At 59.2% G+C, this 57,671-nt stretch carries 44 protein-coding genes and 5 tRNA genes (2 of these 49 only partly in view); 35 read left to right on the top strand and 14 right to left on the bottom strand.

The features are described 5' to 3' along the window. The 7 genes from CENROD_RS14285 to pilB all read right to left on the bottom strand — a co-directional run. Window positions 1–2,207, bottom strand: partial view of a methyl-accepting chemotaxis protein gene (locus CENROD_RS14285; protein WP_022771976.1) — the 5' portion only. The gene continues 739 nt to the left of window position 1, outside the view; 2,207 of the gene's 2,946 nt are visible here — the first part of the coding sequence; the start codon lies at window positions 2,205–2,207; the stop codon falls past the left edge of the window. A 639-nt stretch (window positions 2,208–2,846) separates the two neighbouring features. Next, window positions 2,847–3,086: a DNA gyrase inhibitor YacG gene (locus CENROD_RS13030; RefSeq protein ID WP_022771974.1), complete on the bottom strand. Its 240-nt coding sequence runs from the start codon at window positions 3,084–3,086 to the stop codon at window positions 2,847–2,849. Window positions 3,087–3,140: 54 nt separating this feature from the next. Further along, window positions 3,141–3,920, bottom strand: coding sequence for a cell division protein ZapD (zapD, locus tag CENROD_RS04765; protein WP_022771973.1), 780 nt, complete (start codon window positions 3,918–3,920; stop codon window positions 3,141–3,143). 34 nt (window positions 3,921–3,954) lie between these two features. Beyond that, window positions 3,955–4,617, bottom strand: coding sequence for a dephospho-CoA kinase (gene coaE, locus CENROD_RS04760; RefSeq protein WP_022771972.1), 663 nt, complete (start codon window positions 4,615–4,617; stop codon window positions 3,955–3,957). 55 nt (window positions 4,618–4,672) lie between these two features. After that, window positions 4,673–5,581 carry a prepilin peptidase gene (locus CENROD_RS04755; protein WP_022771971.1) on the bottom strand — a complete coding sequence of 303 codons (909 nt, stop codon included), beginning with the start codon at window positions 5,579–5,581 and terminating at the stop codon, window positions 4,673–4,675. Next, complete coding sequence (locus CENROD_RS04750; protein ID WP_022771970.1) at window positions 5,581–6,807, bottom strand: type II secretion system F family protein; 1,227 nt, start codon at window positions 6,805–6,807, stop codon at window positions 5,581–5,583. Before CENROD_RS04750 ends, CENROD_RS04755 begins: the two co-directional genes overlap by 1 nt. Window positions 6,808–6,953: 146 nt before the next feature. Continuing rightward, the gene (gene pilB, locus CENROD_RS04745) at window positions 6,954–8,702 is read right to left on the bottom strand and encodes a type IV-A pilus assembly ATPase PilB (protein ID WP_022771969.1); all 1,749 of its coding nucleotides are present in this window, start codon (window positions 8,700–8,702) and stop codon (window positions 6,954–6,956) included. Window positions 8,703–8,810: 108 nt separating this feature from the next. Between pilB and CENROD_RS04740 the strand changes: the two genes are divergently transcribed. Then, window positions 8,811–10,148: a multifunctional CCA addition/repair protein gene (locus CENROD_RS04740; protein WP_022771968.1), complete on the top strand. Its 1,338-nt coding sequence runs from the start codon at window positions 8,811–8,813 to the stop codon at window positions 10,146–10,148. 30 nt (window positions 10,149–10,178) lie between these two features. On the opposite strand, the gene CENROD_RS04735 is transcribed toward CENROD_RS04740, so the two are convergent. Further along, entirely contained in the window at window positions 10,179–10,826 is a 648-nt protein-coding gene (locus tag CENROD_RS04735; RefSeq protein WP_022771967.1) for a glycine zipper 2TM domain-containing protein, read from the bottom strand. 231 nt (window positions 10,827–11,057) lie between these two features. Between CENROD_RS04735 and trxA the strand changes: the two genes are divergently transcribed. From trxA to CENROD_RS04615, 22 genes are all read left to right on the top strand, one after another. Next, on the top strand, window positions 11,058–11,390 hold the full coding sequence (gene trxA / locus CENROD_RS04730) for a thioredoxin (protein ID WP_022771966.1): 333 nt from the start codon (window positions 11,058–11,060) through the stop codon (window positions 11,388–11,390). 849 nt (window positions 11,391–12,239) lie between these two features. Beyond that, window positions 12,240–13,502, top strand: coding sequence for a transcription termination factor Rho (gene rho, locus CENROD_RS04720; RefSeq protein WP_022771964.1), 1,263 nt, complete (start codon window positions 12,240–12,242; stop codon window positions 13,500–13,502). 8 nt (window positions 13,503–13,510) lie between these two features. Further along, entirely contained in the window at window positions 13,511–14,620 is a 1,110-nt protein-coding gene (gene trpD / locus CENROD_RS04715; protein ID WP_022771963.1) for an anthranilate phosphoribosyltransferase, read from the top strand. 4 nt (window positions 14,621–14,624) lie between these two features. Next, window positions 14,625–15,413 (top strand): indole-3-glycerol phosphate synthase TrpC, encoded by a 789-nt coding sequence (gene trpC, locus CENROD_RS04710; RefSeq protein WP_022771962.1) that lies wholly within the window; start codon window positions 14,625–14,627, stop codon window positions 15,411–15,413. Continuing rightward, a complete protein-coding gene (locus tag CENROD_RS04705; RefSeq protein WP_022771961.1) occupies window positions 15,410–16,141 on the top strand; it encodes a uracil-DNA glycosylase in 732 nt (243 codons plus the stop codon). The genes trpC and CENROD_RS04705 overlap by 4 nt, the downstream gene beginning before the upstream one ends. A gap of 102 nt (window positions 16,142–16,243) precedes the next feature. Next, window positions 16,244–16,329, top strand: a tRNA-Tyr gene (locus tag CENROD_RS04700). Window positions 16,330–16,452: 123 nt separating this feature from the next. Next, window positions 16,453–16,526 (top strand) — tRNA-Gly (locus CENROD_RS04695). Window positions 16,527–16,554: 28 nt separating this feature from the next. Next, a tRNA-Thr gene (locus tag CENROD_RS04690) sits at window positions 16,555–16,629 on the top strand. A 79-nt stretch (window positions 16,630–16,708) separates the two neighbouring features. Further along, complete coding sequence (gene tuf, locus CENROD_RS04685; RefSeq protein ID WP_022771327.1) at window positions 16,709–17,899, top strand: elongation factor Tu; 1,191 nt, start codon at window positions 16,709–16,711, stop codon at window positions 17,897–17,899. Between the two features lie 107 nt (window positions 17,900–18,006). Next, window positions 18,007–18,082 (top strand) — tRNA-Trp (locus tag CENROD_RS04680). 256 nt (window positions 18,083–18,338) lie between these two features. Then, on the top strand, window positions 18,339–18,704 hold the full coding sequence (gene secE / locus CENROD_RS04675; protein ID WP_420795900.1) for a preprotein translocase subunit SecE: 366 nt from the start codon (window positions 18,339–18,341) through the stop codon (window positions 18,702–18,704). Next, window positions 18,701–19,282 carry a transcription termination/antitermination protein NusG gene (gene nusG, locus CENROD_RS04670; RefSeq protein WP_022771959.1) on the top strand — a complete coding sequence of 194 codons (582 nt, stop codon included), beginning with the start codon at window positions 18,701–18,703 and terminating at the stop codon, window positions 19,280–19,282. The genes secE and nusG overlap by 4 nt, the downstream gene beginning before the upstream one ends. Before the next feature lie 162 nt (window positions 19,283–19,444). Then, complete coding sequence (gene rplK, locus CENROD_RS04665; protein WP_022771958.1) at window positions 19,445–19,876, top strand: 50S ribosomal protein L11; 432 nt, start codon at window positions 19,445–19,447, stop codon at window positions 19,874–19,876. Window position 19,877: 1 nt separating this feature from the next. Then, window positions 19,878–20,573: a 50S ribosomal protein L1 gene (gene rplA, locus CENROD_RS04660; RefSeq protein WP_022771957.1), complete on the top strand. Its 696-nt coding sequence runs from the start codon at window positions 19,878–19,880 to the stop codon at window positions 20,571–20,573. Window positions 20,574–20,847: 274 nt separating this feature from the next. Next, entirely contained in the window at window positions 20,848–21,357 is a 510-nt protein-coding gene (gene rplJ, locus CENROD_RS04655) for a 50S ribosomal protein L10 (RefSeq protein WP_041194093.1), read from the top strand. Between the two features lie 96 nt (window positions 21,358–21,453). Continuing rightward, window positions 21,454–21,828: a 50S ribosomal protein L7/L12 gene (rplL, locus tag CENROD_RS04650; RefSeq protein ID WP_022771955.1), complete on the top strand. Its 375-nt coding sequence runs from the start codon at window positions 21,454–21,456 to the stop codon at window positions 21,826–21,828. Between the two features lie 403 nt (window positions 21,829–22,231). Continuing rightward, entirely contained in the window at window positions 22,232–26,344 is a 4,113-nt protein-coding gene (gene rpoB, locus CENROD_RS04640) for a DNA-directed RNA polymerase subunit beta (RefSeq protein ID WP_022771953.1), read from the top strand. Between the two features lie 82 nt (window positions 26,345–26,426). After that, a complete protein-coding gene (gene rpoC / locus CENROD_RS04635; protein ID WP_022771952.1) occupies window positions 26,427–30,638 on the top strand; it encodes a DNA-directed RNA polymerase subunit beta' in 4,212 nt (1,403 codons plus the stop codon). 124 nt (window positions 30,639–30,762) lie between these two features. Beyond that, a complete protein-coding gene (gene rsmB, locus CENROD_RS04630; RefSeq protein WP_022771951.1) occupies window positions 30,763–32,115 on the top strand; it encodes a 16S rRNA (cytosine(967)-C(5))-methyltransferase RsmB in 1,353 nt (450 codons plus the stop codon). Continuing rightward, window positions 32,063–32,749 carry a DUF4390 domain-containing protein gene (locus CENROD_RS04625; protein ID WP_187292336.1) on the top strand — a complete coding sequence of 229 codons (687 nt, stop codon included), beginning with the start codon at window positions 32,063–32,065 and terminating at the stop codon, window positions 32,747–32,749. Before rsmB ends, CENROD_RS04625 begins: the two co-directional genes overlap by 53 nt. Before the next feature lie 32 nt (window positions 32,750–32,781). After that, on the top strand, window positions 32,782–35,073 hold the full coding sequence (locus CENROD_RS04620) for a sensor histidine kinase (protein ID WP_022771949.1): 2,292 nt from the start codon (window positions 32,782–32,784) through the stop codon (window positions 35,071–35,073). Window positions 35,074–35,113: 40 nt separating this feature from the next. After that, on the top strand, window positions 35,114–35,764 hold the full coding sequence (locus tag CENROD_RS04615) for a response regulator (RefSeq protein WP_022771948.1): 651 nt from the start codon (window positions 35,114–35,116) through the stop codon (window positions 35,762–35,764). A 50-nt stretch (window positions 35,765–35,814) separates the two neighbouring features. Here CENROD_RS04615 and purM read toward each other — a convergent pair whose 3' ends face one another. Further along, on the bottom strand, window positions 35,815–36,852 hold the full coding sequence (gene purM, locus CENROD_RS04610) for a phosphoribosylformylglycinamidine cyclo-ligase (RefSeq protein ID WP_022771947.1): 1,038 nt from the start codon (window positions 36,850–36,852) through the stop codon (window positions 35,815–35,817). A gap of 279 nt (window positions 36,853–37,131) precedes the next feature. Between purM and CENROD_RS04605 the strand changes: the two genes are divergently transcribed. The 5 genes from CENROD_RS04605 to folK all read left to right on the top strand — a co-directional run bounded on the left by CENROD_RS04605 (window position 37,132) and on the right by folK (window position 42,106). Next, window positions 37,132–38,214, top strand: coding sequence for an AI-2E family transporter (locus CENROD_RS04605; RefSeq protein ID WP_238551825.1), 1,083 nt, complete (start codon window positions 37,132–37,134; stop codon window positions 38,212–38,214). After that, entirely contained in the window at window positions 38,215–38,910 is a 696-nt protein-coding gene (locus tag CENROD_RS04600; RefSeq protein WP_022771945.1) for an HdaA/DnaA family protein, read from the top strand. Window positions 38,911–39,044: 134 nt separating this feature from the next. Beyond that, window positions 39,045–39,713 (top strand): HAD family hydrolase, encoded by a 669-nt coding sequence (locus CENROD_RS04595; RefSeq protein WP_022771944.1) that lies wholly within the window; start codon window positions 39,045–39,047, stop codon window positions 39,711–39,713. Between the two features lie 206 nt (window positions 39,714–39,919). After that, window positions 39,920–41,551, top strand: a complete 1,632-nt coding sequence (gene pcnB / locus CENROD_RS04590) for a polynucleotide adenylyltransferase PcnB (RefSeq protein WP_022771943.1) — start codon at window positions 39,920–39,922, stop codon at window positions 41,549–41,551. A gap of 33 nt (window positions 41,552–41,584) precedes the next feature. Then, a complete protein-coding gene (folK, locus tag CENROD_RS04585; protein ID WP_051360422.1) occupies window positions 41,585–42,106 on the top strand; it encodes a 2-amino-4-hydroxy-6-hydroxymethyldihydropteridine diphosphokinase in 522 nt (173 codons plus the stop codon). A 51-nt stretch (window positions 42,107–42,157) separates the two neighbouring features. Here the strand turns inward: folK and CENROD_RS12410 are convergent, their stop codons facing one another. Both CENROD_RS12410 and CENROD_RS04575 read right to left on the bottom strand, forming a co-directional pair. Further along, window positions 42,158–45,658 (bottom strand): PAS domain-containing hybrid sensor histidine kinase/response regulator, encoded by a 3,501-nt coding sequence (locus CENROD_RS12410; RefSeq protein ID WP_022771941.1) that lies wholly within the window; start codon window positions 45,656–45,658, stop codon window positions 42,158–42,160. Window positions 45,659–45,735: 77 nt separating this feature from the next. Then, window positions 45,736–46,692: a diguanylate cyclase gene (locus CENROD_RS04575; protein WP_022771940.1), complete on the bottom strand. Its 957-nt coding sequence runs from the start codon at window positions 46,690–46,692 to the stop codon at window positions 45,736–45,738. 249 nt (window positions 46,693–46,941) lie between these two features. Here CENROD_RS04575 and pyk point away from each other — a divergent pair, with 249 nt between their 5' ends. The 6 genes from pyk (at window position 46,942) to CENROD_RS04545 (ending at window position 54,289) form a co-directional block, all read left to right on the top strand. After that, the gene (gene pyk / locus CENROD_RS04570) at window positions 46,942–48,375 is read left to right on the top strand and encodes a pyruvate kinase (RefSeq protein WP_022771939.1); all 1,434 of its coding nucleotides are present in this window, start codon (window positions 46,942–46,944) and stop codon (window positions 48,373–48,375) included. Window positions 48,376–48,514: 139 nt separating this feature from the next. Then, window positions 48,515–50,407 carry a phosphoenolpyruvate carboxykinase (GTP) gene (locus CENROD_RS04565; RefSeq protein ID WP_041193278.1) on the top strand — a complete coding sequence of 631 codons (1,893 nt, stop codon included), beginning with the start codon at window positions 48,515–48,517 and terminating at the stop codon, window positions 50,405–50,407. Window positions 50,408–50,868: 461 nt separating this feature from the next. Beyond that, window positions 50,869–52,095 carry an aspartate aminotransferase family protein gene (locus tag CENROD_RS04560; RefSeq protein WP_420795899.1) on the top strand — a complete coding sequence of 409 codons (1,227 nt, stop codon included), beginning with the start codon at window positions 50,869–50,871 and terminating at the stop codon, window positions 52,093–52,095. Window positions 52,096–52,177: 82 nt separating this feature from the next. Next, a complete protein-coding gene (argF, locus tag CENROD_RS04555; protein WP_022771936.1) occupies window positions 52,178–53,092 on the top strand; it encodes an ornithine carbamoyltransferase in 915 nt (304 codons plus the stop codon). 177 nt (window positions 53,093–53,269) lie between these two features. Then, window positions 53,270–53,452 carry a hypothetical protein gene (locus tag CENROD_RS04550; RefSeq protein WP_022771935.1) on the top strand — a complete coding sequence of 61 codons (183 nt, stop codon included), beginning with the start codon at window positions 53,270–53,272 and terminating at the stop codon, window positions 53,450–53,452. Window positions 53,453–53,485: 33 nt separating this feature from the next. Continuing rightward, window positions 53,486–54,289 carry an acetyltransferase domain-containing protein gene (locus tag CENROD_RS04545; protein WP_022771934.1) on the top strand — a complete coding sequence of 268 codons (804 nt, stop codon included), beginning with the start codon at window positions 53,486–53,488 and terminating at the stop codon, window positions 54,287–54,289. On the opposite strand, the gene CENROD_RS04540 is transcribed toward CENROD_RS04545, so the two are convergent. Next, a complete protein-coding gene (locus CENROD_RS04540) occupies window positions 54,242–55,027 on the bottom strand; it encodes a peptidylprolyl isomerase (RefSeq protein ID WP_022771933.1) in 786 nt (261 codons plus the stop codon). The genes CENROD_RS04545 and CENROD_RS04540 overlap by 48 nt on opposite strands. Before the next feature lie 175 nt (window positions 55,028–55,202). Between CENROD_RS04540 and CENROD_RS04535 the strand changes: the two genes are divergently transcribed. Beyond that, window positions 55,203–55,278 (top strand) — tRNA-His (locus CENROD_RS04535). Between the two features lie 173 nt (window positions 55,279–55,451). Here the strand turns inward: CENROD_RS04535 and aroC are convergent. Then, the gene (gene aroC, locus CENROD_RS04530) at window positions 55,452–56,570 is read right to left on the bottom strand and encodes a chorismate synthase (protein WP_022771931.1); all 1,119 of its coding nucleotides are present in this window, start codon (window positions 56,568–56,570) and stop codon (window positions 55,452–55,454) included. Window positions 56,571–56,601: 31 nt separating this feature from the next. Then, window positions 56,602–57,671 carry the 3' portion of a PAS domain S-box protein gene (locus tag CENROD_RS12405; RefSeq protein ID WP_022771930.1) on the bottom strand. The gene runs 3,232 nt beyond the window's last position, so only the last 1,070 of its 4,302 coding nucleotides appear in the window; its start codon lies beyond the right edge, outside the window; the stop codon is at window positions 56,602–56,604.

Here is a 57,671-nt window from a genome sequence, read left to right as displayed (position 1 = left end):
GACAGACTTTGCGCAGTGGCACTGACCTGGTTTGCCGCGCCGGTCAACGCATCGGATGCCGAACGAACCTCCGCGATGACCCGGGACAGGTTGTCTGAAGATGTATTGACGCTGTCCTTGACTTTGCCAAACAGGCCGTGGTAATCGTGGGTGATACGCTGGGTTAGGTCGCCTTTAGCCACGGCAGCAAGCACGCCGGCCACATCGCTTAAGCCCTGTTGGCTGGTATCCATGAGTTGATTCATGCCAGCAAAAATTCTGGCAAAGAAGCCCGTCTTGCTGTCCAGTGTCAGTCTGCCGCTGAAATCACCGCGGGATGCGGCATTCACCATGTCATCCAGTTCTTGTTCCGATGCTATTTCGTCGGTACGATCAAGCCATTGGGTGATGTGTCCGATGGGCTGGCCACTGCTGTCGTGTACCGGGCTGGTCATTATTCTGAGCATGTGACCGCCAACTTTTAGGTCGGTGGCTGCTCCGGTACGTACGGACTGTTCAAAGCGTATTGCATGGTCAGGTTCCTTGAACAGGCTTGAGAGCTTGTTGCCGTAAAACCTGTCGGTATCAAAAGTACAACCTCCAAATAGCTTCAGCAACTCTTTGGCTTTTGGTGTTGCGTGAACCAGCATGGCCTGGGCGTTGGAAACCGTTACGCATACTGGGAGGCTATCCAATGACATGCGAATACGCTCGTTGAAACCTGCAGCCTCGGCAGCATCACGCAGCGATTGTTGAACTTTGTCCATCGCATGACTGACTTGGGCCTTTTGCCCCGGCAAACGATCCATCGTGACGTCAAGCCGACCTTCGGTGTAAGCAGTCATTACCTCAACCACTCTCATCTTGACACTGATATGTGTTTGCACCACCTCATTGATGGAATGAGCCATGGTGGCGTATGCACCTGGCAGATCTTGGGTAGACATGCGGTAGTCCAACATCCCAGCACCATGCTGTTGTGCCAATTCGTCTTGTGCTGCCTGAAATCGCGTCAGAACACTTTGCATTGCAATCAGCGAGTTGAGCACATGAGCAGGCTCATCATTCCCAAATGGATGCGCTGGTATGTCACTTACATCACCAGCGGCAATCTGCTGCAAGTGCTTGTCGATGAGACGCAAACCACCACTGGTCACTAAATAGAAGCAGTAAAACAGATAAGCTGCCAATAGCAAAATCACGGTAATCACACCAGTCGTCGTCAAGTTTTGCACTTGCAGGTTATCCAGTCTTTGCTTCAATAAACCCTCAAGCAGGGGTACAGTCTGCTCAAAGGTTTTGGTAAAATCTTCAAAAGCCTGACCTCCGTCATCCCAAAGTGCGCTCGCGGTATGTATGTTTTCTTCCATGACAGATTGATAAGCACGTGCTCGATAGGCCTCAACCCGCTGGAGTGCTGACAAATCAAGCTTCGCTTTGAGTTCAGGCTTATAGGCGACAATTTTTTCGACATAGGCGATGACGTCTTTGATATCCCAGCGGAGCTGCGCGTCCCATACGACATATCGAAATAAGGCTTTGTAGCGATCATCAGCAGAGATGCTACCGGCTTTGGACGCCAGATACGTGCTCCAGGCTCTGATCTGTCCCAGATTTTCTTGGATAATGGGCAACTTTTGCACAACTACCAGACCCAGATACAGTGAGTCCATTTCAGGGTCTAGCACCAAACCTGAACGGTCGGATATGCGTGACAGCAGTGCAATTCCGGCATTGGTGACAGGCACGAAAACTGTGCTTTGGCCGCTGGCATCGAGTCCGTTGCCTGATTGGGCCGTTGCATCCCATGTTTGGCGAAGGTCGTTGAATGCCTCACGAATCTTTAATGGGTCTGCCGTCTGGGTTAGTGCTTGATCCAGCTTGGTAAACATGGCATCAGCATGGCCGCGACTGGCCTGATAGGCGTCTGAGGCATGGAAACCACCAATCATGGCCCGGGTTGCATTCCTGGCGATCACCAAATGCTGGTTGAGTGGAACAAATGATCGCAAAACACGCACACCCTCAATTTCGTGTTGTGTAGTTCGCAGGTTTTCCAGATAAGACTGGGTAGCAGACCATCCCAGCGAGAGAATGGGGATCACAAAGGCAAGGCTAATCACCAGAGCTTTGGAAGAAAACTGTAAGTTTCCCATCAACCGCATGCCGGGCCCCCAAAGCCCTGCAGGACGCCATGCTCTGTGTGTTTTGGTGACATGATCGCTCATACGGACTCCAAAAGTAATTTCTTTGCAATGATAGCAATCATTGCTTTGTCAAACAGTTCATCGAACGCTCGGCTTTCGCAACTAGGTCACGTTCCTTCTTGGCGGTTTGGTCTTTGTCTGCGTACGGTTTGTGTCAATGGATTTTTTGGTGATCATGCCCCGATCACCGATGACAACCATACGACTGATTCCGAATTGTTTCCGCAATTTCCTGACCTCGGGCAGGGTTTGGAAAAGAGGGTGAAAGGAATACCTAAACGTTCCAACGCCAATAAGAGAATTCTGGTGTATTGAGGGGGATAAATTGAACCTAAATCCGGCAGTTACCTTGAGTTGGCGTCAACTGCCATCGGATTGGAGATAGTCGCAACCGCCGTTTTCTCATTCCGTTTGTGTTTGTCCATTTGATAAGTCCATCAATTCTCGTAAGTCATTGTGGAGCTTGAAATTCTCGCCCTAATCCAAAGTCCCAAGTCCCAATGCTGAAGTACGGCTGAAGTAGCTTGGGTTTAGAGCCTATTTCAGTAGGCAGGCGAGCCGAAGCAGTGTGCGTGGCGCCGGAGCGCAGGAACCGGAATGTACTGGTAGTACATGAGGATTCCGAGCACCGCCGCCGCGTGCAATGTGATGGCGCAGCCCCTACTGGAATAGGCTCTTAGGTGGAGGCAGGTTGCTAGGAGATGTACGGGACGCTATACCTACAGCATAGTCTTCCCCCTCGGTAGTGCTCACGGCGGTGACGCGATAGCCTTCACTGGCCCACGCAGCCAGATCTATGGCACGGCACTGGGCACCGCAGAAAGGGCGGAACGGGTTGGAGGGGGAATAGACGCTGGGTTGTCGACATGCAGGGCATGGCACCCGTTTTTCCGTATTCATGGCAGTGTGGCAAGCGTGGAATGCGTTGGCGGGATCGTTCCTACGCAGAGCGGTTCATGCGCAGAGTTGGATTTGGAAGGGGGTATCCACGTCCACGGCAATAACTTGGATTTCCGGGCTGAGCTGCATCATTCGCACGGCGATGCGGAGTCGGTTTGCGGTGGTTTCGGGGAACATGCCTGTGGCAGGGTCGAGCAGCAGGCGAACGAGTGACGGGGCGCTGTCTTCTGGAAACGGTTGGGAAAAGCGCCCGGCTTTGGCAAGCACGTCATAGGTTATGGCCGAATCCCGTACGCGTTGCAATACGAGCGCAACCGCAGCGGGCAAGGGATCCATCGCGTCGATCCAATTGCGCAGATCCTGCCTGCGCTGCTCTACGCTGCGGCGCAACCAGGCGTGGTATTGCGGGAAATCGAAGGGGGTAGTACCCCCGGGAATGTGAATGCGGCCACGCAGCGCGGCCAGCCAAGCGTCTTTTTCCAGTAAGGCCTTGGACGTTTGGTTGGTCGTCGATTCCAGCCTAGTGCGGCAGCTTTGCAGGTGTTTGACCATGGCTGTGAGCCAAGTCTGGTCGAATTGGTCGTCCCCCACGTAGGGTTGCAGGAAGCACAGGTGCTCGCCCAAGTCTTTGAGCAGATCCTGCCGGAGTTCGGATCGGGGGTTGGTGACATCCAGCACCTCGAACAGCGTCAGCAGCGCGAAGTGATGATCGGTGGGAGTATCTCGTTCAAGGAGTTCTTCGAGGCGGTCGAAGAGCTGCTCCAACCGCAGCAAGGTACGCAGCCGCTCGTTGAGGGGGTATTCGTATACCGACGCGGCGTCTATTGCGGGCATGGACTGGCGGGGAAGAAGGACGAGGCGTGCAACGTCACGCCTGGGGCGCAAGGGGCACGGTACATGCGGTGCGTGGCGATGATAGCCCGAGGCGGTATACCAGGGCTTCGACGTCTTGGCGCAATGCTTCGATGGTGCAGCCGTCGTTGAGGAGGATGCTGTCTGCATGGGCAAGACGGGTGGCGCGGTCGGTCTGGATTGCGAGCAGGGCATGCACCTCCTCGTCGCTCAGGCCACTGCGTTGGCGTACCCGCTCGATTTGCGTAGAGACGCTGCAATCGACGACGATGAGATGGTCGATGTCCATGCTCCAGTGTGCGGATTCAAGCAGCAGCGGTACGTCAAGCACTACGGTTTTGGCAGTGGCAGCGCGTTCCAGACTTCGCAATTCGCGCTCGATCATCGGGTGCAGGATGGCTTCCAGTCGCGCACGGGCTTCGGGGTTTGTGACGATGAGGCGGCGCATGGCAGGGCGATCCAATGCGCCCTGTGGAGTGAGCAGCGTCGGGCCAAAGGCATGCGCGATGGGCGCGATGGCAGCGCCACCAGCCTGCGTCAGCGAACGGGACACGGCATCAGCGTCAAGCACCGGGAAACCGCAGGCTCCCAACAGAGACGCCACCGTGCTTTTTCCACTACCGATTCCACCAGTCACGCCTAGCCGGAAAGGGCGGTGGGAAGCGTGGTTCCCGGCCATGGGAGGGATGGGTTGGGGGAGCAGTGGGGAAGCCGGATGGCAAGCGTCCGCGTGGCTACAGGCCAATCAGGCCCAGCAGGGCCGCAGGCCCCCACCACAGCGTAGCCAGCCCGGCAGAGGCCAGAAAGGGGCCAAAGGGAACGTACCGCCCGTCGCGCAGGCCGCCGAGCGCCTGGAGCGCAATGCCGACGATGGCGCCGATGACGGAGGCCAGCAAGATGATGGCAATCAGTGCCTGCCACCCGAACCACGCGCCCAATGCGGCGTAGAGCTTGAAATCGCCGTAGCCCATCCCCTCTTTGCCCGTGAGGAGTTTGAAGCCCCAGTACACGCTCCATAGCGCGAGATAGCCAGCCACGGCGCCCCATACGGCATCTGCCAGCAAGACGGGCGTGACCCCGAGCGCGGCGGCGATCAGCCCAGCCCACAGCAGAGGAAGCGTCAGGTCATCGGGCAGGAGGGTGGTATCCCAGTCGATCATCCCCAGCGCCAGCAAGGCAGCGCAGAAGCCACTCCATGTCCAGCCTTCTGCGGTCCAGCCCCAGCGCCAGCCGCAGGCGAAAAACAGCGCTGCCGTGGCCAGCTCAATGACGGGGTACCGTAGCGCAATGCGTGTTCCGCAAAAGGCACAGCGTCCCCGTAGCGCCAGGTAACTGAATACTGGCACGTTGTGGTACCACGCCAGCGCGTGTTTGCACGCAGGGCAATGGGAACCCGGGGACAACAAGTTGAACGAGGGCGAAGCATTGCCCGTGTTGGTTCCCAAGCTGGTTCCAGATGCGCCCTCGGTATTGGCGACGGGATTGGCATCGCCCTGGATTTGCGCGCACTCCCTCTTCCAGCGGGCTTCGAGCATTTGCGGCAGGCGCAGGATGAGGACGTTGAGAAAACTGCCCAACAGCAGACCGAACAGCCCCATTGCCAGGGCAGCGGGCAAGGCGCCTGCGCCGGAAAAGACATCCATCAGACCACCTGACCCAGCTTGAAGATGGGCAGGTACATCGCCACGACGATGCCACCGATGACGGTGCCCAGAAAGACGATGATGATCGGCTCTAGCAGGCTGGAAATGCCTGCGACCATGTCATCGACCTCGGCTTCGTAAAAGTCTGCGGCCTTGCCGAGCATGTGGTCGATGGAACCGGATTCTTCCCCGATCGCGCACATCTGTAGCACCATCGAGGGGAACAGGTGGGCGTTCGTCATCGCAGCAGTCAGCGCAGTACCGGTCGAGACTTCCTGCTGGATTTTGATCGTCGCGGACTCGTAGACGGAGTTGCCGGCGGCGCCGCCGACGGAGTCGAGCGCTTCGACGAGCGGAACCCCCGCAGCGAACATCGTCGAGAGCGTGCGCGTCCACCGTGCCACGCAAGATTTGTCCACCAGCACGCCGAAGACTGGCACCTTCAGCATGACTCGATCCATGATCAATTGCACTTTCTTGTTGCGTTGCCAGGCTTGCATGAAGAAATAGATCGTTCCGCCGATGCCGCCGAAGATCAGCCACCAGTATGTGACGAAGACTTCGCTGATCGCGATGACCATCAGCGTCGGGCCAGGAAGTTCCGCGCCGAAATTGGCGAACACCTCCTTGAATGCCGGTACGACGAAGATCATGATGACCGCCGTCACGACGAAGGCCACGATGACGACAGAAATCGGGTACATCAACGCGGATTTGATCTTGGACTTCATCGCCTCGGTCTTTTCCATGTACGTGGCGAGCCGGTCCAGCAACTGATCCAGGATACCGGCGGATTCCCCGGCTTCGACCAAGTTGCAGTACAAGGCGTCGAAATACAAGGGATATTTGCGGAACGCGACGCTTAGCGAGGTACCGGTTTCCACGTCAGTGCGGATGTCGTTCAGCAGGCGGGTAATGCTGGGGTTGGGGTTGCCGCGCCCGACGATGTCGAAGGCTTGCAGCAAGGGCACGCCGGCCTTCATCATCGTGGCGAGCTGCCGGGTGAACACGGCCAAATCTTTGGGCTTGATGGTTTTGCCAGCGCTCATGCGGCGCTTGCGTACCTTGGTGGGCGTCACGCCCTGGCGCCGCAGGGCCGCCATGGCCTGGTTTTCGCCCGCTGCACGGATTTCACCGCGAACTTGTCTCCCGCCGCGATCTTTGCCTTCCCACTCGTAGACGAATTCCTTGACTGTGGTCTTGGTCTTTTCGGTGCTGACTGCCATGATAGGAATGGAGTTGAGAAACGAGGAGAAAAAGGGCCGAGAACCGGAACGCTGAATGTACGAAGGAGGAAGGATGCAGGAGAAAGAATGAGGGACGATGGAGGAATAGGGTAAAAAAGAAGCTCAAGCCAAAGGCTCAAGCAGGCTCAAGGGTTTGTGACCGACAGCACTTCTTCCAACGAGGTCAGTCCTTCCCGCACCTTGACCAAGCCAGCCTCTCGCAGCGTCGCGACACCGTCGTATTGCGCCTGCGCGGCGATGTCCAGCGCACTACCGTCGTAAAGGATGATACGTTGCATCTCTTCGGTGATGGGCATAACCTGGTACAGGCCAACGCGGCCTTTGTAGCCGTTGTGACAGGCGTTGCACCCCACGGAGCGGTACGGTTTCCAGCTACCGTCCAGATCTTCGGCCTTGAATCCAGCGCTTAACAATGCGCTGGAGGGAACCTCTGCAGGCTGCTTGCATCTGGGGCATAGCCGCCGCGCCAGCCGTTGGGCGGTAATCAAAATCACGCTGGAAGCGATGTTGAAAGGCTCTACGCCCATGTTGCGCATCCGTACGAGGGTGGCCGGGGCATCGTTCGTATGCAGCGTGGAGAGCACCAGGTGCCCAGTCTGCGCGGCCTTGATGGCGATGTCCGCTGTGTCACGGTCGCGAATTTCGCCGACCATGATGATGTCTGGATCCTGGCGCAGGAAAGCCTTGAGCGCGACGGAGAATGTCAACCCTGCTTTGTCGTTGATCGAAACCTGGTTGATGCCGGGAAGCTGGATTTCCGCAGGGTCTTCTGCCGTGGCGATGTTGACCCCGGGTTGATTGAGCAGGTTCAGGCAGGTGTAGAGCGAGACGGTCTTGCCCGCGCCGGTAGGCCCGGTGACGAGGATCATCCCGTGCGGGCGCTGGATGGCCGAGAGCAGACGCTGTTTTTCGATCGCCCCGTACCCGAGCGCATCGACGCCCAACCTGGCACTGCTGGGGTCGAGAATCCGGATAACGATTTTTTCGCCGAACAACGTTGGCAGGGTGCTCACGCGAAAGTCCACGACCTTGTCTGCACTGAGGCGCAGGCGCACCTTGCCGTCTTGCGGGACGCGCTTTTCGGAAATGTCGAGCCGGGAAATGACTTTGATGCGCGAAGCGAGCTTGTCCTTGATAGCGATCGGCGGATTGGCGATTTCGCGCAACTCCCCATCAATGCGGAAACGTACCCGGTAGGTGTGCTCGTAGGGTTCGAAGTGCAGGTCGGAAGCGCGCATCGAAAACGCGTCGAAGAGCATCTTTTGCAAAAAGCGCACCACGGGCGCTTCGTCGACCTCGGTACTGGTAGTGGAGGATGCATCGTCGGTGGCGGCCTCGGACACCATGTCCTCGAACTCGATCTCGTCCCCTACCAGGCTCTCGATGGTGTCTACCGTCGAAGCCAGGTTCGCCGCGATGAACTTGTGGAGCTTGTCGCATTCGGCAATCACCCAGTCGGCGTTTTGCCGGGTGGCAAATTTGACCTTTTCCAGCATTTGTTTGTCGGTCGGGTCGGCAGTCGCGATGACGAGGCGGTTATGCCGTCTGCCGAGGACGACGATACGCTGTTCCTGGCACAGTCGGGTATCAAGGGCGTCACGGATGATGCGGGTGGGGTCGACGGCATCGAGGTCGACCATAGGCAGAGAGAACGCCACACACAGGAAATGCGCCAGTTCGGAAGGGGTCAACACCCCGCTTCCGAGAAGTTCCGCAGTGAACGGCACTTTGCGTGCCAAGGCTTTGCGGTGTATTTCCTGCGCTCGCGATGGTTGGATGCGCCCTGCACGAATCAAGGCATTGGCTACGCCGGGAAGTTCCCCGAAAGAAGCAGCATGGGGAGCGTCGGCAGTGGGGGACTCAGAGGCAACCATGGATGTGCCGGGCACTATCCTGCCCGGGATGGGGAGAATCGTGGAGACGCACGCCAAACCCAACGATCTCGGGGGCAGCAGGTGCAGTCAGTGTGAGGAGAAAACAGGATGCGAATGTACCTTGTCGGGGGCGCGGTACGCGATGCCTTGCTGGGTAAGGCTGTCGTCGACCACGATTGGGTGGTCGTCGGGGCTACGCCGGCGCAGATGCTCGCTGCCGGGTTTTTGCCTGTCGGGCGGGATTTCCCTGTGTTTTTGCACCCCACGACGCGGGAGGAGTATGCGCTGGCTCGTACCGAACGCAAGGTGGGCAAGGGGTACCACGGTTTCGTGTTCCATGCCGAGGAATCGGTCACGCTCGAAGCGGACCTGGCTCGAAGAGACCTCACCATCAACGCCATGGCCGTACCAGCGGAGGATGTACCCGAGTGGGAGGCCGACATTCGCTGCGACCCCGAGCGCACTGTGATGCAAATCATCGACCCCTTCGATGGTCGGGGAGATGTGCAACGCAAGCTGCTACGGCATGTGGGGGAGGCGTTCCGCGAAGACCCCGTGCGAATTTTGCGGATCGCACGTTTTGCAGCAGCATTGCCGGACTTCCGGATCGCGCCGGAAACGGGAAACATCCTTGCGGAGATGGTGCGAGGGGGGGAAGCAGACCACCTCGTCGCAGAGCGCGTGTGGCAGGAACTTGCGCGGGGGCTGATGCAGCCCAAGCCGTCCCGAATGCTTGATGTGCTCCACCGGTGCGGTGCGCTGGCTATTGTGTTGCCCGAGCTGGATCGGCTGTGGGGCGTGCCGCAGTGTCCTGTCGCGCATCCCGAAGGAGATGTGGGAACCCACGTGGGGATGGTGCTCGACGACAGCGCCACCCAGGGTTGTTCCCTGGAAGTGCGGCTGGCCTGCCTGTTGCACGATGTGGGAAAGGGCAGCACGCCAGTGCGTGCCTTGCCTCATCATCCGGGCCACGAAGAGCGCGCCAAGGAGCTGATCGAAGCTGTGTCACGCAGATGGAAACTGCCTGCGCGGTGCAGGGAATTGGCTTTGGTCGTGGCGCGGGAACATGGGGCCATCCATCGATGCAGGGCGCTGGATGCTGGAGCCTTGGTGGGCCTGCTGGCGCGCATCGACGCTTTCCGCAGACCGCAGCGATTGGAAGAGGTGCTGCAAGCCTGTGCTTGCGATGCCCGGGGGAGACAAGGGCACGCTGCGCAGCCGTATCCCCAGGGGGAATGGCTGCGCAACGTGTACAGCGCGGCCTCTGCCGTGGATGCTCGGGCCATCGCACTCCAGGCACAGCCCCAAGGCGGGGAGCATGTGGGCACCCTCCTGCACCAAGCCAGGGTGCAGGCCGTGGAAGCATGGCTGCATGCGAATGCAGCCGCTGGCGCCGAGGATGGGGTAGTGCAGGATATAGGGAGGGAAGGGAAGGAGACAGCGTAGGGGCGTGTTTGCCGCCTTGTCGTCGGCCCGTCAATTCTTGGCAGGGGGTGTTTTTGCGGCGGGGGGCACGTAGCGAACGATGGTGTTGCCCGAACGCTGGACGACATCGCCTGCAACGAGGTGGGGGTCTTCCGAGAACCCGTAGTTGCTTGGTTCAGCGCCACCAAACTCTACGCGTACTGTCCACACTTTGGTGGTGTTGAGGTTTTCCTGAATCTTTTTGCCCGCGTAGGCGCCGCCAGCGGCACCGGCGATCGTGGCCAGATCCTTGCCTCGTCCGGAACCAACCTGCCTTCCGAGCAGAGCGCCAGCCACGCCCCCGGCAATCATTCCCACGGTGTTGTGGTCGGAGGGCTGGTCTGTGACCGTCACGCTGATCACGCGCCCGCAATCGATGCAATAGCTAGTGGTGGTTTGCAGCGCGGAGGCAGCAGGTTTGGCGGGGGTTGCGGTAATGGCGGCGAGAGCACGCTCGTACTCGGTCTGTGCATCGCGTCGGCATTGCATCCGCGCAGCGGATGCACTCTCATCGGCACAGAGTTTCTTGTCTGCTTCCAGGCGAGCTTTGGCTGCGGCACGGGCTTCCTTGGCTGTGGGCGCAGTCTGAGCCCAGACGGAGGCCGCCGTGCAAGCCAGCACTGCGGCGGCAAGGTAGGAGAGGTAGAGTGCATGGCGCATGAGATATCTCCAAAAAAGTCGATGTGGGAAAGGGTATCGGAAAAAGACAACGGGAAAGGGCATCGTACTGTGCGCACGGGGTGGCTGCCGATTTTGTGCATTGCAGTGGGGTGTCATGGGGTCTGCGACAATCTTTCCCCCGTGCCATGGGTCAGCGCAGTGCCTTGCCATGAACCGGAATACTGGGTTCCGGATTTGGGTTTTGTTTCAATTTGCTCAAGGAATACAACGATGTCGAATGAATTTGTCAAACATGTTACCGATGCCAGCTTTGAAGAGGATGTGCTGAAAGCAACCAGCCCGGTACTGGTCGATTTTTGGGCGCCGTGGTGTGGCCCTTGCCAAATGCTGGGGCCTGTGCTCGACGAGGTCGCTGCGGAATTGCAAGATCGGTTGGTGGTGGCCAAGGTCGATGTGGATGGGAACCAGAAGGTGTCGGCCCAGTACGGGATTCGCGGTATTCCTGCGCTGATGGTGTTTCGTGGCGGCCAGCTCGTTGCTTCCCGCACGGGAGCCATGAGCAAAGCCCAGCTCCTTGCTTTCGTCGAACCCCATTTGTCCTGAACCGAAAAGTCCATGAGCTTGTTGGGACGGGCTGATGGGTTTGGTGCGGCATCCTGATGCCCAGCGTTTGCTGCATTGGTGGGAGCAACGGAAGTCGCGGTGACCACCTTGGGATGTACGCAAAACCGCCCCAACGTCGTGATATCCACTTGCCGTTGCTTGGCCTAGTCTGCGTTGGCATGCTTGGCTGGGACCGTTTTGCGCATGTCCTACGCATATTGTTTTGTCTGTTTGCTTTGACTGTTTGGGCAGCATGGTAGGCATATTGCCTGTGGGTTGGAAAAATAGGCGCAGACGAACTGGCGTGTCCTATAGCGCTCCCTATTCGGCAGCCCGCCCTATTCGGCAAGTCGGCATGGCATTGCAGCCTTACTGTCATAATGCCTCGCGGTAATTGGGATGGTGAGGGGTGGTTCGGGCTGGGGTTGCATTGCCCTACCTTTGCTCCCCATCCTTCCCCCGGTTTTTTTTCGCGCCGCTTTCTTCGCACCGAAGATTTTGCTTTCTGCAAGTTCGTCGGCGACATTGACAATGCAGGCTTGGTGTACCGCATGGTGTATTGGTTTGTTGCCCGGGTTTTTTACCGGGTTTTTTAACCAGTTTCGTCCTGCGGTTACGTTTTCCCCGGTGTTGTCTATTACCGGCTTCGATTGCTGTTCCCATCCCTCCGGCACCTTGCGGTACTAACTCGGTGGGTGCGACGGTTCCCCAAAGCGGTGGATCGTGTGGCCCTTTTGGGGTTACCACGAGCTGCTTTTCTTCACACCCCCCAGGTTGGCTGCATCCTCTGCAGCGCATTCTCCGGAAGGTGTTCTCTCCAGTATTCCCCACCCCAACGAGGGTTCATCCATGCACATTAATGAACTCAAGGCACTGCACGTGTCCGAAGTACTCAAACAGGCCGAAGACCTGGAGATCGAGAACACAGGACGGATGCGCAAACAGGAGCTGATGTTTGCCATCATCAAAAAACGTGCCCGTGCGGGGGAGCAAATCCTTGCCGACGGCGTACTCGAAGTGCTGCCGGATGGGTTTGGGTTTCTGCGCAGCCCCGATACGAGCTATACCGCGAGTACGGATGACATTTACATCAGCCCCAGCCAGGTTCGGCGATTCAACCTGCACACGGGGGACATGATCGAAGGGGAAGTACGCACGCCCAAGGATGGGGAACGCTACTTTGCTCTGAACCGGCTCGACAAGGTTAACGGAGGCGGCCCCGAGGAAAACAAACACAAGGTGATGTTTGAAAACCTGACCCCGCTCTTTCCCAAAGAGCAAATGCGTCTGGAGCGTGACATCAAGGGGGAAGAAAACATCACGGGCCGCATCATCGACATCATCGCCCCCATCGGAAAGGGGCAGCGCGCCTTGTTGGTGGCTCCGCCCAAAAGTGGCAAGACGGTGATGATGCAGCACGTTGCCCATTCGATCGCAGCCAACTACCCGCATATCCACATGATGGTGTTGCTTGTGGACGAGCGCCCTGAGGAAGTGACCGAAATGCAGCGCACCGTCAAAGGAGAGGTGATTGCATCGACCTTTGACGAACCCGCTGCGCGGCATGTACACGTGGCCGAGATGGTGATCGAACGGGCCAAGCGGCTTGTCGAACTCAAGAAAGACGTCGTCATCTTGCTGGATTCGATTACCCGCCTGGCCCGTGCGTACAACAACGTCGTTCCCTCCAGTGGCAAGGTACTCACCGGCGGGGTCGATGCCAACGCACTACAACGTCCCAAGCGGTTTTTGGGCGCGGCGCGTAACGTGGAAGAAGGGGGGTCGTTGACCATCATCGCCACGGCGCTCATTGATACCGGCAGCCGCATGGACGAGGTCATCTTCGAAGAATTCAAGGGAACGGGCAATTCCGAAATCCACCTTGACCGGCGCTTGTACGAAAAAAGGGTATTCCCGTCGATCCAGCTCAATCGCAGCGGAACCCGGCGCGAGGAATTGCTGCTGCCAGCAGACATCCTGCAAAAAACGCGCATCCTGCGCCAGTTCCTTTACAACATGGACGAGATCGAAGCGATGGAAATGGTGCTCAAGCAAATGCGTGCCACCAAGACCAATAGCGATTTTTTCGATTTGATGCGTAGGGGAAGCTGAGGCGCACCATGACGACTCCGACCACCATAAGCACGGAAGCCATGCAGAACGATGCTCGGCTTACCCCGCAGGAAGCATTGGCGCGGGTGATCGAACACCGGGAAATTTTTTACGACGAGATGCTGGGGATCATGCGCCAGATCATGCATGGCGAATGGTCTCCGGTGATGCTGGCGGCGTTCATTGCTGCGTTGCGCGTCAAGAAGGAAACCATCGGCGAGATCTCTGCTGCGGCGCAGGTCATGCGCGAATGCGCGACCAAGGTCGACGTTGCCGACAGCACCGAGCTGGTCGACATCGTGGGTACAGGCGGGGACGGTGCGGGCACGTTCAACATTTCGACCTGTTCGGCGTTCGTCGCGGCGGCGGCGGGGGCCAAGGTCAGCAAGCATGGTGGCCGCGGTGTCAGCAGCAAAAGTGGCAGCGCCGATGTGCTGGAGGCACTCGGGATCGATATTCATTTGCCCCCGGAGGCCATCGCCTCGTGTATCGAACACGTGGGCATTGGCTTCATGTTTGCGCCGAACCACCACCCCGCGATGAAGTATGTCGCTGCGGTGCGGCGGGAACTGGGGGTCAAGTCTCTTTTCAATCTGCTGGGGCCACTGACCAATCCGGCCGGGGCGCCCAACATCCTCATGGGGGTGTTTCACCCGGATCTCGTTGGTATCCAGGTGCGGGTGCTGGAACGGCTAGGGGTAGCGCACGCAGTCGTGGTGCATGGGCTTGATGGCATGGACGAGGCATCGTTAGGCGCTGCCACCCTCGTCGGCGAATACAAAAACGGCGTGGTTACTGAATACCAAATCCATCCCGAAGACTTTGGGATGCACATGTGCAGCAGCCGTGCGTTGCGGGTGGATTCACCGCAGCAGTCTCGGGTGATGCTGCAAGGGGTGCTCGACAACGTTGCCAGCCCTGCACGGGAGGTCGTCGTCCTCAACGCCGGGTTGGCGTTGTACGCTGCCAATGTCGTTCCCACGATGGCGGACGGCGTGCGTCGTGCCCGTGAGGCGATTGCATCCGGCTCGGCCAAAGCCAAGCTGGGTCAATTGGTTTCTTATGTGCAGTCGCTGGCGCCGAAGCAGGATCCCACGCAGGATCCGAAGCAGGAGTAGTGCGATGTCGGACATCCTTGCGCGAATCCTCACCGCCAAGCACGCAGAGGTGGAGCGTTGCGCTGCGCAAGTGCCCTTGCACATCGTGCGCGAACGGGCCGAAGCGAAGGGACAGCTTCGGGGTTTTGCCGACGCGGTGTGTAGCCGGGCGCGAGCCGGGAATGCGGCGTTCATTGCGGAAATCAAGAAAGCCAGCCCTTCCCGGGGGGTACTGCGCGAGGACTTCGATCCGGCGTGGATCGCACAGCGCTACGCCAGCCATGGTGCTGCGTGCCTGTCGGTGCTGACGGACCAGCCTTTTTTTCAAGGTAAGCCGCAGGATCTGGAATCGGCGCGCTCGGTGTGCGGCGTGCCCGTGCTGCGCAAGGATTTCATCGTCGATGCGTACCAGGTGTACGAAGCCCGGGCAATGGGCGCCGATGCGATCTTGCTGATCGTCGCTTGTCTGGACGACGGTGCCTTGCTGGAATACGAAACCCTGGCTCATGCGCTGGGGATGGCCGTTCTGGTCGAGGCCCACGACGCAGTGGAACTGGAACGGGCACTGCGCTTGCGCACGCCGCTCGTCGGCATCAACAACCGCAACCTCAAGACGATGGACATCTCGCTGGGGACGGTGCTTTCCTTGCGCACGCAGGTTCCTGCCGATCGCACTGTCGTATGCGAAAGCGGTCTGCGGACGCATCAGGATGTCGTGCGGATGCAAGATGCAGGGATTCACGCCTTTCTGGTGGGCAGTGCATGCATGACGGCGAGCGATCCAGGCCTTGCTTTGGCGGAGTTGTTCGGATGAACGCGAGCCAGCTCCTGTCTGTCCAGCCACAGGACTGGCCTGTTGCGCCAGACTGGCGGGAACTGGTTGATGGATTTTTTGCTTCGACGACAGGGCAGCGGTTGCTGGCCTTTTTGCGGGAGCGTCTGGAACGTGGCGCGACGATCTTTCCACCGCAACCGCTGCGTGCGCTGGAGCTGACCCCCCTGTCGAGGGTGCGTGTCGTCATTCTTGGGCAAGATCCTTACCATGGGCGCGGGCAGGCGGAAGGATTGGCGTTTTCCGTCCCCCCGGGGGTACCGATTCCGCCTTCCTTGCGAAACATCTTTCAGGAGTTGCAGCGCGATCTGGGAGAGCCTGTCCCTGCATTTCCGAATCCGGGGGGAAGTTTGTTGCGATGGGCCAGGCATGGGGTCTTGCTGCTCAACACCTGTCTGACCGTCGAGGAAGGCGCACCGGCCAGTCACTCGGGCAAAGGGTGGGAGGCTTTGACGGATGCTGTCATTCGCGAGGTATCGCAGCAGGCCAGCGCAGTCGTGTTCATGTTGTGGGGCAGCCACGCCCAAGGGAAGCGCCCGCTGATCGATGCTTCGCGGCATCTGGTGCTTTGTGCGAACCATCCCTCTCCGCTGTCGGCCCATCGTCCACCTATTCCTTTTCTTGGATGCGGACATTTTTCTCAGGCTCGGGATTGGCGTTTGCAGCACAACCAGGATGCTGTGACGCCAGTCCCTCCTCCATCTTCATAGCATTCCCCTAGGATGGGGAGTACTACATGCGTCGAGAGTGTGTCTATCGTGCCGCGTGCCAAAAGCACTGTGTGGGCAGTGGCATAATCTTCGGTTCGCAGTGGAGAGGTGGCCGAGTGGTTAATGGCAGCAGACTGTAAATCTGCCCTCTTGCGAGTACGATGGTTCGAATCCATCCCTCTCCACCACGGAACGTTCTGGAAGTGTGCGGTGTGTAGGCATCGTGCATGCCGCTAGAAATCGAGTTCGATATTGGGTCCGAAATCGGGATCGGTATTTGGTTCCATGCTGGATTCGATATTGGCCTCCAGGCGGGAGTAGTTCAATGGCAGAACCCTAGCCTTCCAAGCTAATGACGCGGGTTCGATTCCCGTCTCCCGCTCCAGTTTCACAGACGACGTGCGCTTATTCAGGCCCATTTGGCTCAGTGGCAGAGCACTCCCTTGGTAAGGGAGAGGTCCCGGGTCCGATTCCCGGAATGGGCACCATTCGCGGTCTGTGCCTGGTTGTTGGCGGGGCGTTGCGTGGGGAAGGATTGGATCGTTTCTTTGTTTTCGGAGTCGCACAATGGCCAAGGAAAAATTTGCACGCACCAAGCCCCACGTGAATGTGGGAACGATCGGACACGTGGATCACGGAAAGACGACGCTGACGGCGGCGATCACGTCTGTGCTGGCGGCGAAGTACGGTGGTTTGGCGAAGGCATACGACCAGATCGATGCTGCGCCAGAAGAAAAGGCGCGGGGGATCACGATCAACACGGCGCACGTGGAATACGAGACGGCTGGACGGCACTACGCGCACGTGGATTGCCCCGGGCACGCGGACTACGTGAAGAACATGATCACGGGTGCTGCGCAGATGGACGGAGCGATTCTGGTGTGTTCCGCAGCAGACGGCCCGATGCCGCAGACACGCGAGCACATTTTGTTGGCGCGTCAGGTGGGTGTGCCGTACATCGTGGTGTACCTGAACAAGTGCGACATGGTCGACGATCCCGAGTTGCTCGAACTGGTCGAGATGGAGTTGCGGGAACTGCTGGACAAATACGACTTTCCTGGCGACAAGACGCCGATCATCCATGGTTCGGCGAAGATGGCGATGGAAGGAGACAAGAGCGAGCTGGGTGAAGGGTCGATCATGAAGCTGGCCGAGGCTCTCGACAGCTACATCCCGACGCCGGAGCGTGCGATAGATGGGACGTTCCTGATGCCGGTGGAAGATGTGTTTTCGATTTCCGGACGTGGAACGGTGGTGACGGGTCGCGTGGAGCGCGGGATCATCAAGGTGGGGGAAGAAATCGAGATCGTGGGGATTCACGACACGCAGAAGACGACATGCACCGGGGTGGAAATGTTCCGCAAGCTGCTCGACCAGGGGCAGGCTGGGGACAACGTGGGCGTGCTATTGCGTGGGACGAAGCGGGAAGATGTGCAGCGCGGACAGGTGCTGTGCAAGCCCGGGAGCATCAAGCCCCATACGCATTTTGTGGGAGAGGTGTACGTGCTGTCGAAGGACGAAGGCGGGCGGCACACGCCGTTTTTCAGCAACTACCGTCCGCAGTTTTACTTCCGGACGACGGACGTGACGGGCGCGATTGAATTGCCGGAAGGCAAGGAGATGGTGATGCCTGGGGACAACGTGACGATCACGGTGAAGTTGATTGCGCCGATTGCGATGGAAGAGGGGTTGCGGTTTGCCATTCGTGAAGGGGGCAAGACCGTGGGTGCTGGGGTGGTAACGAAGATTATTGCTTGATTGATCATTGTTGATTGATCGTTCTTTGCACAGTATCCAAAGGCGTTACCGGCCTTGCTTCCGATGTAAAGGATGCGAGGCTGGTACATGGCATGTGGTCAGGCCGTAGGGGTATAGCTCAATTGGCAGAGCGTCGGTCTCCAAAACCGAAGGTTGTAGGTTCGATTCCTACTGCCCCTGCCACATAGGCCGTTCCACAATTATTCTCAAAGGTGGCTGGGGTTGCCACAGCGCAATGAGGCTGGTGTGTCAGATGCTGTCTCGTTGGTGTTCTGGCTTTCGTCATTCTGGTTTTCGTTTTTGTATGCTGTAGAGCGGACAAGTGTTCTTGTCCGCATCGTGCTTTTTTCGTTGATTGCCCACTATCGTGTCCCACAAAGTTCCCGTGCAGGATGCTGCACCTCGTTCGGCCAAAAGTGACACCCTGCCGCAAGATTCGGTGATCGGGGTGCGTTCGAGCCGTATCGCTTCCACAGTAGCTATTGGGTTGACTGTGGGTAGTTTTGCCGGTTACTTTGCGCTGATCAAGCAAGGCCCTTTGCTCGCGTGGTCGGCACTGTTGATGTCCCTCATGCTGGCAGCAGGGGTATTCCTGTGGTTCACGCAAGCAGGTAGACAGTTGATCGCTTTCGCCGCAGATGCTCTGCGCGAGGTACAGAAAGTGGTTTGGCCCACGCGCAAGGAAGCATTGCAGACGACGGGTTATGTTTTTGCTTTCGTAGTGCTCATGGCTCTTTTCTTGTGGTTGACGGACAAATCCCTGGAGTGGATTCTGTACGACGTGTTGCTGGGCTGGAAAAAATGACGACGACTCCCTTGCCTTTGCCAGAACCGGAACCCGCAGAAACCGGGCAGTTCCATTGGTATGTTGTGCATACCTATGCGGGTATGGAAAGAGCGGTGGAGCGTAGCCTTGCCGAGGCGATAGCTCGTGCCAATCTCCAGCACAAGTTCAGAAAAGTGCTGGTGCCGGTCGAAGAAGTCGTCGAGATCAAGCGTGGACAGCGCAAGATCACGGAGCGGAAGTTTTTCCCGGGGTATGTCTTCGTCGAAATGGTCATGGACGACGAAACCTGGCATTTCGTCAAACAAACGAACCGTGTTACCGGCTTTGTCGGTGGTGGCAAGAGCAAGCCCACTCCCATTTCCGAGGGGGAAGTGCAAAAAATCCTGAGCCAAATGCAGGAAGGCAGCGATCGGCCTCGGCATAAAGTCGAATTCATCGTGGGGGAAAGCGTGCGTGTGACCGATGGCCCCTTTGCCGACTTTCACGGCACGGTCGAGGAAGTCAACTACGACAAGAGCAAGGTGCGTGTGGCGGTCACCATATTTGGGCGATCTACTCCCGTAGAACTCGAATTCTCGCAAGTCGAGAAGATGTAAGGGAAGTTGGAAAACATCCCAAAAACAACCCGCAACATCCCAATTCAACCCTGGGTTTGCACTGTACGGCTCGGTGCAAAAGATGTGAAAAGAGCCGTTTGTCACGGGGAGCCGTGGCGGCCCAGTCGTCGCTGCGGCGGTAGAACCCGATAGGAGTTATGCATGGCAAAAAAAATCGTTGGCTACGTCAAGCTGCAAGTGCCTGCCGGAAAGGCCAATCCCTCGCCGCCCATCGGCCCAGCCCTGGGGCAGCGCGGCCTGAATATCATGGAATTCTGCAAGGCTTTCAACGCGCAGACGCAGGGGATGGAGCCAGGTTTGCTGCTGCCCGTGGTGATCACGGCGTATGCGGACAAGTCATTTACCTTCGTTATCAAGTCTCCCCCCTCGACGGTACTGCTCAAGAAGGCAGCCAAGATTGAGAAGGGGTCTGCGCGCGCCAACAAGGACAAGGTCGGCACCGTGACCCGTGCGCAGCTCGAAGACATCGCAAAGACCAAGCTCAACGACATGACTGCTGCCACTATGGATGCAGCGGTTCGCACGATTGCCGGGTCGGCACGGTCGATGGGTTTGGTGGTGGAGGGCTTGTGAGATGGCACGCTTGACAAAAAAACAAAAAGCCCTCGCAGGCAAGGTTGATAGCACCAAGCTCTATGCAGTGACGGATGCGTTGCAACTGGTGCAGCAATGTGCCACCGCCAAATTCGACGAATCGATTGATGTGGCGGTCCAGCTCGGGGTCGACGCCAAGAAGTCGGATCAGGTCGTTCGTGGGGCTGTCGTTCTCCCGAATGGAACGGGCAAGACCAAGCGCGTGGCCGTTTTTGCCCAAGGCGGGAAGGCCGAAGAAGCCAAAGCGGCAGGGGCGGATGTCGTTGGGATGGAAGATCTGGCGGCCCGCGTCAAGGCTGGAGATATGCCTTTCGACGTGGTCATTGCTTCGCCGGATGCCATGCGCGTAGTCGGCAGTCTGGGGCAAATCCTCGGGCCTCGGGGGCTGATGCCGAATCCGAAAGTGGGCACCGTGACCCCCGATGTCGCGACGGCAGTGCGTAATGCCAAGGCGGGTCAAGTGCAATTCCGTGTCGACAAGGCCGGGATCGTCCATGGAACGATTGGGCGCCGTTCTTTCGAGCCGACCAAGCTACAAGAGAACCTGGCTGCGCTGCTGGATGCGTTGGTCAAGGCCAAACCTGCAACCAGCAAGGGGGTGTACCTCCGCAAACTGGCTGTGTCCAGCACGATGGGTGTGGGGGTTCGCGTGGACGTCCAGACCGTCAAGGTTTGAACGCAAAGCGCAAGAAAACGGGTCAACCCCGGGGGGGAGCCTGCATTGGTGGGTCGGCTGTCTAAGGTAGCCGAACCATCCGAGACCGCTGGCGCACACGGCATCACGCAAGCCAATCTGGTCTGGTGGTTGCTGTGTGCTTAATCCGTACGAAGTGTGCGAGTCAGCGCAGATGGTGTTCCTGCCGATCTCTGGTTGGCTGGTCGCCTTGTCGTCGTATCTGCTCCCACAAAGTGCATTGTGGTGGGGGGAAACAACGTTACAGGAGGAAATTTTGGGATTAAGCAAAAGTGAAAAGGAATCCGTAATCAGCGAGGTATCTCGCCTGGTTACCGGTTCCCAAACGGTCGTGCTTGCCGAGTACCGGGGGGTATCGGTGGCAGATATGACCCGATTGCGTGCGAATGCGCGCAGTGCTGGGGTGGCGCTCAGCGTCGTCAAAAACACCTTGGCTCGCAAAGCGGTGCAAGGGAGTGTGTTCGAGCCTTTGTCCAGCCTGATGAAAGGCCCGTTGTTGTACGGTTTTTCGTCCGATGCCGTGGCTGCTGCCAAGGTCGTGACGGAATTCGCGAAGCAGCAGCCCAAGTTCATCGTGCAAGGTGGCGCTTACCAAGGCACGCTGCTCAATGTGGAAGGGGTGCAGCAGCTCGCCAATATTCCCTCGCGGGAAGTGTTGCTTGGTCAGTTGCTGGGGCTGATGCAATCGCCGATCTCCGGGTTGGCTCGCGTGCTGTCTGCGGTGGCGGAATCGCGTGCGGAAGCTACCGCAGCACCGGCAGCCTAGCCAGCGTTGCGCGTTGCAGGCAGGTTGGCTTCCCTTGCTGTCTTGCCTGGCATGGATTGCAGTCTCTTTTTCTTTTTTATGTAGGTAGAAATCACTATGTCATTCGATAAACAAGCATTTTTGACCGCTCTCGACAGCATGACGGTCATGGAACTCAACGATCTGGTCAAGGCCATCGAAGAGAAGTTCGGCGTCAGCGCAGCCGCGATGGCCGCGCCTGCAGCCGCTGGGGCGGCCCCAGCGGCCGTCGTCGAGGAAAAGACCGAGTTCAACGTCGTATTGCAAGAAATCGGCGCCAACAAGGTGTCTGTCATCAAGGCGGTTCGTGAACTTACCGGGCTGGGGCTCAAGGAAGCCAAGGACCTCGTCGAAGCTGCGCCCAAGAACGTCAAGGAAGGCGTTTCCAAGGCCGACGGCGAAGCAGCGGTCAAGAAGCTCGTCGAAGCGGGCGCCAAGGCCGAACTCAAGTGATCGCGTAGCGATTGCCAGCCAGCAGATAGCCAGCCAGCACCACCCGGTAGGTACACCCTCCCGGATGTGTGCGGCAACCTGGTTTCGGCCGCATGTCGGGCCGATGCGGGGTTGTTTGCTGCCTGGAATGAGATTCCACCGAAAAGTGCCCTGCATGGGCATTTTTCCGTGCAATGGGGTCAAGCACCCCTTCTACAGCCTCGGGTCGGACTGCATGCAAGGTGCAGTCGTCAGCCAACGATTGGTAGTGGCCAATCACCGGGCAGATGTGTGCATTCGCGGGTTTTGCGTCGGCGAAGGCCAGATTTGGGGCGATTCCGGTTTGTCGCCTCGCAGTACGACCGTTCTGCCACGGTATGGGCAGGTATAGCTGGATTACTAAGTTACTAAGCAAGGGGAAGTCATGGCGTATTCATTCACAGAGCGCAAACGCATCCGGAAAAATTTTGGCAGCAGGGAAGACGTGTTGGCCATCCCGTACCTGTTGCAGATGCAGAAGGAGGCATACACCGCTTTCTTGCAGCAGGACATCCCCCCCAGGGCGCGTGCGGAGACGGGGCTGCAAGCAGCGTTTTGCAATGCCTTCCCCATCATCTCGCACAACGGCTATGTCGAGATGAAATTCGAGGAATACACCCTCGGCAAGCCAGCATTCGACGTGCGCGAGTGTCAGACTCGTGGATTGACCTTTGCCTCGCCTGTACGGGCACGGGTCAAATTGTTCGTGTACGACAGGGAAGCATCGACCCAACACAACAAGGTCGTCAAAGAAGTCAAGGAGCAAGAGGTCTACATGGGCGAGGTTCCGCTCATGACCGACAAAGGCTCTTTCGTCATCAATGGCACCGAGCGGGTGATCGTCTCGCAGCTCCACCGTTCTCCCGGCGTGTTTTTCGAGCACGACAAGGGCAAAACCCACAGCTCGGGCAAGCTGCTCTTTTCCGCACGGATCATCCCGTACCGGGGTTCGTGGCTGGATTTCGAATTCGACCCCAAGGACATCCTGTATTTCCGGGTGGATCGGCGCCGCAAGATGCCGGTGACCATTCTGCTCAAGGCCATCGGGCTCGACAACGAAGGAATCCTCGCCACCTTTTTTGTCAATGACCGCATTCGCCTGCTCGACAGCGGAGCGGAAATCGAGGTGGTTGCGGATCGGCTGCGCGGGGAATTGGCGCGGCACGACATCGTCGATCGGCACGGCACAGTCATCGTGCAAAAAGACAAGCGGATCAATGCCAAGCACATCCGCGAGCTGATGCAAAGCCAGACTACGCACCTTGTTGTGCCGGAAGAGGTATTGCTTGGGCGGGTTCTGGCGCGGAAAGTGGTGGATCCCATGACTGGCGAGGTCATTGCCTTGGCCAACGAGGAGCTGACCGAAACGCTGCTCAAGAAGTTGCGCAGCGCACAGGTGCAGGAACTGGAATGCATCTACACGAATGAGCTGGATCAAGGGCCGTATATCTCGCAGACCTTGCGTATCGACGAAAGCGCAACCACGCTTGATGCACGCACGGCGATCTATCGCATGATGCGTCCTGGAGAGCCACCGACGGAAGAAGCGGTGCTGTCGTTGTTTGATCGCTTGTTTTACGACACCAACACCTACGACCTATCCCGCGTGGGGCGGATGAAATTCAATGCCCGTATGGGACGCCCCGACGACAAAGGGCCAATGGTGTTGACCAACGATGACATTCTGGACGTTGTCAAATTGCTCGTCGATCTACGCAACGGCAAGGGTGTCGTCGACGACATTGACCATCTGGGCAACCGGCGCGTGCGCTGCGTGGGCGAGCTGGCAGAAAACCAGTTCCGGGTAGGGCTTGCCCGCATCGAAAAAGCCGTCAAGGAAAGGCTGGGTCAGGCGGAGCAGGAACCGATGATGCCGCACGACCTCATCAACAGCAAACCTATCTCTGCGGCGCTCAAGGAGTTTTTCGGGGCATCGCAGTTGTCCCAGTTCATGGATCAGACCAACCCGCTGTCCGAGATCACGCACAAGCGGCGCGTGTCGGCGCTGGGGCCAGGGGGGCTGACGCGGGAGCGGGCAGGGTTTGAAGTGCGGGACGTTCACGTCACCCACTATGGGCGGGTGTGTCCCATCGAAACGCCCGAAGGCCCGAACATCGGCCTGATCAATTCGCTCGCGCTGTATGCACGGCTCAATGACTATGGGTTTATCGAAACTCCATACCGTCGCGTCGTCGATGGCAAGGTGACGACGGAGATCGACTACCTTTCCGCCATTGACGAAGGCAAGTTCATCATTGCGCAGGCCAATGCCGCGCTGGATGACGACGGGCGCCTCACCGGCGATCTGGTTTCCGCACGGGAGGCCGGGGAGTCCGTGATGGTCACTGCGGACAAAGTGCAGTACATGGACGTGTCGCCGGCGCAGATCGTGTCGGTGGCGGCTTCGCTGGTACCGTTCCTGGAGCATGACGATGCGAACCGCGCATTGATGGGCGCGAACATGTCCCGGCAGGCCGTTCCCGTTTTGCGTGCGGAAAAACCCTTCGTAGGCACGGGGATCGAGCGCGTCGCAGCGATTGACTCTGGCACGGTCGTGACTGCGCGCCGGGGGGGCATCGTCGATTTCGTCGATGCGCGTCGCGTCGTGGTTCGTGTCCATGACGACGAGGCTCCCGCAGGGGAAGTCGGTGTCGATATCTACAACCTCATCCACTACCAGCGTTCCAACCAGAATACGAACATCCACCAGCGCCCCATCGTTCGCATGGGAGATGTCTTGGCCAAGGGTGACGTGATCGCAGACGGGGCTTCGACAGACCTTGGAGAGCTTGCCCTGGGGCAGAACATGCTCATCGCGTTCATGACCTGGAACGGGTACAACTTCGAGGACTCGATTCTCATCAGTGAGCGGGTGGTTGCCGACGACCGCTACACCTCGATCCATATCGAGGAACTTGTCGTCATGGCTCGGGACACCAAGCTCGGCCCGGAAGAAATCACGCGGGATATTCCTAACCTCAGCGACTACCAGCTCAATCGCCTTGATGAATCGGGGATCATCTTCGTGGGGTCGGAAGTGCGGCCCGGGGATACTCTCGTCGGCAAGGTGACGCCCAAGGGCGAAGTCAGCCTGACCCCCGAAGAAAAGCTGATGCGGGCGATCTTCAACGACAAGGCCAGCGATGTCAAAGACACCTCGCTGCGTCTGGATCAAGGATCCCAAGGCGTAGTGATCGACGTGCAGGTCTTTACTCGCGAAGGGATTCAGCGCGACAAGCGTGCCCAGCAGATCATCGAAGACGAACTGCGGCGGTTCCGGCTGGATCTGAACGACCAATTGCGGATCGTGCAGAACGATGCCTTTGCCCGGATCGAAAGGATGCTGTTGGGCCAGCCTGCCACGGGAGGGCCGCAAAAACTGCCGCGGGGCAGCAAGATCACCAGTGAGTATCTGGCGTCTGTCGATCGGTTCCACTGGTTCGACATTCGCGTGACCGACGAAACCCTTGCTGCGCAACTCGAAAGTGTCCAGCGCTCGCTGGAGCAGACCCGCTTGCGTTTCGACCAGGCTTTTGAAGAAAAGCGCAAAAAGCTCACGCAGGGCGACGAGCTGCCTGCTGGGGTGCTCAAGATGGTCAAGGTCTACGTTGCAGTCAAACGGCACTTGCAGCCGGGTGACAAGATGGCAGGCCGCCATGGGAACAAGGGCGTGGTATCCAAGATCGTTCCGGTCGAAGATATGCCGTACATGGCCGATGGCACTCCTTGCGACATCGTGCTCAACCCGCTGGGCGTGCCATCGCGGATGAACGTCGGGCAAGTGTTGGAAGTCCACCTCGGGTGGGCCAGCAAGGGCATTGGGCAGCGTATTGGAGACTTGTTGCAAGCGCAAGCCGGCGTAGCAGAGGTACGCAAGTACCTCGATAAGGTCTACAACAAAACGGGGAGCAAGGCTGATCTCGATGCGATTTCCGACAAAGAGCTGTTGGCGATGGCGGAACGGCTCACGGAAGGGGTTCCCTTTGCCAGCCCAGTGTTCGATGGGGCGAGCGAGACGCAGATTCGGTCGATGCTGGAATTGGGGTACCCCAAAGATGTGGCCGTTGCCAAAGGCTTGACGGAGCAACGCACGCAAGCTTGGCTGTATGACGGACGCACGGGGGATCGCTTCGAGCGTCCCGTCACGATCGGGTACATGCACTACCTCAAGTTGCACCACCTTGTCGACGACAAGATGCACGCCCGCTCCACGGGGCCATACAGCCTGGTCACGCAACAACCGCTGGGCGGCAAAGCCCAATTCGGCGGGCAACGTTTCGGGGAAATGGAAGTCTGGGCGTTGGAAGCCTACGGTGCCGCCTACACCTTGCAGGAAATGCTCACCGTGAAGTCCGACGACGTGCAGGGGCGTACCAAGGTCTACGAAAGCATCGTCAAGGGCGAGCATTCGATCCAGGCCGGGATGCCCGAGTCGTTCAACGTCCTCGTCAAGGAAATTCGTTCCCTGGGCCTGGATATGGAACTCGACCGTTCCTGATTGCCCTCGCCGTCATCGTGCTGCAAACCGGGAACCCATCGGCCCGGTTTGCCCCCGTCACTCAAGGATTGGAGTAGCCGCCATGAAATCATTGCTCGACTTTTTCAAGCAGGTCGCACCGGAAGAACATTTCGAGACGATCCGCATCGGAATGGCCTCTCCCGAGACCATTCGCTCGTGGTCATTCGGGGAAGTCAAAAAGCCCGAAACCATCAACTACCGCACGTTCAAGCCCGAGCGCGACGGCCTGTTTTGCGCCAAGATTTTTGGCCCGATCAAGGACTACGAGTGCCTGTGCGGCAAGTACAAGCGCCTCAAGCACCGTGGGGTGATCTGCGAAAAGTGCGGAGTTGAAGTCACGCAGACCAAGGTGCGGCGCGAGCGCATGGGGCATATCGACCTGGCCGCGCCGTGCGCGCACATCTGGTTCCTCAAGTCCTTGCCCAGTCGGCTGGGGTTGGTGCTGGACATGACCTTGCGTGACATTGAGCGGGTGTTGTACTTTGAAGCCTATGTCGTTACCGAGGGGGGAATGACTCCCCTCAAGCCCTACGCCATCCTGACAGAGGATGAATATGCCAAGCATACGCAGGAGTATGGTGACGAGTTCCAGGCCAAGATGGGTGCGGAAGCCATCAAGGATCTGTTGCAAAACATGGATATCGACGATGCCATCGAGAAACTCCGCAATGACCAGACTGGGTCCGAACTCAAGGTCAAGAAAAACACCAAGCGGCTCAAGCTGCTGGAGGCTTTCAAGAAGTCCGGCCTCAAGCCAGAGTGGATGGTGCTTGACGTCTTGCCTGTCCTGCCTCCCGATTTGCGCCCTCTCGTTCCCCTCGATGGCGGGCGTTTTGCAACCTCCGACCTCAACGATCTTTACCGGCGTGTGATCAATCGCAACAGTCGGCTGCGTCGGCTGCTCGAACTCAAGGCGCCGGACATCATTGCCCGCAACGAAAAGCGGATGCTGCAAGAAGCCGTCGATAGCCTGCTCGACAACGGCCGCCGTGGCAAGGCGATGACCGGGGCCAACAAGCGGGCGCTCAAGTCGTTGGCGGACATGATCAAGGGCAAGGGAGGGCGCTTCCGCCAAAACCTGCTGGGCAAGCGTGTGGACTATTCAGGCCGGTCTGTAATTACGGTCGGCCCTACGCTCAAGCTCCACCAGTGCGGTTTGCCCAAACTGATGGCGCTGGAGTTGTTCAAGCCCTTCATTTTTGCCAGGCTGGAAGCCATGGGCATCGCGGCAACGATCAAGCTGGCCAAGAAAGAAGTCGAAGCCGGCACCCCCGTGGTGTGGGACATCCTCGAAGAAGTCATCACCGAACACCCGATCCTGCTCAATCGCGCTCCCACACTGCATCGGCTGGGTATCCAAGCCTTCGAACCCATCCTCATCGAAGGCAAGGCCATCCAGTTGCACCCGCTGGTTTGCGCTGCGTTCAACGCCGACTTCGACGGCGACCAGATGGCCGTACACGTGCCGTTGTCCGTCGAGGCACAGATGGAGGCGCGCACGCTGATGCTTGCTTCCAACAATGTGTTGTTCCCTTCCAATGGCGAGCCGTCGATCGTCCCGTCGCAAGACGTGGTGCTGGGCCTGTACTACACGACCCGCGAACGCATCAACGCCCGTGGCGAGGGCATGATCTTTTCCGATGTCGGCGAGGTGCAGCGCGCCTTTGATGCCGGGCAGGTCGAAGCCGGTACGCGCATCCATGTGCGGCTGACCGAATACACCCGCAACAAGGCGACCGGGGAGCTTGAAGCCAGCACGCAGTTGCGGGATACCACGGCAGGCCGTGCGCTGTTGTCGGAAATTCTCCCCAAGGGGCTGCCTTTTGCGTTGATCAACAAGGCACTGAAGAAGAAAGAAATCTCGCGGCTTATCAACGCCTCGTTTCGCAAGTGCGGACTCAAGGAAACGGTGGTTTTTGCGGATCGGCTGCTGCAATATGGGTTCCGGTTGGCCACCCGCGCGGGCATTTCGATTTCGATCGACGACATGCTCGTCCCCCCGGAAAAGCCTGCCGTCATTGAGCGTGCGGAGATTGAGGTCAAGGAAATTGCCCAGCAGTTCACTTCCGGTCTCGTGACAGCGGGGGAACGCTACAACAAGGTTGTCGATATCTGGGGCAAGGTGGGCGACGAGGTCTCGCGCGTGATGATGGCTCAGCTCTCCAAAGAGATGGTCACTGACCGGCATGGAAAGGTGGTTCCCCAGGAATCCTTCAATTCGATCTACATGATGGCCGACTCCGGAGCACGGGGTTCTGCCGCGCAGATTCGGCAGGTGGCCGGGATGCGGGGGCTGATGGCCAAGCCTGACGGGTCGATCATCGAAACCCCGATCCGCGCCAATTTCCGCGAAGGCCTCAATGTGTTGGAGTACTTCATCTCCACCCACGGTGCGCGCAAGGGGTTGGCCGATACAGCGTTGAAAACCGCCAACTCCGGGTACCTGACTCGCCGTCTGGTCGATGTCACGCAAGACTTGGTCGTCACGCAGGAAGACTGTGGCACGCATGGCGGGTACATCATGCGCGCGGTGATGGAAGGCGGTGAGGTCATCGAATCCTTGCGGGATCGAATTCTGGGCCGCACGGCTGCCGATGACATTCCCCACCCCGAAACGAACGAGGTCCTCGTCGATGCCGGTACCTTGCTCGACGAGGACTGGCTCGACGAACTGGAGGCTGCCGGTGTTGACGAAGTCAAGGTGCGCACGGCGTTGACGTGCGAAACAAGATTTGGTATCTGCGCCAAGTGCTATGGGCGTGACCTGGGGCGCGGGGGCGTGGTCAATCTGGGCGAGGCTGTCGGCGTCATTGCCGCGCAGTCGATCGGGGAACCGGGAACGCAGCTCACCATGCGTACGTTCCACATCGGTGGCGCGGCATCCCGCGCTGCGGTGGCTTCGCGCATCGAATCCAAGTCCGGCGGTACCGTCGGCTTCAACGCGACGATGCGCTATGTGACGAACAACCAGGGTGATCTCGTCGTCATCTCCCGCTCTGGCGAAATACTGATTCATGATGGGCACGGGCGTGAGCGTGAACGGCACAAGGTGCCCTACGGCGCGGTGTTGAGCATCAAGCCCGATGAAAGCGTCAAGGCGGGAGCCGTCCTTGCGACGTGGGATCCACTTACCAGGCCGATCATCACGGAATATGCCGGGCAGGTGCGCTTCGAAAACCTGATCGAAGGCCAGACGCTGGCCAAGCAGGTCGATGAAGTCACCGGGGTGTCTACCCTCGTCGTGATCGACCCCAAGCGCGTCGGTGTAGCGCGGGCGCTGCGTCCGCAAGTCAAGCTGCTCGATGCCGAGGGCAATGAGGTGCGCATCCCCGGTACGGACCACGCCGTGTCGATCGGCTTCCCCGTTGGGGCGTTGTTGCACGTGCGGGACGGACAGGAAGTCGGCCCGGGAACGGTGCTTGCCCGCATCCCCGTGGAAGGGCAGAAAACCCGTGACATTACCGGCGGCTTACCCCGCGTGGCGGAGCTGTTCGAGGCGCGTTCGCCCAAAGACAAAGGTGTGTTGGCCGAGATGACGGGTACCGTGTCCTTTGGCAAGGAGACCAAAGGCAAGCTGCGCTTGCAGATCACCGACCCCGACGGGAAGGTATGGGACATCCTGGTACCGAAGGAAAAGAACATCTTGGTACACGATGGCCAGATCGTCAACAAGGGGGAACTCATCGTCGACGGCCCGGCCGACCCCCAGGACATCCTGCGGCTGTTGGGCGCACAGGAACTGGCGCGCTATATCGTTGACGAGGTGCAAGACGTGTACCGGCTTCAGGGCGTCAAGATCAACGACAAGCACATTGAGGTCATCGTCCGGCAGATGCTGCGGCGTGTTGTCGTCGACAACCCTGGTGAATCGGACTACATCGCCGGCGAACAGGTCGAGCGGTCGGAAATTCTCGATACAAACGATGCCCTGCTTGCAGATAGCAAGATTCCGGCCACATACCACAATGTGTTGCTGGGGATCACCAAGGCCTCGCTGTCGACCGATAGCTTCATCAGTGCGGCGTCCTTCCAGGAGACCACCCGCGTGCTGACCGAAGCTGCCATCATGGGCAAGCGCGACCAACTGCGTGGCCTCAAAGAAAACGTCATCGTCGGTCGGCTGATTCCCGCCGGAACCGGGTTGGCGTATGCCGATGCACGCAAGGTGCGCGAAAAGATGGAAGCCGAAGAGCGCGACGCCATTGCGTTGGCGGAAGCCGAGGAAAAAGACGATTCCGACGCCGATGCAGCAGGCGCAGGCGAACCTGTCTGAACGGCAGGACCCGGGTGAGCGCAGCGTGTGTGGAGGCATCCCCGGCTGGGGGCCGCTGTGCATCGTTGTTGCGGCATGTGGTACGTAGCGGGGTGAACCCGCAGTGGCTGCTCTCCACCGCACCATGACCGCAGGCGCCCCCGCGCAGCGAGGCGTGCCGCTGTGGCAGTTGCTGTGTCCGGTGACGGACATCGTTGCCGGGGTGCTTGCGGGGCAGTCCTACGCTGTGTTAGCAGATCGTGTGGCACCGCCGTTGCGTGCCGGTGCGCAAGCGTTGTCTTTCACAGTGCTGCGGGGCTGGGGACGTGCCCGGGCGCTGCGTGGCCTGCTTGCGCCGGGCACCCCTCCGCCTTTGGTCGATGCCTTGCTATGCAGTGCGTTAGCCCTGCTTTGGGAAGGCACGTCGTACCCGGCGCACACGGTCGTCGATCAGTGCGTGCGCTGTGCGCGCAGCCGCCGCGCCACGCAGCATCAAGCGGGGTTCGTCAATGCCTGTTTGCGCCAGTTCCTGCGTCGGCGCGAGGCACTGCAATCGCAGACCGAGGAAGTCGAGACTGCTTGCTGGAACCATCCCCAGTGGTGGATCGATTTGCTTCGGCAAGATTGGCCGCAGCACTGGCAGGCTCTCTTGCATGCATCTGTGCGGCCTGCGCCGATGGTGTTGCGCAGGAATCGTCGCCGCATCGATCAACCCTCCTTTCTTGCATCGTTGCAAGCGCTGGGGATCGACGCCCACCCTGCGGGGGACGCTGCCGTCGTACTGGATGCTCACCAGCCCGTAGTAGGGTTGCCGGGCTTTGGGAAAGGGTGGTTTTCCGTACAAGACTTGGGTGCGCAACGGGCAATTCCGCTGCTGCTGCAAGGGGATTTCCATCCCAGGCGTGTGCTCGATGCTTGCGCCGCCCCCGGGGGAAAAACGACGCATCTGCTCGAATGGCTGGATGCCGAGGTGATGGCCCTCGACATCGACCCCCAACGATGCGCCCGCGTTCGGGACAACCTGGACAGGTTGGGGCTGCATGCAACGGTGTTATGCGCCGATGCCCTCGACCCTACAGCATGGTGGAATGGCCAGCCTTTCGATGCCATCATGCTGGACGCGCCGTGTACGGGTTCCGGGGTCGTGCGCAGACACCCGGATATCCCTTGGCTCAAGCGATTGCAGGATGTGCAGACTTTGTCGCAAGTGCAGGCGTGTCTGCTGGATGCACTGTGGCCGCTGTTGCGACCGGGGGGGCGGTTGCTGTACGCGACGTGCTCGGTTTTTCGTGCCGAAGGCAGTGACCGGATCGATGCTTTCGTTGCCACGCACCCCGATGCATGCCCTATGCCTGCGCCGGGGCATTGGCTTCCCGGCGTTCCTTCATCCATGCAGTCGTGGGGCGACGATATGGCTGCGTTGAACGATGCCCCATGGGGTCACGATGGATTTTTTTATGCTGTGCTGCGGAAGGTGGCGCAAGGTGCTGGGGCTTGAGCCTTCGCTGTGCGCCTGGGCCTGGCTATGGGGGCGATTGGGGCGGTGGGGGTGCGCTGCCATGCTGGCTGGGTGCGCTGCTGTCTCGTTGGCACAAGCGTCCTCCTCCCCGTCCCCACAGGTACAACCGTGCTCCATCACGCTGGATCGGCACCAGGAAGGGTTATGGCTGTCCGCGCAGCTTCGCTTCGAGTTGTCTGCGCCCATCGTCGATGCACTCCAGCGTGGCATCGCAGTGTTCTTCGTCGCCCGTGCGCAAGTGCGCCAGTACCGGTGGTATTGGAGCGACCCCATCGTGGCCGAGGCCATGCGTTACTACCGGTTGGCGTATCAGCCGCTCACCAATCGTTGGAAGGTCCACCTGGGCTTTGGGGAAATCAACGATCCGGCGCTGGGTTCTTCGATCAGCCAAAGCTTCGATACCTTGGCGGATGCGCTGGCCATGATCCGCAACATCCCCAGGTGGAAGATCGCCGAAGGGGCCGCGCTGTCGGATACAGCCAGATACGACGTCGCTTTCCAATTTGATTTGGACACCACCCAGCTTCCGAGGCCGCTGCAAATCGGCACCTTAGGAACGTCGGACTGGGACATTTCGCTCTACGCCACGCGTTCGCTTGCGTCGCAGCCTTGAGCCTGGAAAAAGCCGTTGACTGCGCGCAAACAATGACCCATGTCCTGCATCCCGCTGAGGGTGGCGCGAACGAGCCGTCCCGCATTGCACGTTGGGCGTTGTGGGTGGGGGTGGCCTTTTTGGGCGCCGTGGGGCTGGTGTTGCTGTCTTTGCTGATTCTGGCCACCGGCAACCGCAATCTGTACGAGCCGTACTACACCCCGCTCTTTTTCGTCAATGCCATCGTCGCCCTTGCCCTGCTGGGGGTCATCGGCGGGATCGCCTGGCGGTTGGGTGCGCGTAGGCGCAGCAAGAAATTTGGTAGTCGCCTGTTGGTGCGGCTGGCTGCTGTCTTTGCGCTGGCGGGGGTCATTCCGGGAATGTTGATTTATGTGGTGTCGTACCAATTCGTTGCCCGATCGATCGAGAGCTGGTTCGATGTCGAGGTCGAAGGGGCGCTCGAAGCCGGGCTGCATCTGGGCCGCGCAACGCTGGATGCCTGGTCGGCAGAGTGGACGGCCAAGGTGCGCGCCAGCGCCGTGCAGGTTTCCGCACAACCTACGACCAGCGATGCCACCGCACCGCTGTGGATGGAGCACATCCGCGATGCTTTGGGGGCGGACGATTTGACCCTGTGGGCCGGCAATGGGCGGCCTATCGCTGCTGCAGGGCCTTTGCGTTACCAGCTCAGCCCGGAGCCACCGCCGCCGGAACCCCTGCGTATCGCTGCGACGCATGGGTTGGCGACGTGGGTCGATGGGCTGGAGGAGCCAGCGACCGCGACCGCCAGTACCCCTGTGGCCCGCATTCGCGTACTGGTGACGGTCAACGTGCGTCAGCCTGGAACCCTTCCCGGTGTGCGGTATTTGCTGGCGACCAAGACACTGCCGCCCACCTTCGTACACAACGCCCTGTCCGTCACGCAGGCGCATCGGGAGTACCAGGAACGCGCCCTGGCGCGAGAGGGGTTGCGCCGGATGTACATCGGTGCGCTGACCCTGAGTCTGTTTTTGGCCGTGTTGGGCAGCGTGCTGCTGGCGATCATGATGGGGAACCGCATCGTGCGGCCCCTGCTGCTTTTGGCAGATGGGGTGCGAGACGTGGCAGCCGGGGACTTCAGCCCCCGGTCGATGTTGCATGGCAAGGACGAACTCGACGGGCTGACCCGATCCTTTGCAGACATGACGCGCCAGCTTGCCGATGCCCGGCACGCTGTGCAGCAAAGCATGGAGCAGGTGCGTGCGGCCCATGCGAGCCTGCAAACCATCCTGGACAACCTGACTGCGGGCGTGATCGTTCTGGACGAGTCGGGGACGATCCAAACCCTCAACCCGGGCGCGAACAGAATTTTGCGCACTCCACACCCCATTCAGCCCGGAACAAGCCTGGATGATCTCCTCAGCTTGCAAGGACTGGCCGTATGCGTGCGGCAGCGGTTCGAGGCGTTGCGATCTCCACGTGAGGAGGGAGAGACCGATCACTGGGAGCAGTCCTTCGAGCTGGCGATGGGGCATGCCCTGGCGCCTGGGCACGATACGGTGACGCTGCTATTGCGCGGCGCGGAATTGCCGGGGAACCAGCAGCTCATCGTTTTTGACGATATTTCCCATGTCATCTCTGCACAGCGAACCAAGGCCTGGGCGGAAGTGGCACGGCGACTGGCGCACGAGATTCGCAATCCGCTCACCCCCATCCAGCTTTCTGCAGAACGGCTGGAACGCAAGCTCTGGGCCGATTTGGACGAGGGACAGCGGGCGATTCTGACCAAATCCGTTCGCACCATCGTCGCGCAGGTGGAAGCGATGCTCAGGTTGGTCAACGAGTTTCGGGATTACGCACGGCTGCCTGCAGCGGAACTACGGCCGACGAACCTCAACGTTTTGGTTACGGAGCTCCTTGGGCTGTATGCGCAGGAACCGTCCGGGGTGTCTGTCGTGGCAGAGCTGGATCCGGCGTGCCCGCTCATCGACGGGGATGCGCAGCAGTTGCGTCAGGTACTCCACAACCTGGTGCAAAACGCATTGGACGCCACTGCATCGGCTGGGCGCGCCGATGGAGCGCACCCTGTGGTGGTCAAAACCCAATGGCTGGGTTCCGTTCAACGAGTGCGCCTGAGCGTGCTGGACCATGGAACGGGCTTTGCTGACGCACTGCTACAGCGGATGTTCGAGCCATACGTGACGACCAAGGAAAAGGGCACTGGGTTGGGGTTGGCCGTCGTCAAAAAAATCGCGGACGAACACCGGGCGAGGGTGGAGGCGTGTAACCGCTACCGGGATGCCGAGTTGGTGGGGGCACAAGTATCATTGCTGTTCACCACAGGGCAAACAGGGCCTGCCGCGTAGGCCTTGTCCACTGTGGTGTACGACGGAAAGCGACGGGATCATGGCGAATATTTTGGTGGTGGACGATGAAGTTGGCATTCGCGACCTCTTGTCCGAAATCCTCATTGATGAGGGGTACAACGTCGAGTTGGCGCAAAACGCTGCACAGGCACGGGCTGCATGCCAACGCCAGACTCCCGATTTGGTGCTGCTGGACATTTGGATGCCGGATACCGACGGGGTGACTTTGCTCAAAGAGTGGGCAGGTTCTGGAACGCTGACTATGCCCGTCATCATGATGAGTGGGCATGGCACCATTGAAACCGCCGTCGAAGCCACACGCATCGGTGCGGTGGCCTTTTTGGAAAAGCCTATTGCGATGCACAAGCTGTTGCATGCGGTACGGCATGCGCTGGCACGGGCACAACTGCGTCAGCATATTCCGCCGACGGCGCCTCCGGCACCACCTTCCCCAGTCGTGGAGCGCCCGGTAGCCTTGCCCCAGGTTCTGGATGAAGGGACACGCACCTTTTCTTTCAACAAGCCCTTGCGCGAAGGCCGTGACGAATACGAAAAAGCGTATTTCGAATATCACCTAGCCAAGGAAAACGGCTCGATGACACGGGTTGCCGAAAGAACTGGGCTGGAACGAACCCACCTCTACCGCAAGCTCAAGCAGTTGGGTATCGATTTGTCCCGGAAACCCCAGTAGTACCCCAGTAGCACTTCTTCACGAGTCCGGGCTTTCTTGCAGCAGCGTTCTCAGCAAACGGTGACTGCTGCGTCGCTGGCGTTGCGATGCGCGATGGTGCCGATGCCGTAGACCGTTTCGCCGTATTCGCGCAAGGTCGCCATACAGGCATTGGCGTGGGCGGGGTCGATGACGAGCACCATCCCGATTCCGCAGTTGAAGGTGCGGTACATCGCCGTATCGTCGATCCCCGCTGCATCTTGCAACCAGGAAAACAATTCGTTGCGTGGCCAATGGCTGCGTTCCAGATGCGCAGTGGCATTTGCAGGCAAAACGCGGGGGATGTTGTCCAGCAGGCCACCCCCGGTGATATGCGCCAAGGCTTTGACGGGATGCCGTTCGAGCGCAGCCAGCACGCTGCGGACGTAGATGCGGGTTGGCGCAAGGATGGCGTCCCGGAAAGGGATCCTGTCGAGGGTGGCAGGGGGGGATGGCGTGCGTTCCAGGCATTTGCGAACCAGGCTAAATCCGTTGGAGTGGGCGCCACTGCTCGCAAGCCCTAGCACCACATCGCCAGGCTGCACATCGGCGCCAGTGAGGATGCGGGACTTTTCGACCACGCCAACGGCAAAGCCAGCCAAGTCGTACTCTCCATCGGGGTACATGCCGGGCATTTCTGCGGTTTCTCCACCGATCAGGGAACAGTCGGCCTGTTCACACCCTGCTGCAATGCCGCCGACGACAGTGGCCGCCGTGTCCACGTCGAGGTGGCCGCAGGCAAAGTAGTCGAGAAAGAACAGCGGTTTGGCGCCGGAAACGAGTACGTCGTTGACACTCATGGCGACGAGATCGATCCCCACCGTGTCGTGCCGGTCCCAGGCAAAGGCCAATTTGAGCTTGGTGCCAACGCCGTCGGTGCCGCTGACCAAAACAGGCTCCCGATAGTGCTTGGGCACCTCGAACAGGGCGCCAAAGCCGCCGATGCCTGCCAGCACTCCTTCACGCAAGGTGCGCCGGGCCAGGGGACGGATGCGCTCGACCAAGGCATCCCCGGCATCGATATCGACGCCGGCATCCTTGTAGCTGAGAGGGGTGGGGGAAGGTGTCATGGTGGCGATCGTCCGGCGTACCCGATTGGGGACTGTGCTGCGCGGTGGGTGGTCGGGAGTGGAAGCCAGAGATGCCTGACGTAGGCCCAGGAGGCCTTCAGGGCATGGCCCATAGAATCCAAAGATTCTAGGGTAGGACGTACGCCAAACCGTCCCAGCGTCGCAATACCCACTTGCCGTACTACTTTGTACTGTCTTGTACTGTCTGCGTGGGTATGCCTAGCCGGGGTAGTTTGGCGTACGTCCTATAGGGTACTGCTATAGATGCATTGGATTGCCATGCGTTCGAGAGTGTGGACTTGGGTTGCCGTGCTTCTGTGCCTGGGGGTACTGCTGTGGTGGCTGGCGCCCGTGCTCTCTCCCTTCGTCACCGCAGCGGTGTTGGCCTATGTATTGGTGCCGTTGACAGACCGCATAGATGCAGTAGGCAAGCGCGTCGGCGGGAAATGGTTTCCCCGTTGGGCTGCCGTCTCGTTGGTCGAGGCTTTGGTTCTGATACTGGGGCTGGCTGCAATGCTGTGGATCGTCCCCGTGTTGGTTCACCGATTGCCGCTGTTGCAGGCACAGATTCCCATCCTGCTTGACCAGTTTGTGCATAGTGTGCAGGCTATGCTTTCTGAGGCAGGGTGGCATGTCAAGCTGGATATTTCCGCGCTGCGCGTCTATATCGTCGAGCATCTGACTGCGAATGCAGCGGGTTCGCTGGGCTCTGTGTTGTCTTCCCTCCAGATTGGCGGCAGTGTGTTGTTGGCCGTGCTGGGCAACGTCATCCTGATTCCGGTTGCCTTGTATTATTTTTTGCTGGAATGGCATCCTTTGGTGAAAAAGCTGCTGGAGCTGGTGCCGACGAAGGTGCGTGCAGTCGTCCTCGATTTTGCGCGCGAGGCGGATGCGGTGCTCGGGCAGTATCTGCGTGGTCAACTGATGGTGATGGGTGTGCTGGCTGTGTACTACAGCGTGGGGTTGGCGTTGTTTGGGTTGGATTTGGCGCTGCCCATCGGGGTATTGACGGGCTTGCTCGTCGCGGTGCCCTACGTCGGATTTGGACTGGGGTTGTTTCTGGCCACGCTGGCAGGCTTGCTGGAGTTTTCGACGCAATCGGGAGCGCCCAGCGTCTGGTGGATGATTGCAGTGGTGTACGGCACGGGGCAGGTGTTCGAAAGTCTGGTATTGACGCCTGTGTGGCTGGGGGACCGTATCGGTTTGCATCCGTTGGCGGTGATTTTTACTTTGCTGACGTTTGGGCATGTGCTGGGCTTCGTGGGCGTGCTGATTGCGTTGCCCGTCAGTGCCGTGCTTCAGGTGTTGATGACCCGCTTGCGGTCGGTGTATCTGCGCAGTGCGCTGTACCGGGAGTCTTGAATGGAGCAGCTCATCCTGGACATGGGCTTGGAGCGTGTGCCCAGTCTGGACAATTTTTGGGCTGGAGCGAATGCGCCGGTCGTTGCCCACCTCCGGCAGTGGTTGCAGCGATGGAATGTGCAGGCAGGATGGGCGCCGATATATCTCTGGGGAGATCGGGGGTGTGGCAAAACCCATCTGCTGCGGGCTGCAGAGGCCTGGCTGCGCGAGCGTGGGGTACTGCTGCTGTGGATCAATCCCGTTCATCCGTCGTGGGCCTCTGTGCTGGATTGCCCGCAAGCCTGGACAGGCGTGGTGCTGGACGATGTGCATGCGTACGATGCAGCGCGGCAGCAGGTGGCGTTCCAGGTACTCGTCCACGCCCAGTCGATGGCTTTGCCAGTGCTGGCTGCGGGAGCCTGGCCCCCGGCGGATCTGCCCTTGCGCGAAGACGTGCGTACGCGTTTGGGGGGTGGGCACGTCTGGGCGCTACGTCCCCTGGATGAGGACACGTGCAAGGCAGTGCTGCACGAGCAAGCCCACGTACGTGGCATCGAGATCGATGACGGCGTCATGGATTTTCTGCTGCGCAGGTTTAGCCGCGATTTGTCGAGCATGATGGCGTTGCTCGACCGCGTGGATCGCTACGCTTTACAGACAGGCCGGTGCGTGACCATTCCCCTCGTTCGTTCGATGATGGAGCAGGCACAGGCTTGATGGATGAACTGCCTTGACTTGGCACAGATGCCCGGAACCATGATAGTCATGGTAGTTTCCCTTCCCCCCCACTCCTCTCCCGTCTGCGGGCGAGGAGTGCTTTGAGAAGCCGCTTCGCGACTTTGACTTTGACGATGCAGTTGGCACTTTTCGACCTCGACCATACGCTGATTCCCCTGGATTCCGATCATGCCTGGGGGGTGTTCACGACGAGCCTGGGATGGAATGATCCCGATGAATTTACCCATCGCAACGATGCTTTTTATGCCGACTACCGCGATGGAACGCTCGATATCGCAGCGTATGTGCGTTTTTCCACGGCGGCACTGTGCCGGGTGGGGCCGCAGCAGGCGGGCGAGGTTATTGAGCGCTTTCTGGATGAAGTCATACGGCCTGCGTTGTTGCCTGCGGCCTTGGCACTATTGGCATGGCACCGTGCGGAGGGTGCGGAAATCGTGTTGGTCACGGCGACGAACGATTTCGTCACCCGGCCTATTGCGTCTGCGCTGGGGATTCAGGAACTGCTCGCCACCCGCCTGGAACGTAGCCCTACGACGGGCTGGTTCACGGGGGAGATCGACGGCACGCCCTGTTTTCAGGCAGGCAAGGTGGAGCGCGTCTCCCAGTGGTTGGCGAGTCGGGGTTGGGGTTGGGACAGTGTCGAAACCACCTTCTACAGCGATTCGATCAACGATTTGCCGTTGTTGGAGCATGTGGCCCATCCGGTGGCGACGAATGCCGACGCACGGCTTTCGGCAGTGGCTGCAGAGCGGGGGTGGCCCACCCTGCAACTCTTTGTATGAGAAGGTTCCGAGAGGGTTGGTGTAGCAGAGGGGCATCCTGGGTATGACATCACAGTGGCAATGGAAAAACTGGTAGGACTTACGAAAAAGTGTTCCGACCAAGCGTACCGACAAAGGCAATGCATGACGGTACGGCAAGGCGGTACAACAACGTCGTGGCGGTTTTGCGTAAGTCTGAACTTTGGAGCGATTCGTAGGTTCCCGGCATGATCAAGACATTCATTCAGAAAATTTTTGGGCGTTCCCGCAATAAATTGTTGGGCAAGCGGGTGGAAATTGGCCCACAGGGACATTCGATCCGACTGGACCGTGTTGACGAGCGCGCTGTACAGGTCGTGCGTACCTTGAAAAACGCTGGCTATGAGGCTTACATCGTCGGGGGCGCTGTCCGCGATCTGATGCTGGGTTTGTCTCCCAAGGACTTTGATGTCGCGACCAATGCGACGCCGGAAGAAGTCAAAGCCTTGTTTCGACGGGCGTTCATCATTGGGCGGCGTTTTCGTATCGTCCACGTGGTGTTTGGGCGCGGACGGGATCATGAGGTCGTCGAGGTATCGACCTTTCGTGCGTATCTGGATCACGCTTCCGCAGAGCCTGTGGCAGGCAATGAAAAGACCAGTCGCCGTGAATTGGCCGGGGTGAACCATGCCGTCGATGCGACGGGCAGGGTATTGCGCGACAACGTTTGGGGGACGCAGGAGGAAGACGCTGCCCGGCGGGACTTCAGCATCAACGCGATGTACTACGACCCGGAGCGCAATGTCGTCGTGGACTACCACAAGGGGTTCGACGATGCGCGCAATCGGGTGATTCGCATGATCGGCAACCCTACAGCACGGTATCGGGAAGACCCCGTGCGTGCCTTGCGTGCGGTGCGTTTTGCAGCCAAGTTGCATGCGCTCGGGTTTGTTCTCGATCCCGGCACGGCTTCCCCATTGGCGCAGTGCCGTAATTTGCTGCGCACAGTGCCCCTGAGCCGGATGTTCGACGAGGTGCTCAAGCTCTTGCAGACCGGGCACGCGCTGGCTTCGATCGAGAAGTTGCAGGAATTGGGGTTGGCGCGGGGTATTGATCCTTTGCTGGATCTGATCGTGGAACGTGCGCAGGGGGCTTTCGTGCGGTCGGCTCTGCTCGATACGGATCGTCGGGTGGAACGGGGCAGGCCCGTGGCTCCCAGTTTTTTGCTCGCGTGCGTGTTGTGGGAGGATGTACGCGCTGGCTGGCAGCGTCGACTGGGGAGTGGACAGTCTGTGCATGAGGCCTTGCTCGCATCGATCGACGAGGTGTTCGACGCCCGTATCGGCGATGTGTCGGGACGGGGCAGGCTGGCGTCGGACATGCGCGAGATGTGGGCGATGCAACCGCGTTTTGACCGCCGTTCCACGATGGCGCCGTTGGGGTTGGTCGAACAGCCTCGGTTCCGCGCTGCTTTCGACTTTTTGCGCTTGCGTGCCGAGGTGGGGGAGGTCGAAGAAGTGCTGGTCGACTGGTGGGAGAAATTCAGCCAGGCGCACGACAGTTTGCGCCGCGACATGATCGACGAGGTACGGTTGGAACAACAACGTGGCAAACAGCCCCCGCGAGCGCGCAAACCTCGCCGTGCCGCACCGCTGCAAGATACACCAGTGGACGGGGCATCGCCGCAAGGGAGCAACATTGCCGATCTCTCTCCACCTGTAGCGGTGGACGTGTCTGCACCCATGGGTAGCGCAGAGGTTGCCGCATCCTCCGGTGTGTCTTCCGACTCCTCTTCAGGTACCGCGCCACCCAAAAAGCGCCGTCGTCGTCGCAGCCCGCCCAAACCTGCGGCGGGGGAGTTGCAGGATCGTCCGGATTGAGTGGGATGGCCTGCTGTATTTGATGGGGTGGACGTGGTTGGCGTCCTGGAATCCGTACCCTTCCCGGTCTCCGCATTTGTCGGACTCGGCGCCAACCTGGGGGACCCGGTGTGTGCGGTGCGCCACGCCGTCGCGGAATTGGCCCGGATTGCGGTGACGAGGGTCGAGCGCGTTTCCAGCCTCTATCGGACGACCCCAGTCGATGCCGCCGGGCCGGATTTCATCAATGCCGTGGCAGAGGTGCGTACCGCGCTACCCGCACTGGATTTGCTGGCGGCGTTGCACGAGATCGAACACCGATCACATCGGGTGCGTACCTATCGCAATGCTCCCCGAACGCTCGATTTGGACTTGCTTCTTTATGCGGATACCGCGCTGGCGCTACCCGGTTTGGTGGTGCCGCATCCTCGGATGTGGGAGCGGGCGTTTGTCCTGATTCCCTTGGCGGAAATTGCCCCGGAGAAGGTCAGCAACAGCCTGATGGAAGCTGTTGCAAGCCAGGCCGTGTGTCGCGTTGGCTCTGCAGAGTCGGTCTCTACCCCGGAAGCTGGCTAGGCGCCGAGAGCAATTCGCAGCGGGTGGAACCCTGCGCTGGGGTAGGAGGCGTTATTTGACGTCGATCAATTTTTCGCAAGCCTGCGTGGCGGCAGCGAAATCGAAGCTCCCCATGGCGGTAGCCAACGCTTGGAAGTCGGGGTGTTCCGGGTTCCGGTAGTGGGTGCGGATGTTGTCGAACACATCGAAGGCACGCATGTCCGACGTTTGCAACAACGCTCGCAATTCCCCCATAAGCGTTACGGTGTTGGCGGTGTTGACGATGATGGGCTCGGTGGGTTTTTCCGTAGTTGAGGTGTAGCGCCTGCTGATGCGTTCCATGACGGATTCCGTCAGAGAAATGGAGTTGCGCAAACGTACGCACAGCATATTGAGTTCTGCAGGAGGCGCGCCGTTTTCCTGGGCGTTCTTCAGGGAAGTTTCCGTTTGCAGTGCCACGGCGGCAAGGTAACTGGCTCCCACGGTTGCAGCCAACCCCTTGAGGGTATGGGCCAGTCGCGTAGCGGCAAGCAATTCTCCTTGCGCGATGCTCAACTCGAACTCGTCGGGCATGCGGCGGATGTCGCTCAGAAACGATTGCAGGATTCGTGCATACAGCGCCTCGTCTCCGCCAAAGCGTTCCAAGGCACCATCCAAGTCGACTTCATCGACTTTGGGGAGTTCGACGGGTTTGGGCCGGTTGGCCTGGACGCTGACTGGGGGTTCGTCCAGTCTTGCATCCTGCCGCGTCACCGCCAATTCCTCAGGATCAGGCTTGGCCGCAGTCAAATTGACGATCAGCGATGTGAGCTGGGAGATATTGAATGGCTTGCCTACATGCTCATCCATTCCTGCCGCCAGGCAGGCATCCCGGTCGCTGGCCATAGCATTCGCAGTCATGGCAATGATGGGGAGGTGGGTAAGCCCCAAGTCTTGCCGCAGGATGCGTGTAGCGGTGTAGCCATCCATCACAGGCATCTGGATGTCCATCAGCACGGCATCGAACAAGGAATCGGATTGGAGCGCTTCTTGCACCAGATCGACGGATTGTTGACCGTCGTCAGCGATCGTGACTTCTGCACCTCGGGAAGACAGCAATTCGCGAGCCACCTGTTGGTTGATCTGGTTGTCTTCGACAACCAGCAAACGCAAGCCCTGCAAAGGCTTCTCCGCCATTTCTGCTGGGGGCTTTTTGGGCGCTGGGGGCTGTCGACTGCTGAGGGCATCCGCCACAGCATCGAACAGCATGGATGCAGTTACTGGCTTGACCAGGTAGCCATGCAGAAGTTGCTGGTCTTCCTGCGGTCGCTGGTTGAGCATTTCCCGCCCAAAAGCGGTGATCATGATGACGACCGGTGGAGGAATGCCATGCATCCGTGAAGGTTCGCACAGCGCCAGGATTTTGCGGATCGTTGCCCAGCCGTCGAAACCATGGGCCATTTGCCAGTCTACGAACAATGCTTGGTATGGAGCTTGGCCCGAACTGAGATTGGCTTGGAAACGCTCGACGGCTTCTTCCCCATCTTCGGTGATGTCGGCATGCCAACCCAAGGACTGGGCCATTGCAGCAATGACTTCGCGTGCAGTAGGGTTGTCGTCGATGATCAGGATCTTGAGTCCACTGATCATCAATTGGCGCACGGTGCGTGGTGGTGGAACGTGGGCCGTGTCGATTTGCAGCGTGACTTCGAAACCGAAGGTGCTCCCCTGCTTGGGGACGCTGTACAGCGTGAGTTCCCCGCCCATAAGCTCAATGAGCTTGCGGCTGATCGGCAGGCCCAACCCCGTACCACCGTAGCGGCGGGTTGTTGTCCCTTCTGCCTGGGAAAAGCTATCGAAGATCGATTTTTGGTCTTCGGGAGAAATGCCGATCCCTGTGTCCCGGATCGAAAACTGCAAACGGGCTTGCGTGAGCTGGTGTTCCAGTACGCGCACCCGGATGAGCACTTCCCCGGCTTCGGTGAACTTCACTGCGTTGTTGCAGAGATTGAGCAATACCTGTTGCAGACGCAGGGGATCGCCGACCAAGGCGCGGGGCAGGCTGGGGTCGATGTCGAAAAGAACCTCGACAGGCTTGTTGCCTACAGTGGTGGAGAGGATGACGGACAGGTCGCGCAGGAGTTTGTCGATGCGGAAAGGATGGGGATCGAGCGTCATCTTGCCCGCTTCGATCTTGGAGAAATCAAGGATATCGTTGAGCAGCCCCAGCAAGGAATGCGCAGCGCTTTCAGCTTTGGTGGTGTAGTCGTGCTGACGGGGAGTGAGATCCGTGTTGTGCAAAAGCTTGAGCATTCCTAGCACGGCGTTCATCGGCGTGCGTATTTCATGGCTCATATTTGCCAAGAACTGCCCTTTGGCCAAAGTGGCCGCTTGCGCTTGGTCGCTGGCGATTTGTAGCTTGTATTCCAGGTCCTTGTTGGCCGTGATGTCAGTGCGGATGCCGATGTATTGGTAGGGCATACCGTCCTGGCCTAGCAGAGGGACGATCGTTGCGCTTACCCAGTAGTGATCTCCATTCTTTTTGCGATTTTTGATGTCGCCGTGCCACACACGGCCTTGTCCGATCGTCTGCCACAAGTCGCGGTACACGCCCTTGGCATGTTCACCGGATTTGATGATCCGGTGGTTTTGTCCGATCAGCTCGTCGGCGGCGTAACCGCTGACATCGCAGAACTTGTCGTTGGCGTACAGGATGGTGCCTTGCAGATCTGTGATGCTCACGATGGCGTGTTGATCCAGCGCGAACTTTTGATTCATCAGGTCGGTGTTCTGGCGCAACAGTCGGGCGGAAACGATGTTGAGCGCTCGTTCCAGCGCTTCGATTTCTGCAGCCTGGTACGACAGGGGCAATGTTTCACCCAGGCTTTGGTCTAAGCGGCTTGCAAAGTCTGCGGCACGGCGCAAGGCCCGCATACTCGGCCGCAGAAGCAACCACAGCAGGGCGATCGTCAGCAACATGGCGATTCCCATCGCTGTCGTTGCACGCCAGCGTATCGTCGCAGCCATGATGTCGAAGGTGTCGAGCCGGTAGCTGACACGCACCCATCCCACGGGGCTGTCGGTGTCGATTCTTTGCCAGATCATCACACTGCCGTGGCCTCCCTCAAGGAAGTCACGCTGCAACGTATCGGGTGGATGCACCTGCGAGAACGATGCTGGCCCGGTAGGCGAGGGCACGCGAATCCGTTGCTGGCCATAGCGGGCTGACCAAGCCCCCCCATGATTGACAACTTCCGCGAGAGGCTTGCCGGTGATGTCGGTAATCGAGACGGCATAGATGCCATCGACAGTCGCCAATTGGGACACGACGGATTCGATACCGTTTTCGTGCCGGTATTCGATGAAGTGCGCACTGATGGTCGCGATGTTTTTGGCGAGGGCCGCGATGCGCTGGTCGATGGCGGTGCGTTCCGCATCGACATCGACTTGGGCACGGTAGCCTCCGTATGCCAGGATGGATACGCCCATGCACGCGGAAGTCAGCAGCAATACCTGGCTTTGGAGTGACCGGGGAAGCACCCGCCGAAGCAAGTGGGCCACAGCACGCAGCAGAGGCTCAAAGCGTGGAAGCATGGAATGAGTCAAGGAAGATCGCCGCCGAAGGATCGACTGGAACTTGCAGTGGAGATGAGGGAAAGCTCAGGGAGCAATCACGAGGAACCAAGCAGGCTACCGCAGGCTCGGGCGCGGCCAGCGTGCTTGGCGTTGTAGAGCTGCTCATCTGCCAGCGCGAGGAGCACTGCTGGCTGAATGTTGGCGCGCCCGTCGTGTCCGGCGACTCCAAGGCTGATCGTTACGACGCTCGCCGCTTCGGAGTCGGCATGGGGAATGCCTTGTTGGTGTATCTTGCTTTCGAGTTCTTGCGCCATATTCATGGCATCGTCGAAAGCCGTTTCGGGCAAGATGCAGACGAATTCCTCGCCGCCGTAGCGGGCAACGAGGTCGGCCGGACGGTGCAATGCCCCTTTCAGGGTCTGGGCAACGGCGCGCAGGCAATCATCGCCAGCCTGGTGCCCGTAGCGGTCGTTGTAGCGCTTGAAAAAATCCACGTCGAGCAAGATGAGCGCCAAGGGAGTTTGTACCCGTGCAGATCGGGCCAACTCAATGCCTAGCTGCTGATCGAAGTACCGCCGATTGAATACTCCTGTCAGCCCATCCAGAAAGACGAGCCTGCGCATGAGGTCGGACTGGAATTTGAGTGTCAGTTGGGTCTTGACGCGGGCACGAATCACTGCGGGGTTCACGGGTTTGGAAATGAAATCGACTGCACCCACTTCCAAGCCACGGGTGACCTGCGCTGCTTCCGTGTGCGCGGTGACGAAGATGACTGGGATATTGCGGGTGGCAGGGTCGGCTTTCAACGCCGTACACACTTCATAACCGTCGAGATCGGGCATCACGACGTCGAGTAACACCAAATCCGGTGGAGTTCTGCGGCAGAAATTCAAGGCTTGTTGCCCGCTTGTCGCCATGAATACCTGGTACTGCCCAGCGAAGATCTGGTACATCACCTGAATATTGATCGGCTGATCATCCACTACCAGGAGCCGGGCCTTGGTTCCTGGAGTTTCCAGCAGTGTAGAGAGGGCAGCTTCGTCGTTCAGCATGAGATGGGAGGGGTCGGGCACCCAATGCACCAACCCCGGGTGGCGGGCCACTACCCTGGAGGCAGGAAAAATCCAACGGGCATTTTATGGGGTTCGGCTGCGTTGTCGCGGAACGGGCTGCGATGTCTTGTCCAAGCAGCCTGTGCTCATTGACGTCGTGAGGGTTCGCCCTACGTTCGAGGGGCGTACTGGGAACCGTGGGAAAATTCCCTACTTCCCTTAGCTACAACCTCCAAAAGGTTTTTTTGTATGACTCGTCGAGCGACCAAAATCGTTGCAACCCTGGGCCCGGCTTCGAGCGACCCTGCTTTGCTGGAACAGATGATCCGTGCCGGGGTCAACGTGGTTCGGTTGAACTTTAGCCATGGCAAGGCCCAAGATCACATCGAGCGGGCACGGCTGGTTCGCGAGGCGGCGCAGCGTGCCGGGCGCGAAGTGGGAATCATGGCCGATCTGCAAGGCCCCAAGATTCGGGTGGGCAAATTTGTGCAGGGCAAGGTGGACTTGCAACCGGGGCAGCGTTTTGTACTCGACGCCAGTCGCACGGAACCTGGAGATGCAGAGGCTGTGGGCCTCGACTACAAGGCACTGCCCAACGAAGTCAGAACCGGGGATGTGCTGCTCCTCAACGATGGATTGATCGTCCTGGAAGTGGTGGCAGTGCGTGGCAGCGCCATCCACACGACGGTCAAGGTAGGTGGCGAGCTATCCAACAACAAGGGGATCAACAAGCAGGGGGGCGGTCTCAGCGCGCCAGCATTGACGGCCAAGGACATGGAAGACATTCGCACTGCGATGAGTTTCCATGCCGATTACGTGGCGGTGAGCTTCCCTAAGGGGGCGACGGACATGGAAATGGCACGCCAGCTCTGCCACATGGCGGCGGAAGATGGGCATCGTCCCGGCCTCATCGCCAAAATCGAGCGTGCGGAGGCGGTGGGGCATCTGGAAGAAATTGTTCTGGCCAGCGATGGATTGATGGTCGCACGTGGCGACTTGGCTGTCGAGGTGGGCAATGCCCTGGTGCCTGCTTTGCAGAAACGCATGATCAAGCTGGCCCGCGAGCATGACCGTGTCGTGATCACAGCGACGCAAATGATGGAGTCGATGATCTCCAACCCCGTTCCCACGCGGGCGGAGGTGAGCGATGTGGCCAACGCTGTGCTGGATGGTACGGATGCGGTGATGCTTTCCGCCGAAACAGCGACTGGCAAATACCCGTTGGAGACGATCGTGGAAGTCGCCAAGATCTGTTTGGCCGTCGAGGGTGGCGCCACCTACCACTTGGAAGCCGATTTCACTGGCAAGACTTTCGATCAGATAGCCCGTGCGATTTCGATGGGGGGCCTGTTCACCGCACACCATCTCAATGCCAAAGCCATCGTAGCGTTGACTCGCACAGGGTCCACGGCTCTGTGGATGAGCCGCCACCTGATCCGTGTGCCAATCTATGCACTCACTTCCAGCCAGAATGCGCAGCGCAGGATGACGCTGTGCAGGAATGTTCACCCGATTTTGATTGACCAGGACATGGATCGGGACGCAGCGTTGGCGCGCGCCGAGTCAGATTTGAAGGAGCGCGGGATCGTGGAACCAGGCGATGTTTTTGCGTTCACCTACGGAGAATCCTTGGGCGGCAGGGGGGGTACCAACACGCTCAAGATCTGCGAGGTCGGATGCTAAAATTTTTCTGCATCAGGCCCCCCTGAATGGGGTGAAAAGGCTCGGCAATCCGAGCCTTTTTTGTGGATAGTCCGGTAATGCGGATTTTGATCACGGGTTCTGCTGTGTTGTCCCTATCCTCGTCTATTCTGGAGAATCAATGAACATGACCACGCAACAAGAAGCGAAATTGCAAGTTCCGTCTTTCGTCACGAACCCAAAGCTGATTTCCTGGGTGGCCGAGGTCGTGGCGTTGACGAAGCCCGATGCCGTGCATTGGTGTGATGGCTCCGAGCAGGAAAATGAGCAGATGTGCGACAGGCTCGTACAGGCGGGCACCTTCAAAAAGCTCAACCCTGCCAAGCGCGCAAACAGCTACCTGGCATGGAGCGACCCCGGCGACGTCGCTCGCGTCGAAGACCGTACCTTCATTTGCAGTGCCAAGAAGGAAGACGCCGGCCCCACCAACAACTGGATGGACCCCGCCGAGATGCGTGCTCTCTTGCAAACCGGACAGCCTGGCAAGCCTGCGCTGTTCGACGGCTGCATGAAGGGACGCACCATGTATGTCATCCCCTTCAGCATGGGGCCGCTGGGCAGTCCGATCGCCCACATCGGCGTTGAACTTACGGACAGCGCCTACGTTGTCGTGAACATGCGAATCATGACCCGCATGGGCAAGGCTGTCTACGGTGTGCTCGGGGCGACCGGCAACTTTGTCCCGTGTGTGCATACGGTCGGTGCGCCATTGGAACCCGGGCAAAAAGACGTTGCCTGGCCGTGCAACAAGACGAAGTACATCGTTCACTATCCCGAAACGCGCGAAATCTGGAGCTACGGTTCCGGTTATGGCGGTAATGCCTTGTTGGGCAAGAAGTGCTTTGCACTGCGTATCGCTTCCAACATGGGCCGCGACGAAGGCTGGCTGGCCGAGCACATGACGGTGTTGGGCGTCACCAGCCCGCAAGGCAAAAAGAGCTATGTCGCTGCGGCATTCCCCAGCGCTTGTGGCAAAACCAACTTCGCAATGCTCGTTCCGCCCGCTGGTTTCGATGGGTGGAAGGTCACGACGATCGGCGACGACATTGCCTGGATCAAGCCTGGCTCTGACGGCAAGCTCTACGCCATCAACCCTGAAGCAGGGTACTTTGGTGTGGCTCCTGGCACCAACATGCTCACCAACCCCAACTGCATGCGCAGTCTGGACAAGAACGTGATCTATACGAACGTGGCCTTGACCGACGACGGCGATGTGTGGTGGGAAGGGATGGAACAAGACGATCCCAATGGCGCCAAGCCTGCGCATCTGATCGACTGGCAGGGCAACGACTGGACTCCCGAGCTGGCCAAGGAAAAAGGCGTCAAGGCTGCTCATCCGAACTCCCGCTTCACTGTCTCCGCGACGAACAACCCCGTGTTGGACCCCGAGTGGGACAACCCTGATGGCGTGGCTGTCGATGCCTTTATCTTCGGGGGGCGGCGTTCGACGACTGTGCCGTTGGTCACCGAAGCCCGCAATTGGGTCGATGGGGTGTACATGGCTGCGACGATGGGATCGGAAACGACAGCGGCTGCTGTTGGGCAAGCGGGTGTCGTGCGTCGCGATCCCTTCGCCATGCTTCCCTTTGCCGGGTACAACATGAGCGACTACTTCCAGCATTGGCTCACGCTGGGGCAGAAGCTGGCAGACAAGGGCGCGAAGCTGCCGCGTATCTACACCGTCAATTGGTTCCGCAAGGACGCCAACGACAAGTTCGTCTGGCCCGGTTACGGCGACAACATGCGCGTGCTCAAGTGGATCCTTGATCGTGTCGAGGGGGTATCGATGCCCGTCGTCGAACATGCGTTCGGGATCAGCCCATCCTATGGGTCGATCAATTGGACGGGAATGCAGTTCACCGAAGAGCAATTCCAGACTGTAACGAGCATCGACAAAGCTGCCTGGGCGCAAGAAATGCCGCTGCATACCGAGCTGTTTGAGAAGCTGGCGTACCACATGCCTAAAGAGCTGCTCGATACCAAGGCACGCCTGGAGCAGCAATTGGCTGCCTAGGCACGGCACCGTTTTACACCTTTCTACACCTTTCTGCCCTTTGTTGGGTGTGCCGACTGGCATATCCAACAACGGCAGTAAAGGTTGTCATCAAGGTGTATGCAGCCGTAATGCAGCAATGCATTGCGGTATTGCCAGTACAGCCAAACCACCTTCGGGTGGTTTTTTTGTGTTGATAAGAACCTATTTCAGTAGGCAGGCGAGCCGAAGCAGTGTGCGTGGCGCCGGAGCGCAGGAACCGGAATGTACTTGCAGTACATGAGGATTTCGAGCACCGCCGCCGCGTGCAATGCGATGGCGCAGCCCCTACTGGAATAGGTTCTAAGCCGATTCCTTGGCGTAGATACTCGGCGTAGAATGTTTTTCAACGCGGCCCAACTCTTGTTGGGCCGATTCGTTTTGGGCCTGCACCACGTTGTGGGGGTGGATGCCTGGGTTTGCTGACGAATTTGCTAATGAATATACCGACGATGACTGCTGCCACCCATTCGCATGTCATGGATACCTACACCAGGCTGCCCATCGCGCTATCGCATGGGCAGGGGTGCAGGGTATGGGACACCACGGGAAAGTCGTACCTCGACGCAATCGGCGGCATCGCCGTCAACACCCTTGGGCATAACCATCCCGACTTTGTTGCTGCACTACGCGAGCAGTTGGGCCGTCTTGTGCATTGCTCCAATTACTACCAAGTCCCGTTGCAAGAAGAATTGGCGCAACGCTTGGCTACGTTGTCGGGCATGGAACAGGCATTTTTCTGTTCGACGGGGCTGGAAGCCAATGAAGCTGCGCTGAAACTGGCTCGCAAATATGGCCACGACCGGGGTATCGATCGCCCGGAAATCGTCGTGTATGAAAAGTCGTTCCACGGACGGTCGATTGCCACCCTGAGTGCGACGGGCAATCCCAAAATCCAGGCTGGGTTCGAGCCGCTGGTCGAAGGCTTCGTTCGCGTTCCTCCCGACGACATCGACGCGCTGCGTATTGCCACGGCGAAAAACCCCAACATCGTTGCCGTGCTGCTGGAGCCTATTCAGGGCGAAGGGGGCGTGCGTCCGATGGATGATGCGTATTTGCGTGCGGTGCGGGCGTTGTGCGACGACCAGGGCTGGCTGTGGATGGTCGATGAAATCCAGTGCGGGATGGGCAGAACCGGCAAGTGGTTTGCACACCAATGGGCTGGTGTGGTGCCGGATGTAATGACCCTCGCCAAAGGCCTGGGTTCCGGTGTCCCCGTCGGAGCGATGGTTGTAGGGAAGAAGGCTTGCGGCATCCTGCGTCCCGGCAACCATGGGACTACGTTTGGCGGGAACCCACTGGCCATGCGCGCCGGGGTGGAAACCCTACGCATCCTCGAACGCGATGGCTTGCTCGACAACGTTGCGCGGGTGGGCGACCATTTGCGGGGGGGGCTGACGGCGGCGCTGGCCGAAGAGCTGCACTCCGGGGCAGTGCGTGCGATTCGCGGACGTGGGCTGCTGCTCGGTATCGAGCTGGCGTATCCCTGCGGTGTGTTGTGGAAGCAGTGCGCGGAACAGGGCTTGCTGTTGAGCGTCACGGCAGAGACCGTGATCCGATTGGCTCCGCCGCTGGTGTTGACATGTGCCGAGGCCGATGAAATCGTACGCATCCTCGTTCCCCAGGTGCGGGATTTCTTGCGTGCATCCGCAACGAGCGCTGCAGCCTGAGCATTGCCATTCCTGTTTCTGCTCCTGTCCTTCTTTTGCCGTAACCAGCCCCTGGGGGCCGTACCAACATCTGGGTTCTGCCATGCAACACTATTTGCAGTTCAAGGATTTGTCGGCGGAGGAATACGCATACCTGTTCGAGCGCGCAGGCCTGATCAAGCGCAAGTTCAAAGCCTACGAGCGGCACCACACCTTGATCGACCGGACGTTGGCACTCATCTTCGAGAAGGCTTCGACGCGAACCCGGGTGAGCTTTGAGGCAGGGATGTACCAGCTTGGTGGCAGTGTGGTCCACCTTACCAATGCTGATAGTCAGCTTGGCCGTTCCGAGCCGATCGAAGACACGGCGCGCGTTATCAGCCGCATGGTCGATTTGGTCATGATTCGCACCTTCGAGCAAAGCAGGATCGAGCGCTTTGCGCAGCATTCCCGGGTGCCAGTGATCAATGGGTTAACCAACGAATACCACCCTTGCCAGATCTTGGCGGACATCTTCACCTACATCGAACACCGAGGGTCGATCCGTGGTAAGACCGTTGCCTGGATCGGGGACGGCAACAACATGGCGAATACGTGGTTACAGGCAGCGGAATTATTGGATTTCATCGTACATGTCAGTACCCCCGATGGCTACGATATCTGCGAGGACATGGCATGCAGCGCGGGCCGTAGCGGGCACTACAAGGCGTTCGCAGATCCCCGGGATGCGTGCCGGGGAGCGGATCTCGTCACGACCGATGTCTGGACGAGCATGGGTTACGAGGCCGAGAACGAGGCCCGCAGGCGGGCATTTGCATCTTGGTGTGTCGATGCAACATTGATGGCGCAGGCTAGCCCGGATGCGATCTTCATGCACTGTTTGCCCGCCCACCGTGGGGAAGAAGTGAGTGCGGAAGTCATCGACGGGCCGCAGAGCGTGGTCTGGGACGAGGCTGAAAACCGCCTGCATGTGCAAAAAGCGCTGCTGGAGTATTTGTTGCTGGGGCGGACGGTGTGATAGGGGCTACGCCATCGCATTGCACGCGGCGGCGGTGCTCGGAATCCTCATGTACTGTCAGTACATTCCGGTTCCTGCGCTCCGGCGCCACGCACACTGCTTCGGCTCGCCTGCCTACTGAAATAGGTTCTCAGTCCTGAGAGTGCTGGTGCAAATAGCAAAACGGATATTGCGGATATGGCTAAAGACGACGAAGACCAAAAACTGTGGCTGTTGGCGTTGCGGTTGGTATTGGGCGCGATTGTGATCATCGTGGTGATAGGAAGTCTTCTGTATATCCTGTCCCATTTCGACTTTTACGAGCCGCCTACTGCGCCCGGCGATTCCTGGGGCATCGCCAAGGATCCACCGATTCGCTGATTCCCCGGAGGGATCACCAAAGTCTTGCTGGAGATGGTTGCTGCCACTGGTATCCCGACATCCCGACTCGTTGCACTCGACGCACTGCGTGGGGCGGCGATGGTTTGGATGACTGCCTACCATTTGGCCTTCGATTTGCAGCAGTTTGGGCTGCTTCATCAAAATTTTTACCTGGATTCCGTGTGGACGGTGCAGCGTTCCTGCATCGTCGGCCTTTTTCTTTTTTGTGCGGGTTGGGGGCAAGCCATTGCCCATGCGCAGGGAGTAGGCTGGAACCGGTTTGGGCGGAGGTGGATGCAGATCGCAGGGTGTGCGGCGCTGGTCAGCGTGTCCTCGTGGTGGATGTTTCCGCACAGTTGGATCTATTTCGGCGTGCTCCATGGCATGGCAGTCATGCTTTTGTTGGTGCGGTGGAGCATCCCTTGGGGGTATCGCCTGTGGTGGTGCGGCGCAGCGGTCGTAGCCGTAGCGTGGGTGGCACCACAACTCCTCTCGGCATGGGCCAGCGATGCTGTGCGGGAATGGCTGCACAGCCCATTGGGGAACTGGCTAGGATGGATCACCCATAAGCCGATCACGGAAGACTACGTCCCGCTGTTTCCCTGGCTTGGGGTGATGTGGTGGGGAGCGGCCTTAGGTTCCTGGCTGGGCAGACGGCCTACGGTGTCTGCGCGCCTTGCCAGCGTGGTTCCCCAAGTGCCCGGGGTGCGGGGGCTGGCATTCCTGGGCAGATGGAGCTTGTCGTACTACATGCTCCACCAGCCCATCTTGCTAGGCTGTCTGTTCGTGTTACTCGATCTTGGCCTTGGCGCGCAATTCATCCTGGTATTTGGATAGCTTGCGCTGCATCAGACGCTGTACGACCTGGGGTTTGATGTCTTCGAGCTTGGGCAATTGGGCATCGCGCACGTCGTCCACGCGGATGATGTGGTAGCCAAATTGCGATTTGACGGGCGCATCGCTGGTCTTGCCCTTGCCGAGCTTGGTCATGGCTTGGGAGAACTCGGCGACATAGTTTCCAGCCGGTGACCAACCTAGGTCTCCGCCCCGCGCTGCCGATCCAGGATCCTTGCTAGACTTTTTGGCAAGCTCGTCGAATTTCGCTCCCTTCTTGAGCTGGGCCAAGATGGACTTGGCTTGTTCTTCAGTCTCGACGAGGATATGCCGGGCCTTGTATTCCTTGCCGGAGTTGGAGGCGACGAACTGGTCGTATTCCGCCTTGATTTCTTCTTCGGTCGCGGGGTGTGCTTTTTGGTAGCTTGCGAACAGTTCGCGGATCAAGATGTTTTGCTTGGCCAGCTCGATCTGTGTCTGAAAGTCTTCCGTGGCATCCAGGCCTTGGCGTTGCGCCTCCTGCATGAAGATTTCCCGGACGATCACTTCATCCTTGATTTGCTTTTCGATGTCAGGGGTAATCTCTCGCCCGGAGCGGGCAATCTGCTGGCTGAGTGCATCGACTTTCGCCTTGGGCACTGCCTTGCCGTTGACTACGGCGACATTTTGGGACCAGGCCACAGAATGCAGACTACCCAGTACAACTGCGGCTACGGCAGCCGCAACGAATTTCATCTTCATGCAAATCCCTTCAGAGGAGGAAGAAAAGAACGGAACAAGAATGGAACATATCCCAGCCGACTGCGTAAGAGAACAACACTCTGCGGCCCGGCACTTGGGTAATGCAGCCGATGATCATACACACCGGGCACCACGATACATTGCGTAGCCGCCCGCTAGAATGCTGCGTTTTGCGGTGGTTGTAGCTCAGTTGGTAGAGTCCAGGATTGTGATTCCTGTCGTCGTGGGTTCGAGTCCCATCAACCACCCCAAAAATATCTTTTTTTATCAAAGACTTTCATAGTGCTTTGGTAAAACTGGTCTGGCTAAAGGGTACGGGATACGGGGTACAGGGCACAACGTCTTGGAGACGCATCATTCTGCGTTGTTCTACGTGTTGTCCCATGTGTCGTCAGTCCATGGTTCCGGCATTGTTCCGGCATCCTTACGCAGATGCAGGCCATTCTCCAGGCAAGGCCCCAGCGATCGGCGCCAGCGCACAGCGCACATCGGCGCATTGCGCACGGTGCAGCAGGGCGTGATCCATGACCACCAGCGCCAGCATGGCCTCCAGAATGGGGGCGGCGCGCAAGCCCACGCAGGGGTCATGGCGGCCTTTGGTGACGACTTCCGTCGGGTGGCCATCCAGGTCGATAGACGGGCGGGGAATCAGAATCGAGCTTGTGGGTTTGAGCGCAACGCGCACTTCCAGGTTTTGTCCCGTGGTGATGCCCCCTAGCGTGCCCCCGGCGTTGTTGCTGCCAAACCCTGCGGGGTACATCGCATCCCCATGCTGGCTACCGTGCTGGGCGGCGCTGGCAAACCCGGCGCCTATTTCCACCCCTTTGACGGCGTTAATTCCCATCATGGCGTAGGCAATCTCGGCATCAAGCTTGTCGAAAAGCGGGGCGCCCAGCCCCACCGGGACTGCCGTGGCCCGCACCCGCAGGATGGCGCCGCAGGAATCGCCGCTTTTGCGCAGGGCTTCCAGGTAGCGTTCGATGTCCGCAGTGTCGGAAGTGGGTGCGAAATAGGGGTTGTGCCTGGCGTGTTCCCAGCCTTCGAAGAGGATGGGCAGCTCGCCGATCTGGGTCAGGCAGGCCTCGAACCCTATGCTGTGGCGTTCGCGCAGCCATTTTTTGGCGATGGCTCCGGCTGCAACCATCGGTGCAGTCAGTCTGGCGCTGGATCGGCCCCCGCCACGGGGGTCGCGCAGGCCATACTTTTGCAGGTAGACGTAATCGGCGTGACCGGGGCGGAAAGTGCGGGCCACGTTCGCATAGTCCTGGCTACGCTGATCCATGTTGCGCAGGAGCAGGCAGATTGGCGTTCCGGTGGTGTGTCCTTCGTAGACCCCGGACAGGATTTCCACGGTGTCGGGTTCCTGTCTTTGGGTGACGTAGCGGTGCGTTCCCGGGCGGCGGCGATCCAGTTCGGGCTGGATGTCTGACACATTCAGCGCCAACCCTGGCGGGCAGCCATCGACCACGCATCCAATGGCTGGCCCGTGGGATTCGCCGAAATTCGTCACGGCAAAGCAGGTTCCGAAAGTGTTTGCAGGCATGGTGGCAGGGAGTGCTCCGGCAAGGCGTCGGTCAGGATTGGGGAGGGGGGGCGGTAGAGGCGAGATGCAGCCCGATGAGCGTTTCTGCTTCGGCCAGCGAAGCAGGCAATTCGTCAACCAGCTCGTTGCAGCGGTCGCGATGCAATTCTTGGCTTGCAGCTTCGATGGCGGCGCAAAGCGTCCCCAAAGCCATCGCACCAACGCAGCGGGCCGCCGATTTGAGGGTGTGTGCCCGCACAGTCAAGTCACCCAAGTCACCTTGCGTGCTCATGATTGCATCGACTTGCTCGCGGGCATTGCGTAGAAAGCGGCGCAGCAGACGGTGGTGGGCAGCGACATCAGGCCCGACGATCTCGTATAGCGCAGAGGCGCTCCATGAAACCGGGCCATGCACGGGATGGTTGTCGGTAGGCTCCAAAACGGGTGCGGGCGACTGATGCTGCGGAAGCCACCGTGCGAGCACATCGCTGAGTTCCCGGATACGCAGGGGCTTGCACAGGTACCCATCCATCCCATGTTCCCGGCAGCGTTGCGCTTCCCCCGCGACGGCGTTCGCGGTGATGGCGATGATGGGCAAATGCACCCCCGGGGGTTCGTTGCGGCGAATTTCTGCAGTGAGTGCGAAACCATCCATCTCTGGCATGTGGTAGTCGGTAAGCAAGAGGCCAAAACGCCCTGTGCGCCAGAGTTGCAGTGCAGCCAAGCCATCGGTGGCAATTTCGCTGGCGTAGCCCAATAGGCGCAACTGCTCCTGGAGTACCTCGCCGTTCGTTTCGTTGTCTTCGGCGACGAGCACGAGGCGCTCCGACTGCATTACATCCGCTAGCGCAGGCGCATGGACTGGCAATGCCGTGGACGAACCGGGGCGGGGTTCCCGAATGCGGCGTGCCGCTACAGCAACGGCATGGAGCAAGTCGTGGTACAGCAGGGGTTGCGCGGGCACTTCGACGCTGTCTTGATGGTGGGGACGATGTCGTCCTCGGCGCACCAAGCGAACGGTGCGTGGCAGATCGTCCGCTTCCAGTTCGGGGGCAGGCCCGTCGTTGCCGTCATCGCGCAGATCAAGGAGCAGGACGGTACGGGATCGGTCTGCGCCACCAA

This window comes from Candidatus Symbiobacter mobilis CR, from assembly GCF_000477435.1.
In the GTDB taxonomy this organism is placed as follows: Bacteria; Pseudomonadota; Gammaproteobacteria; order Burkholderiales; family Burkholderiaceae_C; genus Rhodoferax; species Rhodoferax mobilis.
The sequence above is the reverse complement of the archived record's forward strand: the minus strand, read 5'-3'. Positions and strand labels throughout refer to the sequence as shown.

Bases quoted from the DNA above. Each gene is read 5' to 3' on its own strand.
- CENROD_RS13030 (WP_022771974.1), bottom strand. From the start codon at position 3,086: ATGAATACGGAAAAACGGGTGCCATGCCCTGCATGTCGACAACCCAGC.
- zapD (WP_022771973.1), bottom strand. From the start codon at position 3,920: ATGCCCGCAATAGACGCCGCGTCGGTATACGAATACCCCCTCAACGAG.
- coaE (WP_022771972.1), bottom strand. From the start codon at position 4,617: ATGGCCGGGAACCACGCTTCCCACCGCCCTTTCCGGCTAGGCGTGACT.
- CENROD_RS04755 (WP_022771971.1), bottom strand. From the start codon at position 5,581: ATGGATGTCTTTTCCGGCGCAGGCGCCTTGCCCGCTGCCCTGGCAATG.
- CENROD_RS04750 (WP_022771970.1), bottom strand. From the start codon at position 6,807: ATGGCAGTCAGCACCGAAAAGACCAAGACCACAGTCAAGGAATTCGTC.
- pilB (WP_022771969.1), bottom strand. From the start codon at position 8,702: ATGGTTGCCTCTGAGTCCCCCACTGCCGACGCTCCCCATGCTGCTTCT.
- CENROD_RS04740 (WP_022771968.1), top strand. From the start codon at position 8,811: ATGCGAATGTACCTTGTCGGGGGCGCGGTACGCGATGCCTTGCTGGGT.
- CENROD_RS04735 (WP_022771967.1), bottom strand. From the start codon at position 10,826: ATGCGCCATGCACTCTACCTCTCCTACCTTGCCGCCGCAGTGCTGGCT.
- trxA (WP_022771966.1), top strand. From the start codon at position 11,058: ATGTCGAATGAATTTGTCAAACATGTTACCGATGCCAGCTTTGAAGAG.
- rho (WP_022771964.1), top strand. From the start codon at position 12,240: ATGCACATTAATGAACTCAAGGCACTGCACGTGTCCGAAGTACTCAAA.
- trpD (WP_022771963.1), top strand. From the start codon at position 13,511: ATGACGACTCCGACCACCATAAGCACGGAAGCCATGCAGAACGATGCT.
- trpC (WP_022771962.1), top strand. From the start codon at position 14,625: ATGTCGGACATCCTTGCGCGAATCCTCACCGCCAAGCACGCAGAGGTG.
- CENROD_RS04705 (WP_022771961.1), top strand. From the start codon at position 15,410: ATGAACGCGAGCCAGCTCCTGTCTGTCCAGCCACAGGACTGGCCTGTT.
- tuf (WP_022771327.1), top strand. From the start codon at position 16,709: ATGGCCAAGGAAAAATTTGCACGCACCAAGCCCCACGTGAATGTGGGA.
- nusG (WP_022771959.1), top strand. From the start codon at position 18,701: ATGACGACGACTCCCTTGCCTTTGCCAGAACCGGAACCCGCAGAAACC.
- rplK (WP_022771958.1), top strand. From the start codon at position 19,445: ATGGCAAAAAAAATCGTTGGCTACGTCAAGCTGCAAGTGCCTGCCGGA.
- rplA (WP_022771957.1), top strand. From the start codon at position 19,878: ATGGCACGCTTGACAAAAAAACAAAAAGCCCTCGCAGGCAAGGTTGAT.
- rplL (WP_022771955.1), top strand. From the start codon at position 21,454: ATGTCATTCGATAAACAAGCATTTTTGACCGCTCTCGACAGCATGACG.
- rpoB (WP_022771953.1), top strand. From the start codon at position 22,232: ATGGCGTATTCATTCACAGAGCGCAAACGCATCCGGAAAAATTTTGGC.
- rpoC (WP_022771952.1), top strand. From the start codon at position 26,427: ATGAAATCATTGCTCGACTTTTTCAAGCAGGTCGCACCGGAAGAACAT.
- rsmB (WP_022771951.1), top strand. From the start codon at position 30,763: ATGACCGCAGGCGCCCCCGCGCAGCGAGGCGTGCCGCTGTGGCAGTTG.
- CENROD_RS04625 (WP_187292336.1), top strand. From the start codon at position 32,063: ATGGATTTTTTTATGCTGTGCTGCGGAAGGTGGCGCAAGGTGCTGGGG.
- CENROD_RS04620 (WP_022771949.1), top strand. From the start codon at position 32,782: ATGACCCATGTCCTGCATCCCGCTGAGGGTGGCGCGAACGAGCCGTCC.
- CENROD_RS04615 (WP_022771948.1), top strand. From the start codon at position 35,114: ATGGCGAATATTTTGGTGGTGGACGATGAAGTTGGCATTCGCGACCTC.
- purM (WP_022771947.1), bottom strand. From the start codon at position 36,852: ATGACACCTTCCCCCACCCCTCTCAGCTACAAGGATGCCGGCGTCGAT.
- CENROD_RS04605 (WP_238551825.1), top strand. From the start codon at position 37,132: ATGCGTTCGAGAGTGTGGACTTGGGTTGCCGTGCTTCTGTGCCTGGGG.
- CENROD_RS04600 (WP_022771945.1), top strand. From the start codon at position 38,215: ATGGAGCAGCTCATCCTGGACATGGGCTTGGAGCGTGTGCCCAGTCTG.
- CENROD_RS04595 (WP_022771944.1), top strand. From the start codon at position 39,045: ATGCAGTTGGCACTTTTCGACCTCGACCATACGCTGATTCCCCTGGAT.
- pcnB (WP_022771943.1), top strand. From the start codon at position 39,920: ATGATCAAGACATTCATTCAGAAAATTTTTGGGCGTTCCCGCAATAAA.
- CENROD_RS12410 (WP_022771941.1), bottom strand. From the start codon at position 45,658: ATGCTTCCACGCTTTGAGCCTCTGCTGCGTGCTGTGGCCCACTTGCTT.
- CENROD_RS04575 (WP_022771940.1), bottom strand. From the start codon at position 46,692: ATGCTGAACGACGAAGCTGCCCTCTCTACACTGCTGGAAACTCCAGGA.
- pyk (WP_022771939.1), top strand. From the start codon at position 46,942: ATGACTCGTCGAGCGACCAAAATCGTTGCAACCCTGGGCCCGGCTTCG.
- CENROD_RS04565 (WP_041193278.1), top strand. From the start codon at position 48,515: ATGAACATGACCACGCAACAAGAAGCGAAATTGCAAGTTCCGTCTTTC.
- argF (WP_022771936.1), top strand. From the start codon at position 52,178: ATGCAACACTATTTGCAGTTCAAGGATTTGTCGGCGGAGGAATACGCA.
- CENROD_RS04550 (WP_022771935.1), top strand. From the start codon at position 53,270: ATGGCTAAAGACGACGAAGACCAAAAACTGTGGCTGTTGGCGTTGCGG.
- CENROD_RS04545 (WP_022771934.1), top strand. From the start codon at position 53,486: ATGGTTGCTGCCACTGGTATCCCGACATCCCGACTCGTTGCACTCGAC.
- CENROD_RS04540 (WP_022771933.1), bottom strand. From the start codon at position 55,027: ATGAAGATGAAATTCGTTGCGGCTGCCGTAGCCGCAGTTGTACTGGGT.
- aroC (WP_022771931.1), bottom strand. From the start codon at position 56,570: ATGCCTGCAAACACTTTCGGAACCTGCTTTGCCGTGACGAATTTCGGC.